At 60.1% G+C, this 57,671-nt stretch carries 48 protein-coding genes (2 of these 48 cut by a window edge); 13 read left to right on the forward strand and 35 right to left on the reverse strand.

All coding sequences use genetic code 11. From position 1 onward, the window contains the following. From QZ377_RS00415 to QZ377_RS00480, 14 genes are all read right to left on the reverse strand, one after another. A protein-coding gene (locus QZ377_RS00415; protein WP_291438531.1) for a precorrin-8X methylmutase crosses the window boundary here: on the reverse strand, positions 1-335 show its 5' portion. Its footprint begins 358 nt before the window's first position; only the first 335 of its 693 coding nucleotides appear in the window; the start codon lies at positions 333-335; the stop codon falls past the left edge of the window. A 187-nt stretch (positions 336-522) separates the two neighbouring features. Beyond that, a complete protein-coding gene (locus QZ377_RS00420) occupies positions 523-2,334 on the reverse strand; it encodes a cobyrinate a,c-diamide synthase (RefSeq protein ID WP_291438532.1) in 1,812 nt (603 codons plus the stop codon). Positions 2,335-2,648: 314 nt separating this feature from the next. Continuing rightward, the gene (locus QZ377_RS00425) at positions 2,649-2,885 is read right to left on the reverse strand and encodes a hypothetical protein (protein ID WP_291438533.1); all 237 of its coding nucleotides are present in this window, start codon (positions 2,883-2,885) and stop codon (positions 2,649-2,651) included. 9 nt (positions 2,886-2,894) lie between these two features. Further along, a complete protein-coding gene (mltG, locus tag QZ377_RS00430) occupies positions 2,895-3,944 on the reverse strand; it encodes an endolytic transglycosylase MltG (protein ID WP_291438534.1) in 1,050 nt (349 codons plus the stop codon). Beyond that, positions 3,941-4,378, reverse strand: coding sequence for a Holliday junction resolvase RuvX (gene ruvX, locus QZ377_RS00435; RefSeq protein ID WP_291438536.1), 438 nt, complete (start codon positions 4,376-4,378; stop codon positions 3,941-3,943). The genes mltG and ruvX overlap by 4 nt, the downstream gene beginning before the upstream one ends. Next, positions 4,379-5,368 (reverse strand): tryptophan--tRNA ligase, encoded by a 990-nt coding sequence (gene trpS / locus QZ377_RS00440; RefSeq protein WP_291438538.1) that lies wholly within the window; start codon positions 5,366-5,368, stop codon positions 4,379-4,381. It abuts the gene before it with no gap. A gap of 19 nt (positions 5,369-5,387) precedes the next feature. Further along, complete coding sequence (locus QZ377_RS00445; RefSeq protein ID WP_291438540.1) at positions 5,388-6,062, reverse strand: site-2 protease family protein; 675 nt, start codon at positions 6,060-6,062, stop codon at positions 5,388-5,390. A gap of 65 nt (positions 6,063-6,127) precedes the next feature. Beyond that, positions 6,128-6,433: a hypothetical protein gene (locus QZ377_RS00450; protein ID WP_012623686.1), complete on the reverse strand. Its 306-nt coding sequence runs from the start codon at positions 6,431-6,433 to the stop codon at positions 6,128-6,130. A 23-nt stretch (positions 6,434-6,456) separates the two neighbouring features. Next, entirely contained in the window at positions 6,457-6,909 is a 453-nt protein-coding gene (locus QZ377_RS00455; protein WP_291438544.1) for a C-GCAxxG-C-C family protein, read from the reverse strand. Positions 6,910-6,947: 38 nt separating this feature from the next. Beyond that, positions 6,948-7,937: a hypothetical protein gene (locus QZ377_RS00460; protein ID WP_291438546.1), complete on the reverse strand. Its 990-nt coding sequence runs from the start codon at positions 7,935-7,937 to the stop codon at positions 6,948-6,950. Positions 7,938-8,007: 70 nt separating this feature from the next. Further along, complete coding sequence (gene rnhA, locus QZ377_RS00465; protein ID WP_291438548.1) at positions 8,008-8,478, reverse strand: ribonuclease HI; 471 nt, start codon at positions 8,476-8,478, stop codon at positions 8,008-8,010. A gap of 246 nt (positions 8,479-8,724) precedes the next feature. Then, positions 8,725-10,470, reverse strand: a complete 1,746-nt coding sequence (locus QZ377_RS00470) for a methyl-accepting chemotaxis protein (protein WP_291438550.1) — start codon at positions 10,468-10,470, stop codon at positions 8,725-8,727. 826 nt (positions 10,471-11,296) lie between these two features. Further along, positions 11,297-12,718, reverse strand: coding sequence for an adenosylhomocysteinase (gene ahcY, locus QZ377_RS00475; protein ID WP_291438552.1), 1,422 nt, complete (start codon positions 12,716-12,718; stop codon positions 11,297-11,299). A gap of 101 nt (positions 12,719-12,819) precedes the next feature. After that, the gene (locus QZ377_RS00480) at positions 12,820-13,743 is read right to left on the reverse strand and encodes a metalloregulator ArsR/SmtB family transcription factor (RefSeq protein WP_291438554.1); all 924 of its coding nucleotides are present in this window, start codon (positions 13,741-13,743) and stop codon (positions 12,820-12,822) included. Between the two features lie 143 nt (positions 13,744-13,886). On the opposite strand from QZ377_RS00480, the gene QZ377_RS00485 reads away from it, so the two are divergent. Further along, positions 13,887-14,417: a DUF721 domain-containing protein gene (locus tag QZ377_RS00485; RefSeq protein ID WP_291438556.1), complete on the forward strand. Its 531-nt coding sequence runs from the start codon at positions 13,887-13,889 to the stop codon at positions 14,415-14,417. Positions 14,418-14,935: 518 nt separating this feature from the next. Next, on the forward strand, positions 14,936-15,307 hold the full coding sequence (locus QZ377_RS00490; RefSeq protein WP_081428310.1) for a hypothetical protein: 372 nt from the start codon (positions 14,936-14,938) through the stop codon (positions 15,305-15,307). A 247-nt stretch (positions 15,308-15,554) separates the two neighbouring features. Here the strand turns inward: QZ377_RS00490 and QZ377_RS00495 are convergent, their stop codons facing one another. Further along, positions 15,555-16,460 (reverse strand): hypothetical protein, encoded by a 906-nt coding sequence (locus QZ377_RS00495; RefSeq protein WP_291438558.1) that lies wholly within the window; start codon positions 16,458-16,460, stop codon positions 15,555-15,557. A 539-nt stretch (positions 16,461-16,999) separates the two neighbouring features. On the opposite strand from QZ377_RS00495, the gene QZ377_RS00500 reads away from it, so the two are divergent. Further along, entirely contained in the window at positions 17,000-20,551 is a 3,552-nt protein-coding gene (locus QZ377_RS00500; RefSeq protein WP_291438559.1) for an FAD-binding and (Fe-S)-binding domain-containing protein, read from the forward strand. An 88-nt stretch (positions 20,552-20,639) separates the two neighbouring features. On the opposite strand, the gene QZ377_RS00505 is transcribed toward QZ377_RS00500, so the two are convergent. Together QZ377_RS00505 and QZ377_RS00510 are read right to left on the reverse strand one after the other, a co-directional pair. Further along, positions 20,640-22,046 (reverse strand): glutamate decarboxylase, encoded by a 1,407-nt coding sequence (locus tag QZ377_RS00505; RefSeq protein ID WP_291438560.1) that lies wholly within the window; start codon positions 22,044-22,046, stop codon positions 20,640-20,642. A 3-nt stretch (positions 22,047-22,049) separates the two neighbouring features. Beyond that, the gene (locus QZ377_RS00510; protein WP_291438562.1) at positions 22,050-23,537 is read right to left on the reverse strand and encodes an amino acid permease; all 1,488 of its coding nucleotides are present in this window, start codon (positions 23,535-23,537) and stop codon (positions 22,050-22,052) included. Positions 23,538-23,946: 409 nt separating this feature from the next. Here QZ377_RS00510 and gadC point away from each other — a divergent pair, with 409 nt between their 5' ends. Beyond that, positions 23,947-25,446, forward strand: a complete 1,500-nt coding sequence (gene gadC / locus QZ377_RS00515) for a putative glutamine/gamma-aminobutyrate antiporter GadC (RefSeq protein WP_291438564.1) — start codon at positions 23,947-23,949, stop codon at positions 25,444-25,446. 85 nt (positions 25,447-25,531) lie between these two features. Further along, positions 25,532-26,464: a glutaminase A gene (gene glsA, locus QZ377_RS00520; protein WP_291438566.1), complete on the forward strand. Its 933-nt coding sequence runs from the start codon at positions 25,532-25,534 to the stop codon at positions 26,462-26,464. Positions 26,465-26,651: 187 nt separating this feature from the next. Here the strand turns inward: glsA and QZ377_RS00525 are convergent, their stop codons facing one another. Further along, on the reverse strand, positions 26,652-27,620 hold the full coding sequence (locus QZ377_RS00525) for a helix-turn-helix domain-containing protein (RefSeq protein ID WP_291438568.1): 969 nt from the start codon (positions 27,618-27,620) through the stop codon (positions 26,652-26,654). A gap of 179 nt (positions 27,621-27,799) precedes the next feature. Between QZ377_RS00525 and QZ377_RS00530 the strand changes: the two genes are divergently transcribed. After that, complete coding sequence (locus tag QZ377_RS00530) at positions 27,800-28,639, forward strand: DJ-1/PfpI family protein (protein ID WP_291438570.1); 840 nt, start codon at positions 27,800-27,802, stop codon at positions 28,637-28,639. A 115-nt stretch (positions 28,640-28,754) separates the two neighbouring features. Here the strand turns inward: QZ377_RS00530 and QZ377_RS00535 are convergent, their stop codons facing one another. The 12 genes from QZ377_RS00535 to QZ377_RS00590 form a co-directional block, all read right to left on the reverse strand. Next, entirely contained in the window at positions 28,755-29,708 is a 954-nt protein-coding gene (locus QZ377_RS00535) for a stomatin-like protein (protein ID WP_291438572.1), read from the reverse strand. 196 nt (positions 29,709-29,904) lie between these two features. Continuing rightward, the gene (locus QZ377_RS00540; protein WP_291438574.1) at positions 29,905-30,381 is read right to left on the reverse strand and encodes an NfeD family protein; all 477 of its coding nucleotides are present in this window, start codon (positions 30,379-30,381) and stop codon (positions 29,905-29,907) included. Positions 30,382-30,505: 124 nt separating this feature from the next. Continuing rightward, a complete protein-coding gene (locus tag QZ377_RS00545) occupies positions 30,506-31,459 on the reverse strand; it encodes a hypothetical protein (protein ID WP_291438575.1) in 954 nt (317 codons plus the stop codon). Positions 31,460-31,565: 106 nt separating this feature from the next. Then, positions 31,566-33,803 carry a polyribonucleotide nucleotidyltransferase gene (pnp, locus tag QZ377_RS00550; protein WP_291438576.1) on the reverse strand — a complete coding sequence of 746 codons (2,238 nt, stop codon included), beginning with the start codon at positions 33,801-33,803 and terminating at the stop codon, positions 31,566-31,568. A 168-nt stretch (positions 33,804-33,971) separates the two neighbouring features. Next, on the reverse strand, positions 33,972-34,241 hold the full coding sequence (gene rpsO, locus QZ377_RS00555; protein WP_291438578.1) for a 30S ribosomal protein S15: 270 nt from the start codon (positions 34,239-34,241) through the stop codon (positions 33,972-33,974). A 44-nt stretch (positions 34,242-34,285) separates the two neighbouring features. Beyond that, complete coding sequence (gene truB, locus QZ377_RS00560; RefSeq protein WP_291438579.1) at positions 34,286-35,353, reverse strand: tRNA pseudouridine(55) synthase TruB; 1,068 nt, start codon at positions 35,351-35,353, stop codon at positions 34,286-34,288. A 491-nt stretch (positions 35,354-35,844) separates the two neighbouring features. After that, positions 35,845-36,966: a DHH family phosphoesterase gene (locus QZ377_RS00565; protein WP_291438581.1), complete on the reverse strand. Its 1,122-nt coding sequence runs from the start codon at positions 36,964-36,966 to the stop codon at positions 35,845-35,847. Further along, entirely contained in the window at positions 36,953-37,243 is a 291-nt protein-coding gene (locus tag QZ377_RS00570) for a DUF503 domain-containing protein (RefSeq protein WP_041724521.1), read from the reverse strand. Before QZ377_RS00570 ends, QZ377_RS00565 begins: the two co-directional genes overlap by 14 nt. Before the next feature lie 418 nt (positions 37,244-37,661). After that, positions 37,662-40,676: a translation initiation factor IF-2 gene (gene infB / locus QZ377_RS00575; protein ID WP_291438582.1), complete on the reverse strand. Its 3,015-nt coding sequence runs from the start codon at positions 40,674-40,676 to the stop codon at positions 37,662-37,664. Then, on the reverse strand, positions 40,669-40,914 hold the full coding sequence (locus tag QZ377_RS00580) for a YlxR family protein (protein WP_291438585.1): 246 nt from the start codon (positions 40,912-40,914) through the stop codon (positions 40,669-40,671). The genes infB and QZ377_RS00580 overlap by 8 nt, the downstream gene beginning before the upstream one ends. 10 nt (positions 40,915-40,924) lie before the next feature. Then, complete coding sequence (gene nusA / locus QZ377_RS00585; RefSeq protein WP_291438587.1) at positions 40,925-42,274, reverse strand: transcription termination factor NusA; 1,350 nt, start codon at positions 42,272-42,274, stop codon at positions 40,925-40,927. 107 nt (positions 42,275-42,381) lie between these two features. Next, the gene (locus QZ377_RS00590; RefSeq protein WP_291438588.1) at positions 42,382-43,158 is read right to left on the reverse strand and encodes a ribosome maturation factor RimP; all 777 of its coding nucleotides are present in this window, start codon (positions 43,156-43,158) and stop codon (positions 42,382-42,384) included. Positions 43,159-43,662: 504 nt separating this feature from the next. Here QZ377_RS00590 and QZ377_RS00595 point away from each other — a divergent pair. Further along, on the forward strand, positions 43,663-45,231 hold the full coding sequence (locus QZ377_RS00595; RefSeq protein WP_291438590.1) for a methyl-accepting chemotaxis protein: 1,569 nt from the start codon (positions 43,663-43,665) through the stop codon (positions 45,229-45,231). Positions 45,232-45,269: 38 nt separating this feature from the next. Here the strand turns inward: QZ377_RS00595 and mutY are convergent, their stop codons facing one another. Beyond that, entirely contained in the window at positions 45,270-46,415 is a 1,146-nt protein-coding gene (gene mutY / locus QZ377_RS00600) for an A/G-specific adenine glycosylase (RefSeq protein WP_291438591.1), read from the reverse strand. A gap of 271 nt (positions 46,416-46,686) precedes the next feature. Between mutY and QZ377_RS00605 the strand changes: the two genes are divergently transcribed. From QZ377_RS00605 to QZ377_RS00615, 3 genes are all read left to right on the forward strand, one after another. Further along, positions 46,687-47,196 carry a peptidylprolyl isomerase gene (locus QZ377_RS00605; RefSeq protein WP_291438592.1) on the forward strand — a complete coding sequence of 170 codons (510 nt, stop codon included), beginning with the start codon at positions 46,687-46,689 and terminating at the stop codon, positions 47,194-47,196. A 341-nt stretch (positions 47,197-47,537) separates the two neighbouring features. Continuing rightward, entirely contained in the window at positions 47,538-48,017 is a 480-nt protein-coding gene (locus QZ377_RS00610; protein WP_291438593.1) for a DinB family protein, read from the forward strand. Positions 48,018-48,525: 508 nt separating this feature from the next. Further along, positions 48,526-49,041, forward strand: coding sequence for a YceI family protein (locus QZ377_RS00615; protein WP_291438595.1), 516 nt, complete (start codon positions 48,526-48,528; stop codon positions 49,039-49,041). Between the two features lie 994 nt (positions 49,042-50,035). On the opposite strand, the gene QZ377_RS00620 is transcribed toward QZ377_RS00615, so the two are convergent. Genes QZ377_RS00620 through QZ377_RS00635 form a run of 4 tightly spaced genes read right to left on the reverse strand, consistent with a single transcriptional unit; the run spans position 50,036 to position 54,941 of the window. After that, a complete protein-coding gene (locus tag QZ377_RS00620; protein ID WP_291438596.1) occupies positions 50,036-50,677 on the reverse strand; it encodes a class II aldolase/adducin family protein in 642 nt (213 codons plus the stop codon). Further along, positions 50,674-51,582 (reverse strand): glycosyltransferase family 2 protein, encoded by a 909-nt coding sequence (locus tag QZ377_RS00625; RefSeq protein WP_291438598.1) that lies wholly within the window; start codon positions 51,580-51,582, stop codon positions 50,674-50,676. The genes QZ377_RS00620 and QZ377_RS00625 overlap by 4 nt, the downstream gene beginning before the upstream one ends. A 1-nt stretch (position 51,583) precedes the next feature. Then, positions 51,584-52,654: a thiamine-phosphate kinase gene (thiL, locus tag QZ377_RS00630; RefSeq protein ID WP_291438599.1), complete on the reverse strand. Its 1,071-nt coding sequence runs from the start codon at positions 52,652-52,654 to the stop codon at positions 51,584-51,586. A 1-nt stretch (position 52,655) separates the two neighbouring features. Beyond that, complete coding sequence (locus tag QZ377_RS00635) at positions 52,656-54,941, reverse strand: ATP-dependent helicase (protein ID WP_291438600.1); 2,286 nt, start codon at positions 54,939-54,941, stop codon at positions 52,656-52,658. A 645-nt stretch (positions 54,942-55,586) separates the two neighbouring features. On the opposite strand from QZ377_RS00635, the gene QZ377_RS00640 reads away from it, so the two are divergent. The 3 genes from QZ377_RS00640 to speB all read left to right on the forward strand — a co-directional run. Then, positions 55,587-56,120 carry a hypothetical protein gene (locus tag QZ377_RS00640; RefSeq protein ID WP_291438602.1) on the forward strand — a complete coding sequence of 178 codons (534 nt, stop codon included), beginning with the start codon at positions 55,587-55,589 and terminating at the stop codon, positions 56,118-56,120. 46 nt (positions 56,121-56,166) lie between these two features. Continuing rightward, the gene (locus QZ377_RS00645) at positions 56,167-56,931 is read left to right on the forward strand and encodes a class I SAM-dependent methyltransferase (RefSeq protein ID WP_291438604.1); all 765 of its coding nucleotides are present in this window, start codon (positions 56,167-56,169) and stop codon (positions 56,929-56,931) included. A gap of 301 nt (positions 56,932-57,232) precedes the next feature. Beyond that, a protein-coding gene (gene speB / locus QZ377_RS00650; RefSeq protein ID WP_291438606.1) for an agmatinase crosses the window boundary here: on the forward strand, positions 57,233-57,671 show its start. Its footprint extends 446 nt past the window's final position; only the first 439 of its 885 coding nucleotides appear in the window; the start codon lies at positions 57,233-57,235; its stop codon lies beyond the right edge, outside the window.

Genomic DNA, 57,671 nt, shown 5'->3' on the forward strand with positions numbered 1-57,671 from the left:
GCCATGATGGGCGTAACGGTAACGCCAAGGGGCGTCAGCCGCCGCATGGGCAGCCCTGCGGCCGCCATGCGCGTGTCGGTGTAGACCGTGCAGCCCGCCAGCAGGGCGTTGACGCCCGCCTCAAGAGCGGTATGGCTCAGGCGCAGGTCATGCACGATTTCCGTATCCCCCAGGGTATGCACGCAACGGCGTGCCACCTGCCACAAAAGCCCTTCAAAGGGGCGTGGGGGCGGCATTTCTTCATCAATAATGGCAAAAGAGCGTTCTTCAATGGTCTGGGGGGTGCAGGCCGGATCCAGTTCTACGGGATGTTCCGGTGCAGGAATATGCGTCATGTGCAGGCCTCGATTTGCCGGGAGTATGCGCTCGCGGCGTCAGGTTTACGTCGTTGCTCGCTGCTTTTTGCCGCTGCCCGTCTTGTGGCGGCAGCGCGGCAGGGTGTATTCATCTCCATTGCCGGATATGGCAGCAATGTTTTTCTGATCTTCAAAACGTTCGTACTCCGGCGAAAGGCACTCCCCCTCATGACGTGAGCATGTCCCGGGGCGTCAGCGCCGCTGCCTTGAGCCATGCCCGCCAGAAACGACGGGATCCTTCAGGATAGCAGTGCAGCCACGTTCCGGCCACGGAGCCGTGGCGGCAGCCCTCCTGCCGTAAAAAAACTCCCTTGCTGTCATACAGGCTCCACAATGGCGCGCAGTGCGCGGGCAAAGGGGAATCGTCTTCACGGGCATAGTGAAATTCGTGTCCCCGCACCCAAATGGGTGCAGGCTGGCTGTACGTTGCGTCTGCCCCGGTTGGGGCGCAGTTTTGCGGTCTGTCTTGCGGCCAGCCCGGCAGGGCCTGAGCGGCCCGGTAGCCCAGGGCGGCACGTTCCTGCCCCAGGGTGCAGCGTATGGGCAAAAGCCCGGCCATGGGGTGTTCCGCTTTCCCGTCCATCTCATCATGCGTCGTCAGCCGCAGGGAGCGCATCAGGTAGATGTAGCCCCCGCATTCACCGTATATGGGAAGGCCGTTTCGGGCCAGCGCGCGCAGGGCGTCAAGCATGCGGGTATTGGCTGCCAGTTGCGGGGCGTGCAGTTCCGGGTAACCGCCGGGAAAATACAGGGCGGAACAGCCGGGGGGCGGCGCGGCATCGCGCAACGGTGAAAAAGCAGCAAGCTCCGCGCCCATCTCTGTGAGCAGGGGCGGCAGGTCGGCATAGCAGAAGCTGAAGGCCGCATCCCAGGCCATACCCACACGAAGGGGGCGACGCCCGCTTTTTTGTGCGGGTTTGTCCTTGGCGGCTGCGGGCGTGGCATACTGCACAGCGTTGGCCGCCCCTTGCACGGATTTCTGGGAGGCATGGCGTGCGGCGTGCTGGCATGCCGGCGAGTTGACGGGGGGCTGGGCGGAAAATCTGGCTGGCGGGCGCGGCATAAAAAAGCGTGCGCCCCAGATTTGTTCGTGGGTGGCAGGGCCGTCTTGTATGGCTTCTGCCATGCCGGAAGGCTTCGCAGCCGTGTTTTGCAGGCGCTTTGGCACTCCCGCCATGCGCAGCAGGGCATCAAGGCGGCAATTTTCTTCAAACCAGCGGGCCAGCGCGGGGCGATCCAGAGCGGACAGCGCCTCCCGGGCTTCCACAAGGCCGAGGTGGCGGGACTTGAGGGTGGGCGCTCCTGCGCGGGGCAAGAGGCCCAGCAGGGGGAGGGCGTCAGTTTTTTGCAGCGGCTTCAGGGCGTCTTCAATAATTTCCGCATGGCGCGGGCTGCCCACATGCGTGCAGATAACGCCCAGAAAGCGCGGGCCTGTGTCTGCCGGGGACAGCCATTGCGGTTTGTGGCGGATGTATCCTTCCACCAGCGGGGCCACGGACTGCCCAAGCCCTGCCGCGCTGCATATGAGCAGAATGGGCAGGTCCAGCAGGGCCGCCAGTTGGGCCGTGCTGCCCGCGCCGCCATGCCCGCCGTCGTACAGGCCCATGGCCCCTTCGATCACAAGAAGGGCTGGGGCGGGCGTGCCGGGGGCATGGGTTTTGGGTTTTTCGTGTCCGGCCATGCGCGCAAAGATGCTGCGCAGGCCCTTGGGCAGGCGTTTTTTGGAGGTCAGCGGGCTTTCCCCGGCTTTGGGCGGAGTTTCGCGGCACATCCATGTGTCCAGATTGGCGGCGGGCAGGCCTGTGATGGCGGCGTGAAACGCGGCGTCTATATAGTCGGGACCGGTCTTGGCGGCGCACACGGGAATGTCTCGTGCTGCCAGGGCGCAGAGCAGGGCCAGGGTGGCCGTGGTCTTGCCCGTATTGCTGCCTGTACCGGCTACGATGATGCCGGGAATGCGCGGCTCTTTGGTGTGCATGACGTCTCCGGCGGATCAGGGTGTTCCAGACGGAAGCAGCTTCTGCATCCAGGGGTTCATTTTTACGAACGGTTTTTTACAGTCTCTTACTGTTGCGCATACATATTTTTAACGCGCACCCGGCGCTCGTTGCGATTTTTGCCCAACCAGGGAGTCGCCGCGCTTTGCTGTGTTCAACGTTTGCCCCATAAACACCAGAAAAGCGTAAGAATAAAAGTTTTTGAGGGGCTGGGGGCAGGGGAACTGTTTTCAAACAGTTCCCCTGCCCCCATAAGTGCCTTTCTCTTCCTTCCCTTCTTCCCCACACTCATGCCTTAGCGTTGGCGCAGGGCCTCGGCGAGGATGGCCGCGTCTTCCTGTGGCCGGGCCTTGAGGCCCAGTTCGGCGTGACCGCCGGAGCAGATAAAGCCCTGGGGGCCAAGCTCCAGAAAACCGGCGGAAAGCACCTGGCCGTAGGGTAGCTGCTCGCGCATGTCGCTGTGGTCAACACGCCGGGGAAAGACAAAGGGAACGGGCTGGCCGGAAAAATCTTCAACTATGAGGTATTTCACGGGGCCTCCTTAGCGGTTCTGCTGGGCCTTGCGCCGGTTTTGCAGGTACTGGCGCACGGCTTTGTTGTGATCCGCAAGATTGGTGGAAAACGCATGCTCACCGCCGTCAGTGACGGCCACAAAATAGAGAAAATCGTGTTTTTCAGGGTTGATGGCCGCCTTGAGGGCCGCCATGCCGAACGAGCATATGGGACCGGGCGGCAGCCCCGGCCGCTGGTAGGTATTGTACAGATTGCCGGGATCATCCAGGTGGCTGCGGCGCAGGTTGCCGTCAAAGCCGGGGCCAAGACCGTAAATGACGGTTGGGTCGGCCTGAAGGATCATGTTGCGGGCCAGACGGTTCTGATACACTCCGGCCACGCGCGGGCGCTCGGCGTCAATGCCTGTTTCTTTTTCCACCACCGAGGCCAGGATCATCCAGGTTTTCAACTGATCCACGGCGGGCTTTCTGCCATCGGGCCACACGGGGGCGGCCTTGCGCCAGAAGGTGTCCACCATGCGTCCGGCCACGCTGCGGGCCTGGGCCAAATCCGGCTCGTCAGCTTTTTTCAGCAAATAGGTATCCGGCATGAGAAAACCCTCGGCCGTGGCAAAGGGGATGCCGTAGTGACGCAAAAATGCCGGGTCCGTGACGATCTGGCGAAAATCGTCAAAGCGCACAAGCCCGGCTTCTTCCAGCAGTTTGCCGGTCTGCCACCAGGTGAGCCCTTCGGGAACAGTAATGCGGAAAAGCACAGGCTGGCCGTTGACCAGCGTGTCCAGCACCTTTTCGGGCAGCCAGCCGGAATTGAGGGCAAAGCGCCCGGCTTGAAGGCGGCTGTCCCATTCCTTATAGCGGGCGAGCAGGGCGAACCTGCGGGCGTCGGTAATGATGCCTTTCTGCTCAAGCCCCGTTGCCACCTGGGCAAAGCGCGCGCCGGGCGGCACGTCAAAAAAGACTTCCTGCCCCTCGCTTTGCGCCGGGGTATTCAGGAAGGTATGAGCCTCGTAAGCCAGCCAGCCGCCACCGGCAAGGGCAAGCAGCAACAGCAGTCCGAGCAGGCGCAGCAGTGTTTTCATGCGGGACTCCGCTTTTGCGGGGCAAGGGATAGAAAGGACGACAGGATGCGTACGGCAGCCTGCTGGTCAAGTACGGCTTTGCGTTTGCGCATTTTAAGCCCGGCTTCGCGCAGGTCGGCCCAGGCTTCTTCAGAACTAAGTTCTTCGATCATGTAGTAAAAAGGCAGGGGAACGCGGCGCTTGAGGCGCTGGGTAACATTGCGCACCTGCCTTGTGGTCAGGCTTTCTTCCCCGTCCTGCGTGAGGGGCAGACCCACCACAACCGCTTCCGCCCCGGCTTCGATGATTTTTTCCGCCAGGGCGGCGAGAAAGAGCTTGCGGTCAGTGTAGTCCTGCAGGCGCACGGTCGCCAAGGGGAAAGCCATGCGCCCGTCAGGGTCTGACACGGCCAGGCCCGTGCGGGCCAGGCCGTAATCCACACTTACAAATTTCAACTACACCCCCATTTTTTCGCGTACCAGGCTCATGGTCCGGCAGGCAAAGGCGCGGGCGCGCTCATTGCCGTGGGCAAGAATTTCATCCACCCGGGCGGGGTTGGCATCAAGTACGGCGCGGCGTTCCTGAAGGGGCGTCAGGAATGTTTCAAGATTTTTGAGGAATATTTTTTTGCAGTCCACACAGCCCAGGGTCGCGCCGGTGCAGCCCTGGCGGATATCTGCCTGTTCTTCGGCGCTGCTCAAAAGCACATGGTAGGGAAAGAGGTTACAGACATCAGGATTGCCGGGGTCAGACTTGCGCAGACGGGCCTTGTCTGTAAACATTCCACGCACTTTTTCCTGAATATCCGTCATATTGTCGGAAAGGAAAATACCGTTGTTGTAGCTTTTTGACATCTTGCGCCCGTCAAGGCCGGGGCATTTGGCTGCCGGGGTGAGCATGGCCTTGGGCTCGGGCAGCAGGTCGCCACCGTAAAGATAGTTAAAGCGCCGGGCTATCTCGCGGGTCAGCTCCATATGGGGCAACTGGTCTTCGCCCACAGGCACGCCGTGGGGGCGGTACATGAGAATATCCGCCGCCATAAGCACAGGGTAGCACAAAAAGCCCGCGTTGCCGAGATCCTTGTTGCTGATCTGTTGCTGCTGTTCCTTGTAAGTGGGGTTGCGCTCAAGCCAGGACACGGGCGTGATCATAGAGAGCAACAGCGAAAGTTCGGCATGTTCCTTTACCGCAGACTGGCGGAAGATCACGCAGTCTTCGGGGTTGAGGCCCGCACCCACCCAATCCTTGACCATTTCGCGGATATTCTGGCCGACCTTGGACGGGTCGGCATAGTCGCTGGTGAGGGCATGCCAGTCTGCCACAAAAAAGTAGGCTTCTTCTGTGTGTTGCAGTTCAACCCAGTTTTTCAGCACGCCGAAGTAGTGGCCGAGGTGCAGGGGGCCGGTGGGCCGCATGCCGGAAACAGTGCGCAGTTCTTTGCTCATGAAAAACAGTCCTTTGAAATTATAAAATGCCCAGCAGAGACAGCAGGCCACGGGCGCTGCCGCTCACCAGCGGACCCAGCACCATGCCCAGCAGGCCGGTAAACAGCAGGCCCAGCAGGATGATAAAGCCGAAGCGTTCGACGCTCAGGTAGCGCAAGGCCGCATTGAATGGCAGAAAATAGGCCACAACCTTGCTTCCGTCCAGCGGCGGGATGGGCAGCAGGTTAAGCCAGCCCAGGCCGAAATTGATGATGACCCCCGCCTGCATGGACTTGAGGGCAAAGATGTAGAAATTGCTGTACTGCCACTCAATGGGCGGAAAAAAGTTCAGCGTAAGCCGCAGCAGCACACCGAAAATCCCCGCCAGAATAAAGTTGGTCAGCGGTCCCGCCAGGGCCACCAGCATCATGCCCTTGGCCGGGTCACGAAAGTAGCGCGGATTGACGGGTACGGGCTTGGCCCAGCCGAAAACAAAGGAGCCGCTGAGGCTTGTAAGCCCGAAGACCATAAGCCCCATAGGGTCGATGTGCGGCAGCGGGTTGAGGGTCAGCCGCCCCATCATGCGGGCCGTGGGGTCGCCACAGCGGGCGGCGACCCATCCGTGGGCCACTTCGTGCAGAATGATGCCCAGCAGGGCGGGAACCGCCGCGATGGACAGGGTGTTCAGGGCCTGGGCTATATCTATATTAAACATGGTTGGCGGGTACCATTTTCCCTGCGGCGCAGCAAGCGCGGCCACGCCGATGAAGGTTGGGCGGGTTAGCCGGAAGAAGCCACCTTGCGCACCAGCACCTGGTCGCCGGGCCATATGCGCCTGTCAGGGGTGAGCAACTGGCCGTCACGAGCCACAAGGGCGGTTTCTTCCGCAAGGCCCAGGGCTGCGAGCAACTGGCGCGAAGTTTTGGGCCTGGGCAGGGAGAGGTGTTTTTCTTCAGGCTGTAAAAGCACAACGATGCGCGCGCCCGTGTGCTCGGGCTTGACTACCTGGCAATGGGCGGGAATTTCCACCGGGGCGCGTTCGTAGCGGCGGCCTTCATCTTGCGGTTTTGCGGATGCTTCTGTCATGGGAACTCCTTGTACCCGTAGTCTTAAAGATATTCTTCCAGCAGGCCGCAGGTGGCGCAGACCAGCGGGGCGCATACTGTCGTAAAAAGGCTTTTTTCCACAATAAGGGCGCGTTCTTCGGGGACGGTAAGGTCATGCCCCAGTATCTCCCGGCAAAGAAGGCCGCCGTGGGAACGGGCAAAGGCCGTCATAAAGGCGTCGCGGCGGGAATAAAGGTTCCGTTTGCGCTCGCGGGAGCAGGGACCGCCGCAGCCGTGCGCCAGGCCAAGAACCATGAGCGCTCCGGTAACGCAGCCGCAGGTGGCGGCCTGCCCCATGCCCGAGCCGAAGCAGGACGCAGCGCGCATGGCCTCGTTCGTTTGCAGGCCAAACCGTTCGGAAAAATGGGCAAAAACCTGCTGGGCGCAGATAATGCCCATGCCGAAGTTTTCCTGTGCCTCGGCAAGCTCCATGCCCTCATGTGTGCGCTGTTCCATCAATATACCTGCATGCGGTGCTGCCGCACAGTCCGGGGTCAGGCCCCGGCATAGTAGTAGAGAGCGGTCACAACCGTCATGCTGGCTGCCCGCAGGCCCTGGTTGGCCAGAATAAGCCGCAGTGCCAGTGCGGGACGGAAAAAGCCGGAATAGGACGGCAGTTGATGGCGTATGGCGCGCATGGGCGTGGACAGGATATTGCCCACCATAAGGGCCAGCACTACGTCGCGGGCGGAAAGGCCGCCTGTTTGCAGTACGCTGCCTGCCGCGCCCAGCGCCGCACCCAGTTCCGCCGCCAGATGCAGTACGATAATGCCCATAGCCTGCGGCTTCAAGAAGGAAAGCCAGGCCATATGCTGCGAAAGCCACTGCTCTGCCAGGGCGAAGTAGCCGAACTGCTGCAGCAGATACATAAGCACGTAGATGGGCGCGGTAAAGTAGACCAGCTTGGGCAGGCGGCGGGTAAACCGCTTCCATGCCTTGCGCAGGGCTGCGGGCCAGTCGGTTTTTTCGTTGCTGTCGGCCTTGCAGGCCGCACAGCCCGGCGGCGGGGGCGGTAGCAGATGCCGGGCCAGCACCACGGTAAAGGCCGTGCGCCCCACGGCGGCCAGCAGGGTAAGCCCCACATAGATGATGGCGGGTGTACCCAGTACAGGCCATGTGAGCAGGAATATGGTGGGGGTATGCACCATATAGGCGGGCAGGCTGTTGAAAAGATTCGCCAGCATAAGTTCCCTGTCCGACAGTTCGCCCATGTTATGGCTGTCGGACAAAAGGCCGTTGGCTGCCGCTGGAGAAACAAAGGCCAGGGAAAATCCGGCCCCGGCCACTTCGCGCAGGTGGGCCAGCCGTGCCAGGGGGGCTGCCAGCCGTGCCAGATGGCGCGTCCAGCGCAGGGCCTCCAGCACATTGGCAATGAGCAGTCCGGCGGCCATACCCATAAGCAGGCGTAAAAGCGGCCAGCCCAGGGCATGCCAGAGAGCTGCCAGGGAAAAGGCGTTTTCTGCGGTGGAAGGACTTATGGGCATGGTATTGCGGTGTTGCGGCTTATGCCCGGAGCGCGGCGACAGGCCAGCGCCCGGACACGGTGGTTATCTGTCAGGGTTTATAGCCTGTATCCGGCGGCAGGTCACGGCGGCTTGCCTGGGCGCGGGCCAAAACGTCGCAACGTTCATTTTCAGGATGCCCGGCGTGTCCTTTGAGCCAGTGAAAGCTTACCTTGTGCTGGCGCAGCAGGGGCAGCATGCGCTGCCACAGGTCTACATTGAGCACAGGTTTTTTATCGGACTTGACCCAGTTTTTTTTCACCCATCCCCACAGCCAGCCCTTGCTCACACTGTCGCACACATAGCGGGAGTCTGTGTACAGGTCCACGGTGCAGGGGTTTTTGAGCAGGGCCAGGGCCTCAATGACGGCCAGCATTTCCATGCGGTTATTGGTGGTCAGGGCGTACCCGCCGGAGAATTCCTTGCGGTGGTCGCCCTCGTCCAGCCTGAGGATGGCGGCCCAGCCGCCGGGGCCGGGATTGCCGAGACAGGAGCCGTCAGTGTGAATGGTCACGTTTTGCATTGTATTCCTTGAAAATCATGAATTGGCACGCGCCGTTCCGCCCCTGGCGAGAGTGCGGCACGGTGTGACGCGGATGGCGCGGGGCAGGAGGTGTCAGCTTTATGGCGCGGGCACGGCACGGCGCAGCATACACGGCATGGGGGCGGGGGGCAATGCGCCTTCGCGGCATCCATAGCACGAAAAACCGGCCTTTTCCTTTTGAGGAAAGGGCCGGGCGGTGTTTGACAGGTTGGGCCGCGGGGCGGATCAGGCCCGCTTGAGGGAGTCGATTATCCGGGCCAGTTCCTGGGCCTGGGCAGCCAGGTCGGAAACGGCCTTGCTGGCCTCACCCATGGCCTGGGCGGTTTCACCGGCAATGGTGTTGACGTGCTCCACAGAGCGGGCGATTTCTTCAGATGAGGCTGACTGCTGCTCGCTGGCCGTGGCGATGCTGCGTACCTGATCGGCCGTCTGTTCGGCCAGGCCGAGGATTTCTTTCAGCGCGTCGCCGCTGCGCAAGGAGAATTCTGTAGCCAGGTTTACCTTGTCCACCGCGGCATCCATGCGGCGCACACCATCATGGGAGCTTTCCTGAATGGCGCGGATGGCCCTGCCCACATCCAGAGTGGAGGCCATGGTTTTTTCTGCCAGTTTACGCACTTCATCGGCCACCACGGCAAAGCCGCGCCCGGCATCTCCTGCCCTGGCCGCTTCAATGGCCGCATTGAGGGCCAGCAGGTTTGTCTGGTCCGCGATGTCGGAAATGACAGTCATGATTTCGTTGATGGCCTGCGCATGCGCGGAAAGTTCATCCATACTGGTTTTAAGGGCCATAGTGTCGCTTTGCACATCGCTGATGGCTGTCTGGCACTGTGAGGTTATCTGTTCGCCTTCGCGGGCTTTCTGTTGCGTAGCGCCCGAAAGATCTGCTCCGGACGAGGCGTTTCTGGCGACCTCAAGCACGGTGACATTCATTTCTTCCACAGCGGTGGCCGTGTCTGCAATGCGGCCTGCCTGCTGTGCCGCGCCATGAGAAGACTGCTCGATCTGGGCTGAAAGTTCTTCAGAAGCGGAGGCAATGATATTGACCACGCCTTCAAGCTGGGCGGCGGCGTCAAGCAGGCCTTCGCGGCGGGCGTTTTCCGCCCTGGCCTGGGCTTCTTCAGCGGCATGCTGCGCTCCTGCGGCCTTTTCAGCGGCTTCCTGCGCCCGGCGCGATTCTTCCTGCGCACGCTCGATGTTTGCCTTCAGGGCGCTGACCATGGCTACAATGGCCTTGTACACGCCTTCTTTGGCGTTGCCGTCGTCCACATTGTAGTCACCCTGCACAACGCGGCCGGCAATGCTGTTGAGCTCGCCGGGGTCCTTGCCCAGCTGCTTGTGCGTGCTCCGTATGATGAGCACCACGGTAAGCGTGCCGGCGATAAGCCCGGCCGCAAGCAGAATGATGATCAGATTTTTCGATGTGGCGTACAGGTCATCGCATTCCTTGCTGGCCGCGTTGCTGCCCTCGGTGTTGATGCGTACCAGTGTTGCAAGGGATTCACGTCCCTGTTCATAAATCCCGCGGGACTGCACACGGAAAAGCTGCAGGGCCTGATCCAGACTGTTGCTGTCAGCCATTTGTGTAATGCGGGAGCTGAGATCTGAATATTCCTTCCACTGCCGCGAAAAGGTTTCATACGCCTGGCGTTCCTGCGCAGAGCCGATAAGGGGTATGTACCGTGCGGCAATGGCAGAAAGGCTTTTTTGCGAGCTTTCCATGCGGGTTTTATATACCTGCCGGTACTCATCCGTTGGGGGTGTTGTGATGAACAGGGCTTCGGCCAGCCGGTAATCAGAGGCGATGATGTTAAGTTCCATGGCGCAACGTGTAGACGGTAGCCATTCGTAACTCAGCTCTGTTGAACCGCCATTGATTTTTGCCATTTGCACGAGACTGAATGTACCGAGAATGGCAATGAGCAGTAACAGGAATGCCGACATGAGTGAAAGCTTTACTCCAAGCTTCATTTGTTCCCCCGAATAGTGTGATAATAGCCTGTTTTTTTCTTATATCTGGCATAAAAATGAATGGTGCAGTTTTGTTTTTTCATGCAGTATTCTTTTTTATAAGCCGATATTTTATTGTGTATATAATTTTGGGGCAGATTTTTTGTGATGTTTATTATTGTTGTAGTCTATTATCGGAATAATTACTTCTAACTTATGGTTTGCATCAATATAAAAAATTGTGTTCAAAAAAATGTTTCAGTTGAGTGAAATAAAATAACTATATACATACAGTATTATTAAAAATATAAACTTTATATTTATATATATTTTATCATTATAAAATATATAGTATGTTTTTTGTAGCAAAGTTTTTTTATGCCAATGTATATTTTGTGCTATGTGTATGATGATATATTGGAAAGACCATGCTTTGTATTATAATGAGTGCGTGTTGGCCCGGTACGGGGCAGCACGGCATATGCCCTGCGTTCTCGGGAACTGTCCGGGCGTGGCAAGTGCAGCGTGTTGATAACGGGGCAGGAACGAAGAGAGGCGGGCGGAAAATAAAAAATGGCCGGAGGCATACTCCGGCCATTACGTGCAGGGGCGCGGCGGGCGGGCCGCCCCGTGCGTTCGCCATGAGGAAGGTGTGCTTCCCGCTACGGCGATTTTTTCAGGCACTCCGGCTTGCGAACATTTTTCTGGTCGCAGGGCGACCTGAAAAACGGGCAGCAGCGCCATGCCTGCAAGACGAACCTGGCACAGCCGGTACGGCGAGGCAGGCTACGAACGAAAACAGCAGAGGTGTTTCGCCGTCAGGCAGTCATGTCAGAGTGAACATGCTCTAATAGCGATAGTGGTCCGACTTGTAGGGGCCGTCCACGCTAACGCCGATATAGTCGGCCTGTTCCTTGGAAAGTTTGGTCAGCTTGGCGCCGAGGCGGCCAAGGTGCAGGCGGGCCACTTCTTCATCCAGTTCCTTGGGCAGGGTGTAGACCTTGTTTTCCAGCTTTTCAGTGGCCAGTTTGATCTGGGCCAGGGTCTGGTTGGTAAAGCTGTTGGACATGACAAAGCTGGCGTGGCCTGTGGCGCAGCCAAGGTTTACCAGGCGGCCTTCGGCCAGCACGATGATGCTGCGGCCGGATTTGAGAGTCCACTTGTCTACCTGCGGCTTGATGTTCAGGCAGGTGATGCCGGGCGTGTTTTCCAGATAGGTCATTTCGATTTCGTTATCGAAATGGCCGATATTGCACACAATGGCTTCGTCCTTCATGCCTTCCATATGCTTGCCGCTGATGACGTGATAGTTGCCCGTGCAGGTCACATAGATATCGCCGTAGGGCAGGGCGTCTTCAACCGTGGTGACTTCATAGCCTTCCATGGCGGCCTGAAGCGCGCAGATGGGGTCGATTTCGGTCACAAGAACACGTGCGCCGAGGCCGCGCATGGACTGGGCGCAGCCCTTGCCCACGTCGCCGTAGCCGACAACCACAACCACCTTGCCGGCGATCATGACGTCAGTGGCGCGCTTGATGCCGTCGGCCAGCGATTCGCGGCAGCCGTACAGGTTGTCGAACTTGGACTTGGTCACCGCATCGTTGACGTTGATGGCCGGGAAGAGCAGTTTGCCCGCGGCTTCAAGCTGATAGAGGCGGTGCACACCGGTGGTGGTTTCTTCCGACACGCCCTTCATGCCGGCGGCAACCTTGTGCCAGTGCTGCGGGTCTTCCTTGAGGCGCAGCTTGAGGCGGTCAAGGATGCACTGCAATTCCTTGTTGTCGGTCTTTTCGTCAAGGATGGCGGGGTTGTCTTCAGCTTCCACGCCCTTGTGAATGAGCAGGGTGGCATCGCCGCCGTCGTCCACGATAAGGTCGGGACCGGAGCCGTCAGGCCAGGTAAGGGCCATTTCAGTGCACCACCAGTAGTCTTCAAGGGTTTCGCCCTTCCAGGCAAAAACCTTTGCCATGCCCAGGTCGGCAATGGCGGCGGCGGCGTGGTCCTGCGTGGAAAAAATATTGCATGAAGCCCAGCGCAGGTCCGCGCCAAGGGCGTGCAGGGTCTGAATGAGCATGGCCGTCTGGATGGTCATGTGCAGCGAGCCGGTGATCTTGAGGCCCTTGAGGGGCTGGCTGGCCCCGTATTTTTTGATGCATTCCATAAGGCCGGGAACTTCCCGCTCGGAAAGCTGCATTTCTTTTTTGCCGAAGTCGGCCAGGGCCATATCCGCAACTTTGTGCGCCAGGCTCAGATCAAGAGCTTTGGTCATGTGTTTCTCCTATCCTTTGACATAGTATGTTTGTTTGCATTGTGTCCGGATGCGCACCGTGGCGCCCCTGCTGCCCGGAAAACCCTGCGGCCTTGCGGCGTTCAGCGGGCCTCGGCAGTAAGCAGGAACAGCGTCAGCCCACGGTCCACCGGCTGCTTTGTACAGGAAACCGTGCGAAAGCCCACGGCATCAAGGTCTGTGGCCAGCCCGCTTTCTTCAAAGCCGAGCCAGCGGTCGCCATAGCGGTTGCGCATGGTTTCATCTGTATGGCGCAGAAAGTCCGCCACAAAAAGGCGGCCGCCCGGAGCCATGATGCGGTGTATTTCGCGCAGGCCCTCAATGGGTTCTGAAAGATGGTGCAACACAAGGTTGATGCAGGCAAAGTTCGCTTCGTGGTCGCGCAGGGGCAAATGGCTCAACTCGCCGATTCGCAGGGAAACCCTGTCTGCCGAGAGGTCTTCGGGCGTAAAGCGGCGACGGCAGATTTCGAGCATGCGGGCCGAGCCGTCCACACCGATGACGCCCCGCGCCAGCGGCAGCATGCGGGCCAGCACCGCGCCCGTGCCGCATCCAAGATCCACGGCCATGCCGCAGTTTGCAGGGATGGCCGCGCACACGGCGTCAGGCAGGTCAAAAGAGCCCAGAACCTCACGGTTCAGTTCGTCCCAGTCTTCAGCAATGGCATTGAAAAACTGCCGGGTTTTCAGCGCGCGCTCTTCCAGCATCTGGGCGGCCATGTTCAGGTCTGCCCGCATGGCTGCATCGGCCTGCACAAAAGGCATGGCAGCGCGCAGGAACTCCCGTTCTTCGCCCGAGCGGGGAACCGCATAAAAAACCCAGAGGCCATCGCGCCGCGAGGTGAGCAGCCCGGCCTCGGTGAGAATTTTCAGGTGGCGGGATACACGCGACTGCCCCATATCAAGGATGCGCACCAGTTCGTTGACCGACAGCTCGTAATGCAGCAAGATGTGCACAAGGCGAAGCCGTGTTTCGTCAGAAAGTGCTTTGAAGTAAAGAAGTGCCATATGTTTTTCCGTAGTAAATCAATTTATGCTGATGCAAGTATCAAGTTATCCGCATATGGTCAACAAGGCCGTGGGGCCTGCCCCGATGTTGCGGAACACGACTTCCATCAATAATCCAGATATGTTACAGTGGTATCTTGCCTATGTATCCCAGAGTTTTTCGTAAAAAAGACAAAAATGCCGAGCCTGTAGCCGCAGGTACGGTGCTTGCGTCGGTGCTGGCCGGCCTTGGCGTGGAGCCGGGGCAGGCGCAAGCCCGCCATCGTCTTGCCCACCTATGGGAAAACTGGAGTATGGTGATGGGGCCGGATCTCGGCATGCTGGCGCGCCCCCTGGGTCATCACAGGGATTTGCTGCTCATCGGGGCGGAGGATGCCATGCTGGCCCAGGAACTGCATCTCATGAGCGGCGAACTGCTGGAGCGGGCCAATGCTTTTATGGAAGAGCCTTTTTTCGGCGGCATAAAAGTTTCTTTGCTTATGGGCAAACCCGGTCTGGATGTGACGGCCTGTAAACCCCTGCCCGAAGAGGAGCAGGGCTGGCGTGCGCCCCGCCGGCGCATGCCTGAACCTGTGCATGCCAACGGCGCTTTTCTCGGGCGTATGGACCCGTCCTCTCCGGTGGCCCGGGCCTACGCGCGCTTTGCGGAAAAAGCAGGGCGTGGCGGAGTTTGATTCTTATGATGTCCTGTAAAAACAGATAAGTACGGATATGACCGCAATGCGGCACAGCAGGGGATTGCGCCGTTGACGCCGCGCCGCACTGTACGCCAGCGATATCCATGCCATGTGTTTTCCTGCTTTCCGCAGTCTTTGGGCTGCGGTCTTTTTTTTGTACTCCCCTTGCAGCAAGCTGTATTTCTCGTGTGTCGGGCATGTCGTGGCAAAAATGCCGGTTTGCCCTTTGCAGCGGTCTCGGCCGTTCCGTTTTTTGCTGCACCCGGCTTGTACTGTCCAGACAAGGCGTTACGCGAAACTGTGTGGCGAACCGCAAGGCTGTTCCACGAATATATGTTATATGTTTTTCTTATATATCAACATGATATGGTAATATAGGTTTTTTTGTTCATGCGATTTTGTTGTTTACTTGCTGCTGTTATTGACAAGCATTTGTGTGCAATGCTAGCTTCCATAAAGCGCAGCCCTCTGGCGCGCATAGTAGCGGGCAAGAGCACGCGGAGGATGGAATGAACGTGCAGAAATCTATGGAAGACATTTGTCTGAAGCACGACAACGGCGGCGATTTCAGCTTTCGTGGTCGGCTTTTTTCTGAGTGCTCGTGGTATGACGAGGCTCTTGGCATGCTCACCCGTCAAAAGCTTTATGTGACCGACACCAACGACCAGGTGTATTATATCGTGCGTTCCTCCGGTCAGGAGCGCAGCCGCCATGCGTACCGCCTTGCCGTGCGCGGCGACAATTGCATCATTCATAACGGCATGGCCGAAATGTCCCTGCAGTTCGATATGCTTATGTTGGCCGTACGGGGTCTTTGCGGGCTTGAGGCGGGCGCAACGCCCACGCTCTCAATGGTGGAAGAAATGCTCAAGGCTGCCAATGCCTGAGCAGGTAAATTCCCGATAAAATAAAGGGCGGTCTTGTCAGGCCGCCCTTTTGCGTTCTTGTTGTCTGCTCTGCTGTTGATGTGTTTTTTCAGGCGGGGCGGGCTGTCGGGCGTATTGCCGTTCTGTGGAAAGCCCTGCGCGCAATGGCGGCCTTGCGCCTTGCCATCTTCGTAATAAAAACCCTGCCGGCGCGCTGTGTTGCAAGGTTTACAGGTATGAACCAGGGGCTGCTGCAAGCGCCAGATGCCTAGTCTGTGGTTTCTGGCAGGGCAGGCTGGTTTTGTTCCTGTGCGGAGTCCGACGGGGGCGGGGGCGTAAAGTAGTTGGTCACCCAGGTAAGGGCCAGAACAAATACCGCGGCAAAAAGACCGATGACCGGGCTCCACAGCGGGGCAGCGGAGAGGGCCAGCCGCATGAGCAGAGTGCCGATAACAAAGCCCGAGTTGCGAAACACCGCATGAAAGGCGGGCATGTAGCGCTGGGCAATAAGCACCATGGTGATGTCTGAAAAGATCAGGATGGTATACAGGGTTTCAAAAAAGTTCTGATCGCCGCCCGTGGTGACAAAAAGGGCGAGATCGCGCAGTGCCGTACCCACAAAGATGATAAAAAGCGCCAGCGCCAGCAGTTTTTTGCTCATGACATAGCGCATGCGCATATCCGGTGACTGGATGAAATGCATATGGCGACGCGCAATGCGTTTGTACAGTCCAAGGCAAAGATAGACCAGCAGAGCGCCTGTGCCGGATATGGCGATGTAGAGCACAGGCGTCATGTCACCCGCAACGCTGACCGGTTCCGGCAGGTGGGCCAGCTCCTTGAAGGCGTTTCGCAGCAGAATGAGGGTGAGAATCTCAAACTGCTTGCCCATGGACTGGGACAGGGAACTGGGGATGATGAAAACAAGGCTCATGACCTCCAGTACCAGTATGAGTGTGAAGGCCAGATGTATGGCGTAAAAATGGCTGACGGGCGTTACCACGGCCAGCCAGGGCGGCAGCATTGCCTGGCGGTTCAGCTCCACCCCCAGCAAGGCCAGCAGGTAGACCCAGAGAATGAGAAGCGCTACGCGCCGTTGGGTGGCGGCACGTTCCCAGCTATGGTGCAGCCAGTCAAATACGTCTGTCAGCGGTTGTAGTTTCTCAATAAACATGCGTGCAGCACTCCGTCGTGTAGCTGGGGGCAACTGCGCGCCCCGGCCGGAAAAGCATATCCACACATGGCCAAATGTCAAAGACGGTCTTATGTCATATGGGTGACCGCAGCATGGCATGACGGAGCAATTGCACATGCCTGGCGCAACCCGGCGGGATGGGCCGCTGTTATGCATCCTGCTGTTGCGGGCGAGAAACCTCAAGGCCTAGGGCATGCCCGCCCCGGCGTTGGGCAGCGCAGATGAAAAGCAGGTCCGTCTTCATCCGCCAGCTTCACCCGCCATGCGTTACTCCAGCGGCTGACGCTGCTCCGTGGCCTTGGGCGCACGGTTTGCCCCGGGGCAGGATTTATGGGCGGCAGTCCTGGTGTTTTTATGCGGCTGTGCAGGGTCGGACCATTCCGCTGACACTGTGAAAGAACGGCATTTTTTGTACCCCTTGCCTTCCGGGCATATTGAACGTAGAAAAAGGGCTTCCCATATAACCCGCTGTCTGTCATTGTTATAGATTACATCAGCGCTCATGAGGTTAGAACGCCATGCCCCATAAGGGTCCGCATATCTCCATTTCTCCTGATTATGTGGTGAATCGTATTCTGCGCATCAATATTGACGACTTTGCCGAATGGCCCGAGTCTGTGCGCAACCTTGCCATTGCCATCGCAGAAGAACTTTTTCTGGTGGCCTACAACCCCTTTATCGATGCGGATACCGTGCGCAGCAGTGTGCGCGGCAGCTTCGAAAAGGAATCTGTCTCTCTGGCACATTATTATGCCACGGCCATAGGTGAAGGCATTACCATGTTCTGGTCGGCCCATGAGGCCGAAATGGAGTTCAGGGAAAAGCTCATCAACGCCCTGGGCGACGTCCTGCCTGCGGAGTGCATCCTGACCAATCCGGGCGCGTTGGTGGAGTCCGCCACAGACGCCACGGACCTGCGCATGGAGCTGCCCCTTCTGGTGGTGGAGCCTGATACCACAGAGCAGGTGGCCGAGCTTGTCAGGCTTGCCAATGACATGAAATTCGCCCTTATCCCGCGAGGCGGGGGATCGGGCATGACGGGCGGGGCCGTACCCGCGCGCAAGCGTACCCTTATCGTGAGCCTCACACGCCTTACCCGCGTGGACCCCATTGATATGGAAAACATGTCGGTCACCTGTGAGGCCGGAGCCATCACCCAGACCGTCATCAGTGCCGTGGACGCCGCAGGCGCGCTTTTTTCCGTAGACCCGGCCTCCAAGCAGGCCTCGTCCATCGGCGGCAATATTTCTGAAAATGCGGGCGGGCCAATGGCCTTTGAATACGGCACCACGCTGGACAACCTGCTGTGGTGGCGCATGGTGACCCCTACGGGTGAGATCATCACCGTAGAGCGTGAAAATCACCCCCGCCACAAGATACTGCCTCATGAAACCGCTGTTTTTGTGATCAAGGACGTCAGCGGCGGTGTGCGCAATGTGGTGCATCTGCGCGGCGACGAAATCCGGCTGCCGGGCCTTGGCAAAGACGTGACCAACAAGGCCCTGGGCGGTCTGCCCGGCATGCAGAAAGAAGGGGTGGACGGCATTATCACCGAAGCCTCTTTTATTGTGCATCCCAAGCCCCGGCACAGCCGGGTGATGGTGCTGGAATTTTTCGGCCGTTCAATGCATCCGGCCGCCGTGGTGGTGCGCGAGCTGGTGGCCCTGCGCAACCGTATCCGCGAAGAGGGCGATTACGCGCATCTTTCGGCTATGGAAGAGTTTAACGCCAAGTACGTGCAGGCCATCGAATACAAGCGCAAGTCCGAAAAATACGACGGCGCGCCCATTTCCGTCATCATCCTTCAGGTGGACGGCGATGACCCCTATCTGCTGGATACCTGTGTGGGCGACATTGTAAGCGTGGTCGAACAGCAGGAAAACGTGGATATCATCGTGGCCGCCGATGACAAGGAAGGCGAGCGCTTCTGGGAAGACCGCCACAAGCTTTCGGCCATCGCCAAGCGCACCTCCGGCTTCAAGCTCAATGAAGACGTGGTTATTCCTATGGAGCGCATACCCGATTTCGCGCTCTTTCTTGAGCAGATAAATCTGGAATGCACGGCCGCATCTTACCGCCATGCCCTGCAGGAAGTGGGGCGCCTGCCCGGCTTTCCTATGGAAGACAAGGACTTCAACCGGGAATTTTCGCAGGCATCCAAGGCCGCTTCGGGCGATGTTGCCGCCGCGGATGTCTCGGATATGGAAATGGCCGAGCGGGCCGAGGTCTTTCTTGAAAGCCTGAAAGAAAAATATCCGCACCTTGCCAAAAAAATCAGCAAGATACGCGATTATATGGAAGCCAGCCGCATTGTGGTCGCCAGCCACATGCACGCCGGCGACGGCAACTGCCATGTGAATATTCCTGTGAACTCCAACGATGCCCACATGCTGGAAGAAGCCGAAGAAGTCGCGGCCCGCGTCATGGCTGAATGCCAGGAAATGGGCGGCGAGGTTTCGGGCGAGCACGGCATCGGCATTACCAAGATAGCCTTTTTCAGCAAGGAAAAAATGGACGCCCTGCGCGCGTTCAAGGAACGTGTGGACCCGCGCGACGTCATGAACCCGGCCAAGCTCGTCTATCGTGACCTGCCCGTGCGGCCCTTCACGTTTTCATTCAACCGCCTTATCCGCGACATCCGCGAGAGCGGCCTGCCGGACAAGGACAAGCTCATCCACCTGCTCACCTCCATTCAGGTGTGCACGCGCTGCGGCAAGTGCAAGCAGGTATGCTCCATGTGCTATCCCGAGCGCTCCATGCAGTATCACCCGCGCAACAAGAATATGGTGATGGGCATGCTGCTTGAGGCCGTTTATTACAGCCAGGTCAACAAGGGCCGCATAGACGACCGCCTGCTCAAGTGGATGCGCGACCTTGTGGAGCACTGCACGGCCTGTGGCCGCTGCATGGCCAACTGCCCGGTGAAGATTCCCTCCGGCGAGGTGGCCCTTACCCTGCGCGCCCTGCTGGAGCACGAAGGCGCCAGCGGGCATCCCATCAAGGGCCGCGCCCTGGAATGGCTTGTGCGCGATATCGCCCACCGCGCGCCCAAGGCGGCCAAGGTGGCCTCGCTGGGCCAGAAGATGCAGAACAAGTTTCTTGGCTTTATCCCCGCTGTGTGGAAGCGCCGCATGCAAAGCCCGCTTTTTTCCGGGCGGGGGCCAAAGATGGGCTATACCAACCTGTACGAATCGCTCAAGCTGCACAGGGGGGCGGTGTTTACCCCGGCAGAGCCTGCGCCGGGTATGCCGCTTGCCCTGTATTTTCCGGGCTGTGGCGGCGCGCTCTTTTATGACCGCATCGGCACTTCTTCCATCATGCTGCTGCTCAAAGCGGGTTTTGCCGTGGCTGTGCCGCCCAGGCACATGTGCTGCGGGTTTCCGTTGCTTGCTGCCGGTATGGATACGGCCTTTGAAGACAATATGGCCCAGAACAGGCAATACCTTGCCTCCATGCTGCGCAGCCTGGCCAAACAGGGTTTTGACTGCAAATATCTGGTTACGGCCTGCGGCTCCTGCCGCGACGGGCTGGAACGACTGAACATACAGGCGCAGTTTCCTGATCTTGTCATGCGCGATGTGGCTCAGCTCACCATGCCCCTGCTGTCCCGCGATGATCTGCGCGCTCCTGTGGCCGAAGGCTCAAGGCTGGTGTACCACGGGGCCTGCCACTGCGAGTGGGCTGATGTGCACAAGGTCAAGGGGCAACGGCAGGTTGTACGCGCCCTTGGTGAATTCAGCGGGGCGGATGTGGTTCTCAGCCCCGGCTGCTGCGGTGAATCCGGCATGGGGGCCATGACCTCGCCCCAGATATATAATCTTTTGCGAATACGGAAACAGCAGCGGCTTGAGGATGCCATGGGCGAGAAATATGACGGTCCCGTGGTGGTGGGCTGCCCGTCCTGCAAGATTGGCATCGCGCGCTGCCTTATCAATATGCACGACAAACATTCCGTTCTGCATGTGGCCGAATGGCTGGCAGGACAGGTTGACGGTGAAGACCGTCGCCAGAGCTTCCGCAAAAAAGTTAATGAAACTCGCGGTGATGTGCGCGTAATTGATCTGAAGTAGACGTTGCGCAAGGCGCATTGCGGTTTTGCCAATAGTAAAGGGCCGCCCCGTAAGCACGGGGGCGGCCCTTTAATATTGGCGCAGGAAGTTATTTTTGGGCGGGGCGGCCGGCGTGGCTGTTGCTGCCGGCTTCGGTTTCGTTCAGCGGTTTGCTGACGGGGTGTGCGTCAAAGTGGGCCATGGCCCGTTTGAGGTCGTCGACAAGCAGGGAGCCGAGGTCACGGCTGAAGCCGTGGCGCACCAGCACGCGCATGACCACGAGGTCTTCGCGGTGCGCGGGCATGGAGTAGGCGGGGACCTGCCAGCCACGTGAGCGCAGGCGGTCCGAGAGATCGTAGAGGCTGTAGCTGGTTTTGGCATTGGCCTTAAAGGTCCAGCACAGGGCCGGGATGCCGCCACGCCCGTTATACAGCACTTCAAAGGGACCGAGCTTGGCGATTTCGTCGCCCAGGAAGCGGGCCGTATCGTAGCAGTTCTGGTGAATGCGGCGGTAGCCTTCGCGGCCCAGGCGCAGGAAGTTGTAGTACTGGGCGATGATCTGGCCGCCGGGGCGGGAGAAGTTGAGCGCAAAGGTGGGCATGTTGCCGCCCAGGTAGTTCACATTGAAAATCAGGTCTTCGGGCAGGTCGCTTTTTTCGCGCCAGACTACCCAGCCCACACCAAGCGGGGCAAGGCCGAATTTGTGGCCGGAAGAGTTGATGGACTTGACGCGGGGCAGGCGGAAGTCCCAGAGCAGGTCCGGCTCGATAAACGGGGCAAGAAAGCCGCCGCTGGCGCCGTCCACATGAATGGGAATGTCCCAGCCCTTGTCTTTCTGCAGCTTGTCGAGGGCCTTGCTGACTTCTTCCACCGGCTCGTACTGGCCGGTAAAGGTCACGCCAAGGGTAGGCACAACGCCGATGGTATTTTCATCGCAGCGTTTGATGACTTCTTCGGCGGTCATGATCAGGCGGTCTTTTTCCATCGGGATTTCGCGTAGTTCCACATCCCAGTAGCGGGCGAACTTTTCCCAGCAGACCTGCACGGGGCCGCACACCATATTGGGTTTGTCATAGGGCTTTCCGGCGGCCTTGCGCATGTTGACCCAGCGGCGCTTCATGGCAAGCCCCCCAAGCATGGCGGCTTCGCTGGAGCCGGTGGTGGAGCAGCCCAGGGTTCCCCTGGGGTCCGGCGAATGCCACAGGTCGGCCAGCATGTGCACGCAGCGCGTTTCTGTTTCGGCTGTCTGCGGGTATTCGTCCTTGTCGATCATGTTCTTGTCAACGCATTCGGCCATGATCTGGTTGATTTCGGGGTCTACCCAGGTCTGGCAGAAGGTAGCCAGGTTCTGGCGCGAATTGCCGTCCAGCATAAGTTCATCATGAATGGCCTGGTATACGTCGCGGGGGCGGTTTTCCTGCAGGGGCATCTGATAGCGCGGCATGGCATTTGCCATGTCCGACGCGGCATAGGTGTCATCAAGCACGGTGTTACGCAAGGTGTTTTTCGCAGTCATGCTTTAATCTCCATTGTTGCCGTTAATTGAAAAATTGCTTTCCGCACCCGTTGTGCGCTTCCATTGAGGCTTTTTGAAGGCCTGAATGATGAGCGGAATAGCGATAAAGACCGACAGACCGCCCGCCACAAGGGCCACGTACAGGGCAGGATTACCCACAGGCAGGTTGTGCGGCGGAAAAAATCCCGCCGTAAAGGCAAAAGCCACGCCTAAAAGGCCCGTACCGCCGATCAGAAACATGCCCACAATGCCTCCGGGCACGCTGTATGTTCGCGGCAGATCGGGCCGGGTGATGCGCAGGCGTATGGCTGCGGCGAACATGAGCAGATACATGGCCAGATAGATGCTGGCCGTAAGCGTGGTCAGAATAAAAAAGGCAATACTGACGTTTTTTACCAGAAAATAGATGGAGCTCAGTGCAAGAACGATAACACCCTGTATGGCAAGCAGGGCCACTGGTGCGCCAGCCTTGTTCACTTTGCCGAAAAACGGCGGCGCTTCGCCGTCACGGGCAGTTTGCAGCATGCCTTTGCTTGGGCCGGATACCCAGGCCATCACGTTGCCCACACCGCCGAAGGTGATAAGCAGGGCAACCAGCGGCACAAGAAAATCCAGATCAAACTTTTTCAGCATAAGAGAAAAAGCTTCCATCAGCCCGGCTGTGAGGCTTATTTCTTTGGGCGTAAGCACCGTTGCCACGGCAAGCGAACCCATAAGATAAACAAGAAAGGCAATGGCCGAGGCCAGCAGCATGGCAATGGGAAAATCCCGGCGTGGATTTTTCATGCTTGCGGCCTGTACACCCTGCACCTCAATACCCGAGAACATAAGCAGAATGCCCGCAAGAAAGGTCACACTGCCAAGGCCCGTGAAATGCGGAAAAAAGCGCGGATGCACATGTTCGCGTACCATATGCCCGTCTACCGGCGTGCTTTGCGTCAGAAAGGCCACGGCATTGCCCTGGTCAACCCAGAACAGGCCAAGAATGATGATGAACAGGCTTGGCACAAGCGTTCCCATAAAAACGCTGTACTTGGTCAGTGTGTTGACCGCGCCGGTTCCGCTCAGCGCCACGCCGGTGGCGCAGGCATAAATGCCTATGCTGACAAGGCCCGTGTACACGCCGCTTTGCGACAGGTGGGGGTCGCCCAGGCAATAGGCCAGAGAGGCCGCGGAAAAGCCGAGAATGGTGGGGTACCAGGCCAGGGTCTGCACCCATTGCAGCCATATGGCCACAAAGCCCCAGCGCGGGCCGAAAGCCTCTTTTACCCATATGTAGACGCCGCCCTTGCGTTCGGCAAAGGCGCTGCCCAGTTCAGCAGAAACCATGCCCGCGGGCAAAAGAAAAACAACAGTGGCAAAAAGAATGTAAAAAACCAGTGAAAGCCCCTCAAGGGCCATCATGGGCAGTGCGTTCAGACTTACAACTGTGCCCAGCGCCATCAGGGCAAGAGTTGAAATGGCGACATTTTTGGGGGGCTGTTCGGACATCCGTACTCCTCGGAAAGCTCTTGTAAATCAAGGAAGAGATGGCTGGGCGGCGCAGATGTTGCCCTGACCACAGATGAGGAATCGTTTTAATTAGTAAAAAGCTAAACATGTTTTTCTTTTTTTTACAACTTGTTTGTTGATAGCGTGCGGTGAAGACAATCTTTTACGCCCGCCTTTTTGTAGGAAAGTGAAGGGGGACTGGCCTGTATTGTGTGCTGTATCATGCTGATATAAAAATAATTTTCTATAAAGATGTGTAAACAATGACCAAGTGTGTTGACGCAATGCATAATTTTTACTAGTTTTAGTTTAATTGAAAACAATTATTCATATTGACTGTTTTTTGCCGAACGTGGGACGTTGTTGATGAAACGCCGCAAACATATCTTGGCAACATAGGAGCGTCATTATGGGAGCAGTGAAAGAACAGACTTCCGGTTCAAAAATGACTATTACGACCATAGTGATTATGAATATCACTGCGGTCGTCAGCCTGCGTTTTCTTCCTTCAGAGGCGGAATACGGCTTGGGCGCCATTTTTTATTATGCCTTTGCAGCCCTGGTCTTTCTGGTTCCCATGGCGCTGGTAGCGGCGGAACTGGCTACCACCTATCCTGAAAAAGGCGGTGTTTTCCGCTGGGTCAGCGAGGCGTTTGGTCCGCGCTGGGGCTTTTTGGCCATGGCCATGCTGTGGATTGAGGTCATTCCCTACTTTCCCACTGTGCTCACCTTCGGGGCCGTATCCATCGCCTTTATGGACCCGAACGTAAGCATGGCAGAAACTATGGCAGCCAATAAATGGTACATTACGGGCTTTGTGCTGCTAGTGTACTGGATATCGGTGTTCATTGCCCTGCGCGGCGTCGGCATATTTGCGCGGGTGTCAAAATGGTGCGGTATTGTGGGTACGATCATCCCCGCCGCCGTGGTGGTGGTGCTGGGCTTCGCCTATCTGTTCTGCAGCGGCAAGCCGCCCTTGATCGAGCTGAGTTGGGGGGCGCTGATTCCCGACTTTACCAACTTCAGCAACGTGGTTCTTGCCGCCAGTATATTCCTGGCTTACGCGGGTATGGAAATGAACGCCGTGCACGTCAAGGATATGGATAACCCCACGAAAAAGTATCCCATCGCCATTACCATCGCCTCGGTGGGTACGGTAGCCATCTTCCTGCTGAGCACTCTTGGCATCGCCTTTGTTGTACCCAAGCAGGATATCAATCTTACCCAGAGCCTGCTGCTGGCCTATGACCTGCTGTTCAAGTGGATCAATGCCGAGTGGCTGGGCTCCGTGCTGGCCGTCATGCTGGCTTTTGGCGTACTGGGCGGCGTGGTCACCTGGATTGCCGGTCCCAATACCGGTGTGCTCGCCGTGGCCAAGGCCGGGTATCTGCCCCGCTGGTTCCAGAAGACCAACCGTTTCGGCATGGGCAGCCATCTCATGATCGTGCAGGCTGTGGTTGTTACCATCCTGTCCATCACATTTGTGGTCATGCCTTCGGTGCAGGCGGCCTTTCAGATCCTGTCGCAGCTTACGGTTATCCTGTACCTGGTCATGTACATGCTCATGTTCGCCAGCGGCATCCGCCTGCGGCTGAGCCAGCCCAACCGGACGCGGCCTTACCGGGTTCCCGGTATGTACCTGTGGGCTACGCTGGGTTTTGTCGGCTCGCTGCTGGCCTTTGCGCTCAGCTTTGTGCCTCCGAGCCAGATTTCCATCGGCAGCCCTGAAACCTATATGATGTACCTGATCGTGCTGGTGGTGATCTTTGTGACTATTCCGCTGACGATCTTCGCCCTGCGCAAGCCTGAATGGCGCGACCCCAATTCAGACTTTGAGCCGTTCACCTGGGAAAAGGAAAAGACCCAGGCCGCTGCGCAACCGCAGGCCGGAACGCAGACCGGAAGCTAGCGCCCGACGTTTCATGACAACATAACAGTTTGTAATAAAGCCGTAATAGCTTTGCTATTGCGGCTTTATTTAAAAGGAAAACACCATGCCTGATATTGAAAAAATCCAGTCTGTGGTGAACAGCGCGCACGCGCAATTCAGCAAGGCCCCCGGCGGGGCCAATGCCGACTACATACCTTTTCTGGCAAATATACCGAGCGACCTTGCGGCCGTGGCTGTGGTGACGGCCCAGGGGCAGGTGGCGGCGGCCGGCGATGCGCAATACCGCTTTGCCATCGAATCCATTTCCAAGGTCTGCACGCTGGCGCTGGCGCTGGAAGATTTCGGCCCGCAGGCCGTGCAGGAAAAAATCGGCACCAGCCCCACGGGTTTGCCCTTTAACTCGGTTATGGCGCTGGAACTGCACGGCGAAAAACCTCTTTCGCCGCTGGTGAACGCCGGGGCCATGGCCTCGGCCAGTCTTGTGAAGGCAGGTTCTGCAGAAGAGCGCTGGCAGCGCATACTGAACATGCAGCGCAGGCTGGGCTCAAAGGAAATAGCCATTTCTGACGAACTGAACCAGTCGGAGCAGACCACAAACTTCCACAACCGGGGCATTGCCTGGTTGCTGTATTCCGCAGGTTTCATGTACTGCGACCCCATGGAAGCCTGCGATGTATACACACGCCAGTGCTCGACCCTGCTCAGTACCGTGGAGCTTGCCACTGTCGGCGCTACCATTGCCGCGCGGGGGCGCAATCCCGTTACCGGCGAGCAGGTACTCAAGCCCGAGCACTGCCCCTGCATCATGGCTGAAATGACCATGGAAGGCATGTACGACAGTTCTGGCGACTGGGCGTACAAGGTGGGTCTGCCGGGCAAGAGCGGCGTTGGGGGCGGCATATTGACGATTGTGCCGGGCATTATGGCCATTGCGGCCTTTTCGCCGCCGCTGGACAGCGTGGGCAACAGCGTGCGCGGGCAGAAGATGGCGGCCTTTGTGGCCAATGAACTGGGATACAATCTGTATAAAGCCTGATAGGCAAGCGTACCGCGTGCCGGACACAGCGTGTGTTCCCGGTGCGGGGTGTCTGACCTTTTCGGCCCTTCCGGCAGACATGCAGGAGGGGCCGTTTTTTTTGCATGCTGGTTCCGGGGGGCGCTACACGCTGCGCCCGTGACAGACAGCGTGCTGCTCCCGGCATGGCTGCTCCGGCTGCGGCGGGTTATTCCCTCATGGTCTCACCGGCATAATAGCGCTTGAATGTTTTGCGCCAGGCAGTGGGGCTTGTACCCACCATGCGCCGGAAGTGCTCCCTGAGCGAGGCTGCCGAGCCAAAGCCGGTGCTGGTGGCTATTTCTTCCACCGACATGGTGCTTGCTTCCAGCAGGGCCTGAGAGCGGCGTACGCGCGCCCTGGTCAGCCACAGCATGGGCGGAACGCCTACCTGCTCAAGAAATCTTCTGTTCAGCGTGCGGGAACTCATGTGGGCCTGCCTGCATATGCTGCCCAGGGTGAGGTTTTTGTGCATGTTCTCCTGTAGCCATAGCAGCAGGGACGCGAGGTTGCCGCCGGATTCCGGCCCGGTGCGGCGTATGAACTGCCTCTGGCCGCCGTCGCGTTCCATAGGAACCACAAAAAAGGCGGCAAGCTCTTCGGCGGCGGCAGCCCCCAGGTCCTGCCGGATCATGTGCAGGCAAAGGTCAATGCCCGAGGCAAGACCAGCGGAGGTGAGCACCTGGCCGTTATCCACAAACAGGATGTCGGCCTCCACATCTATCCGCGGATACCTTGCGGCCAGTTCTTCAGCAACAGACCAGTGCGTGGTGGCCTGCATGCCGTCCAGCAGGCCTGCGGCAGCCAGTATGCAGGCTCCGGTACATATGGAGGCTATGCGGATTCCGGCATCCCTGGCCTGGCGCAAAGCGTCTAGAACACCCTGGGAGCACACATCGAAGGACGGCGTGACGCCGGGTACAATAATCGTGTTCATCTTCAGCATGGCGGTCAGGGGTAATGCGCCGTCAATGCTGAACTGCCCGGATGGAACATGCCCGGTGTCGCCAATGAAACTCAGGTGGTAGGCATGTTCGCCGTTTTTTCCACAAGCCACGGAAAAGAGCTGAAAGGGGATCGAGCAGTCAAAAGGCACAAAGCCGGGCAATGCCAGAATACCGATGTTATGCATGTTCATTTTGATTCACCGGGCGGAAAAAGGTTGCGGTAGGTTTTCATTACCCTTAATGGGCCTCCGCGCCAATACGGCGGCCCCTGTATGGCAGAATCCCGCCGCTGTTTGGCAAGGCCGGGGCTTTTGCGGCGCACCGGCCGTGGTAGTCTGGGCAATCATAACCACTTACAGAGGATGCGCCCATGACAAGACGAGATTTTACCGTGTCCGCACTGTCCGCCGCTGCGGGCATGGCCCTGGCCGGCAGTGCCTCCGGTGCGCGTGCCGCCGGTACAGCCGGGGGAGACAGAAAATCGCGGCAGGATGCGGACATAAAGCCGCATATCGCCTTTGTGCTTTATGAGGGAATGACTGTGCTGGATTTGATCGGCCCGGCGGAGGTTCTGGCCGGGCCGCAGTTCCGGGTGGACTACGTGGCACGGAGCATGGCGCCGGTATATGCGGAAAGCCGGGCCGACAAGAGGCTCGGATTTATGCCCACCGCCACATTTGCTGATATCGCTTCGGCCGACATCGTGTGTGTGCCCGGCACGAGCGATCCGTACAGGCAGATTCAGCAGGAAGATATGGTGGCGTGGCTGGCAGCGGTGGGGCAGAAGGCGCAATGGATTACCAGTGTCTGCACCGGGTCATTTCTACTTGGAGCGGCCGGTCTGCTGCAAGGGTACAGGGCCACCTCGCACTGGACACTGGTGGACGAGCTTGCATGGTTCGGGGCGCTTCCTGTGCATGAACGTGTGGTGCGCGACCGCAACCGCGTTACCGGCGCGGGAGTCACGTCCGGTATTGATTTCGGGCTGGTTTTGCTCGCGCTTCTGGCCGGTGAGGAAACGGCCAGTACCAAGCAGCTTCTTCTGGAGTATGACCCGGCTCCGCCATTCAGCAGCGGTTCGCCCAGGTCCGCATCACCTGATCTGGTTGAAACCGTCAGAAAACAGTACCAGACCCATATCAGGGAAAATATGCCCTATGCCCGCAGCAGCCTTGAGGCTGCTGCCCAGCGGCTTGGCGTCCGGCGCTGACGCCGGAAACAGAAGCGGCCCTTCTGCCCGCGCTAGCGGGCAGAAGGGCCGTCGGCAGTATTTTTATGTTTTTCCGCCGGGCGGCAGCCGCCGTGCCGCCGGAAAAACAGGGGGATTAGCCCTGGGGGCGGCTGATATTTTTGTTCAGCCCTTCGCCGGGTTTGATAATCTTGCTCACAGCGGCCACCATGCCCGCGGTATCGGCAATGTCAGCCGGAATTATCAGGCTGTTGCCCTGTTTGGCGATATGGCCGAACTGGGTAATGTAGGCTTCCGCCAGGCGAAGCTGGGCGGCGGCCACGCTGTCGTTGCCCAGCGGCTCACCCACAATGCGCAGCCCTTCGGCTGTGGCCTGGGCCACCGTGCGGATTTGCGCGGCTTCACCTTCGGCCTGGTTGATAATGGCCTGTTTTTCGCCTTCAGACTGGGCAATGGCCGCGGCCTTGGCGCCTTCGGCCAGGTTGATGCGCGACTGCATCTCGCCTTCGGACTGGGCGATGGCGGCGCGCTTTTCACGTTCCGCGCGCATCTGTTTTTCCATGGCTTCCATAACAGTGATGGGCGGCGTGATGTCGCGGATTTCATAGCGCAGCACCTTGACGCCCCAGGGAGAAGTAGCGGCGTCGAGGGCTTCCACCACGTCCTGGTTGATGCGCGTGCGTTCTTCAAAGGTACGGTCAAGCTCCAGTGTGCCTATGACCGAACGCAGCGAAGTCTGCGCAAGCTGGATGGCCCCCCATTCGTAATCCGAAATGCCATAGGCGGATTTTTCGGGCGTGATGATCTGGAGATAGAGCACACCGTCAATATCCACACTCACGTTGTCGCGGGTGATGCAGGTCTGCTTGGGAACGTCCAGCACCTGTTCCTTGAGGCTGCGCCTGTAGGCGATAACATCCACAAACGGCACAAGAATATGAAAGCCCGCGTACAGGACCTTGCTGAACTTGCCGAGCCGTTCAACAATGAAAGCCGACTGGTTGGGAACAACCACGGCGGTTTTGACGAGGATGATGATAACCAATACGGCCAGCAGAAAAAGCCATCCGAAACTGTTTACGATTTCCATATATACCTCTGTATACGTATATGCGCTGCGGTTTGCGCGCGAAAATTGCAGGTACGGCGGCCCGGCTGAAAAGCGGAATATGCGTATGTCGGACCGTAATCCGGGTCCCTGCGGGCCACGGCATTTGCCCTGGGGCTTGCCTGTTGCGGGCGGGGGCCTACAGGCGCGTGTGCGCCTGCTGTTGCGGGTTTGCGGTTCAGGATTTTGTTACCGGGCTTACGTGCAGAACCAGCGCGTCGCCGGGGTCTGCCCCCTGCACGCGCACCGGGCTGCCTTCCGCCAGTTTTTCATGGGCTGTGGCCCGCCAGAAGCTGCCGTCAATGCTTACTTCTCCGACCTTGCCGGGGTGAACGACCTTGCTGATGACACCCTGCCTGCCCGTAAGGGGATGCGGGGTGCAGGATTCTTCGCCGTGGCCGTTGCAGTTTCCGGCAGGTACGCGGTGGGCGCGCCCGCCGAAGACCGCTCGCAGGCGGCGGCGCAAAACGAGCAGGGTAAGCAGGGAAAGGCAGATGAAGGTGATGAGCTGCCAGGCAAGGCCCAGGCCCATAAGGGCTGCCAGGGCCGCGGCCCATGCGCCCACGCCGAAAAAGAGCAGGACCATGGCCGGGGTCATGAGTTCGGCCACAAAAAAGGCCGCTCCCAGAATAAACCAGAGTAAAGGCGCGTTCATAGTATGTTCCGTGCGGCCAGCCGTGTGCGCCGGGGCGGTGTGCCGCTGTTTTTCTTGTCTTGCACGGCGGGGGCGTTAGCCGCGGGGCAGGCCCCCGCCGTGCAGTGTGAAAATACCGGAGCCGCTATTGCTGCGGACCCTGATCAATGTCGATAACGCGACCCTGAAGCCAGATGTAGGCATCAATGGCCTGCCCCGCCTCAGGTTCAAAGTCGCCCAGAATCATCTTTGACGCATAGATGACAAGGCGCATGGACGGACGGTTCTCAAAGGGAAAGGTCACGTACAGGGCTTTGACGGGCATTTTTTCCAGTTGGTAGTCCTGTACTTCTTCGATCACGGCGCGCATCTGGTATTCGCAAAAATTGCGGCCGGGCATGATCATGGGGCGGTCGCTCACATCCACCTGAAGGGGCGGCACGTCCAGACGGCCCTTGCCGGGATTGGCTTCAAGCCAGGCTTCGGCGTGGGCTTCGTACTGCGGCCCCTGGGTGATGGTCATGTGGTCCAGCAGGGCCTTGCGCACGGCAAAGGCCAGGCCTGCCAGCAAAAAGGTGTGCGTGATCTCCGGGGTGAGATCGTTCTTGTCGCGGCCATAAAGGGGGTCGAAAAACCACATGGGGTTCTTGCCCTCGATCATGCTTACCGCCACGTTGGCCCCAAGGCCGTTCTGCCAGGGAAAAACGCCTTCGACCGTAAGGTCGTTGGGCAGGCCATCCAGCAGGGGAACGGCAGAAACCGGATCCAGCTTTTCGCCTTCCTCTCCTGCCACAAGCACAGAGGCGCGCACGGGCTGATCCTGCGGCCAGGCCATCATTATATGGTCTTTGCCGCCGTGCTTCCATTGCCACGAGGGGCGTGTACCACCTTCATGCAGGACAGTACCTACAATCTGCCCCATAATTTCCGCCGGGTTGCGGCCCGTCAGCACGGCCCAGGCATCGCCCAGGCCCTCATGATGCACGCGGGCATTCTCTTCGGCGTGGGCTTGCGCTTCTGCCCCGTCAGCGGGCTGCTGCTTCACGGAATTTTCCTTGTCAGTGGCTTCAGGCGCGCCACTTTTGCTCTTTTTGGACATGGGAATTTCCTTTATCACTCTTTCAGCGGCCGGCCGGGCGTATGGCACGCCCGGCCGGGCCGTTTCAATTCAGGCTTCAATGAGCGGCGTTAAAGCCGTCCGGCGTCTAGCGCCTGCCGCCACGGTCGCCACGATCACGGCGGTCACGTCCGCCGCGGTCGCCGCGGTCGCCACGGTCACCCCTGTCGGAACGCGGCGGGCGGGCGGTGTCTTCAGGATTCCAGGGATGGCCCTGTTCTTCCAGCAGTACCGCCTTGCGGCTGGCGCGGATGCGGTCGCCGTTGATTTCGATGACCTTGACCAGCATGTCTTCGCCCAGGCGCGCCACGTCGCCGGGCTGTTCCACGCGGTTCACGTCAAGCTGTGACACGTGCACAAGGGCTTCCACGTTGGGCAGCACTTCGACAATGGCGCCGATTTCCATAATCTTGCGCACTTTGGCGTTGTAGTTCTTGCCAAGGTCGGGGCGCTGATCGTAGTAGGAAACCATTTCGCGGGCTTTTTCCAGAGCTTCGGCCGTGGGGGCGAAGATGGACACGCGGCCCGAGTCTTCAATGTCCACAGAAGCGCCGGTGGCCGCGGTGATGGCCTTGATGTTCTTGCCGCCGGGGCCGATGATCAGGCGGATGATATCAGGATTGACGAACACTTCGGCATGCTGCGGGGCGTAGCGCGAAAGCTCCTTGCGGGGCGAGGCGATGGCCTTGGCCATTTCTTCAAGGATATGCAGGCGGCCTTCACGGGCCTGCTGCATGGCGGTACGCATGATCTCGGTGGTGAGGCCCGTGATCTTGATGTCCATCTGCACGCCGGTGACGCCTTCGGCAGTACCGGCAATCTTGAAGTCCATATCGCCCAGGGCGTCTTCGTCACCCAGGATGTCGGTAAGAACGATGAACTTTTCGCCTTCTTTGATGAGGCCCATGGCCACACCGGCTACCGGGGCGCTCACAGGCACGCCGGCGTCCATAAGGGAAAGCGAGCCGCCGCACACGGCAGCCATGGACGAGGAACCGTTGGATTCCATCGTTTCGGCCACTACGCGCAGGGTAAAGGGAAAGTCAACGTCAGCGGGCAGCACGGGGCGCAGGGATTTTTCCGCCAGGGCGCCGTGGCCGATTTCGCGGCGGGACACGCGCACGGGCTTCACTTCGCCCACAGAGAAGGGCGGGAAGTTGTAGTGCAGCATAAAGCGCTTGGTGACATCGCCGGTGAGGGAGTCCATGCGCTGCTCGTCTGTGGAGGAGCCAAGGGTGGCGACCACAAGAGACTTGGTTTCGCCGCGGCGGAACAGGGCAGAGCCGTGGGCGCGGGGCAGCAGGCCGGTCTGGATCTGGATGGGCCGCACGGTGGTGGTGTCGCGGCCGTCAATGCGCGTGCCTTCGTTGACGATGCGGGCGCGCACGAGCTTCTTTTCAAGCCCGCCCAGAATGTCGGAGACAGCCTTGAGGGCGGTTTCGTTTTCAGCCCAGGCCAGGTCGGCCTTGAGGGCTTCCATGACCTTTTCTTTCACGGCCTTGCGGGCGTCTTTGCGGGCCATTTTTTCGGGCACGCGCAGGGCTTCTTCCATGCCGTTGGCAAGGGCCAGCTCGTGCACGCGGGCCACAAGGGCTTCATCGTCCTGATGGGGCGTGAAGTTCATCTTGGGCTTGCCGCAAAGCTCGCGCAGTTTGTGCTGGATTTCCACCAGGGGCAGAATCTGCTGGCGGCCCCATTCAAGGGCTTCGATGATGACGTCTTCGGAAATAAAGCGGGCATCGCCTTCCACCATGGTGAGGGCGTCGCCGGAGGCGGCAAAGACGATATTGAGATCGCTCTGGGCCTGCTGCTCAAAGGTCGGGTTGAGCACAAACTGGCCGCCCACGCGGGCGATGCGGCCACCGGCCACCGGGCCTTCAAAGGGCAGGGGCGAAAGCATGATGGCTGCCGAAGCGCCGGTGAGAGCCAGCACGTCGGATTCGTTTTCCTGGTCGGCGGAAATGACGCTGGCCAGCACCTGCACGTCTTCGTTCAGCCCCTTGGGAAAGAGCGGGCGGATGGGGCGGTCGATAAGGCGCGCAACCAGGGTTTCGCGCTCGGACGGGCGGCCGATTTCGCGGCGGAAGAAGCTGCCGGGGATGCGTCCGGCGGCGTACATTTTTTCAGAATATTCAACGGTAAGGGGAAAGAAGCCCTTGTCGAATTCAAGCGGCTGGGAGCAGACGGTAACAAGCACCACGGTGCCGCCGCACTGAACCCATACTTCGCCGTGGGCCTGGTTGGCCATGCGGCCACTTTCGATGATGATTTCCTTGCCGCCCACCTGGCAGGTGACGCGAGTGGGGGTGAAGATATCTTGTGACATGTGATTTCCTTTGCACAGGCGAAGGGGATTCCGGCAAAAGCGGGCAGAGCCGCACGTCCCTGCCTGATTTTCCCGGACCCCCCTTCTGGCGTTGCGCCCTCCAGGGGGCAGTTTGCATGTATATGTGGCAAGGGGGAGCCTCAGGCTCCCCCCTTGCAGCCAAAAGCCTTACTTGCGCAGGCCAAGTCTTTCGATCAGGGCACGGTAGCGCTGAACGTCTGTTTTCTTCAGATAGTTAAGGATGTTGCGACGACGGCCAACGAGTTTCAGCAGGCCGGTGCGGGAGTGAAAGTCCTTCTTGTGCTCTTTGAAGTGACCGGTAAGGTCTTCAATACGGGCGGTAAGAAGGGCCACCTGCACCTCGGGGGAGCCGGTGTCGCCCTCGTGCTTGGCGTGGGCATCAATAACGGACTTTTTCTGAGTAGGATCCAATACCACAGCAGTTCTCCTTGGGTAAGGCAATGTTACGGGCCGTGATGGCCCTAGTTCCAAAGTCCCCGCATTACGGCCCAGCACGGCCCGACGGGCGTGATCTCGCGTTTTGCCAGAGCCAGGGCTTGTCCCTGATCCATCAGAAACGCGAGTTCGTCGCCGGGGGCGGCGTCAGCCTGTGGCGCACGACAAGGCACAGCCATGCCGTTACGTACGCGGGCGGCTTCTTCCGGCGTGAGGTCCTCCCTGGGCCAGTGAGGCAGCGCATCCGCAACGGGGATAACGCAGCCGGGCAACAGGGCGGGGTCAGCCGTGAAGTCCGCGGGATCGCGGGCCACATCAAGGCCGAAGGGGTGACTATACTCCCGGGTCAGTTCCGTGAGCACGGCTCCGCATCCAAGTCGCGTCCCCAAGCTGTGGGCCAGGGAGCGTATATAGGTGCCGGAACTGCATGCGACCCGAAAGCGCACAAGCGGCAGGCTTACTTCAAGCACGTCCGCCTGTGAGATTTCCATAAATTTTATTTTTTTCGGGGCATCAAGCCCCTTGCGGGCCAGCTTGTACAGGGGCTGCCCTTCGTGTTTTGCGGCGGAATAGGACGGAACAGGCTGTTCGGTCAGTTGCAGCCAGGCCGCAACCTCTCGCCGCACATCGTCTTCGCTGATGTGCTGCCAGGGGGCTTCGGCCGTAACCTGGCCTTCAATGTCCCAGGTGTCGGTGGTTTGCCCGAGGCGCAGCACGCCGTTATAAACCTTGCCGCCCCCGCTCATGAGATGGCCGGAAAGCTTGGTGGCCTGCCCGAGCAGTACCAGCAGCACGCCGGAAGCCAGAGGGTCCAGCGTGCCGGCGTGGCCGATCTTTTTTTGCCCCAGCCGTTTTATGGCAGTGAGGCAACGGGCCGAGGTGGGGCCGGAAGGCTTGTTGAGCACAAGTACGCCATGCTGTTGCGGCAGGGGGGGCGCGCACCGGGTTTGCCCGTGCGTCGCCGTGCCGTCGGCGCCTTGTTCATGCCGCCCGTGAGCGCTCAGCCCCGAACTGTTCGCAGGGGAACTGTCCGGCGCCGGGCTTTCCGGGCATTGAAGAGGGCGGGCTTGTGCCACGTTATCTTTTTTAACCATACGCAAGAGCGTTACATACCCTTTGCCGGGCTATAAGTCAAAAGATATACCTTCCATAAAGCCCGGTTTGCCCTGCTGAGCCGCAGATTTTCTGCCCAAGGGCGCAGCGTTGCGGCGTCCGCCCGGCAGGGCGGCCTTGCGCCTGGAGCCTGGGGCATTTGAAATGTTCGCATTGATCTCGTCTGGGGCGCCTGCGTGGTGGACGACAGCGGTATCCCGTCAGGGATTGTGCTCCGCCGAGGCCTTTTCTGCATTGCTTCCGGAGTACAGCCGGGGGCTTCAATTACCATGCAGTCGCGGGGGCTGCGCGGATTCTGTTGCGGGAATTTCCACGCACCGTCTGGTGGCCGCCCTGCGCGCTGAGCAATGGCATCAGCAATACAGCGGCATATGGACAGGACTCTGGATAACGGACAGCAGAATGCGGTGTCGGCACGTGGTGGTACAACCGCAGGGGCATACGTCAGAGCCGGTTTCAAGAGCTGGCTGTCCTAGCCCTGAGCGCTGTTTTCGGCAACGTCTTCATGATCCGGAGCATGCTGTTTTTCCCGCGCTTCCGGTTTTTTCGGCGCTTCTGATGAACTCGGCGTTTCCGGGAGTTCCGGTGCCCATCCGTCCAGACGGAGGGCGATATGCCGCAGGAGTTCCTCACCGGCTTTTTTCAGTGGCAGGCGCAGGGTTCCCCCGGCGGCGTTAAAGTGGCCGCCGCCGCCCATATCGGCCGCCATAGCGCGCACGTCGATGGAGCCGTAAGACCGCAGGCTGAACTTGCAGAGCTTGGGGGCCTCTTCGCGCAGCAGGGCTGCCACCTTGACGCCGCGCAGCCGCCTGAGCTGCTCTACAAAGCCCTCCAGATCTTCCTTGAGGGCCTGACAGCGGCCAAGGTCTTTCAGACTTACAGGGCAAAAGCCGATCTGCCCGTGGTGCTCCACAGCCGCGCGCTCCATGAGCAGGCCCCAGAGCCGCCAGCGGCCCAGGCTCCAGTCGTTATCCATTTTTTCCCGCAGCCAGTGCAGTTGGCAGCCGTTGGCAACCAGGTGCGAGGCCATGGCCAGCACATCGGCGCTGGTGTTGCCGTGGCAGAAGCCACCGGTATCCGTCAGCAGCCCAAGGGCAACGGAAAGCCCCAGGTCGCCCGTAAGGGGCAGGTCTGCGGCCATGGCCACATAGGCCATGAGCTGGGCTGTGGCCGCCGCTTCGGTGACCACCCAGTTGCCCCGGCTGCCCATGCCGTTGCCGCCGAGGTGGTGATCAATATTTACGGTATCCAGTTGTGGCAGCAGGGCCGCCAGTTCCGAACCCAGGCGTTCAGGTTCGCCGCAGTCCAGCAAAAGCGCGCACTGGGGCGTGAAAGGGGGGTGAGCGAGGCTTGTGTGCACCACTGCGGGCATGGGAAAAAATCCCAGGTAGCGGGGCATGCCGGGGGCGGCGTAAAGCATGAATTCCTTGCCCATGGCCCGCAGGATATGCCCGGCGGCAGCCACGGACCCGGCGGCGTCGCCATCGGGATTGACATGACCTGCCACCACAATGCGGTCCATGCCCTTCAGGGCTTCCACCATACGAAGGGCGTCCTGCGCGTAGCGGGCGGGAATAAAATCAGTCGGCTGCATATATTTCCACCTGACTGTCCACCATTTCTTCCGGGCAAACGGCTTCCATCATGAGCGCGCATTTGTCCATGCGGCTACGCAGGTGTCCTTCGCTGTTGGAAATGGAGACAACGGCCAGCCGCAGACGGCTGAGACTGTTCTCAGTGCCTGCCTCGGCTATGGCCACGTTGAATTTGTTTCGGGTTTTCTGCTTCAGGCTGTTGGCAACGCGGCGTTTTGCCTTGAGATTGTCGTTGCCGTGCAGACTGAATTCCACGGTAAGAACAGCCATGAACATGGTCATACGTATGTGTTTGCGCTTGCTGCGGCGGCAGGCGCGCTTGCTGCCTGATGCGGCGGCCACTTTTTCTGCCCGGCAAGAGGTATGCCGGGCGCGTCAGCGTGCCATGCCGGTCATAAAAGCCGTTTTTATGTTTTTGTATAATGGACGCTTAATAGGTTCCGGAACTAATACTATCTGTGCCGGTCACATAAAGCCAGTTTTTTATTACCCCATCCGGAATGCTTTGAACAGCGGTTACCGGTTTTTGCCCGGACAGCGCACGTGCCTGCCGTACCGGGTTCGAGGCGGGCGGACTTGCGGTACTTTAGCGGGCGGCATGCCGAAAGCTTGCCAAGCGTCAACGGGGGAGGCTTCTCTAAAGAAACCTCCCCCGAAAACCAGCGATGATCAGCCGTGCGGCCAGCGCACGTACTTACAGTGTAGCTGCTTCTTCAACTGTCTCAAAGGCTTCAATGATATCGCCAATCTTGACGTCATTGAAGTTTTCCAGGCCTACGCCGCATTCGTTGCCCTTGACCACTTCTCTGGCGTCATCCTTGAAGCGCTTGAGAGAAGAGATCTTGCCTGTGTAAACCACCACGCCGTCGCGCAGCAGGCGCACACCGGCATTACGGGCGATTTTGCCGTCGGCCACATAGGAGCCGGCGATAAGGCCGATCTTGGGTACGCTGAAGGTGTCGCGCACTTCGGCCTGGCCGAGGTAGACCTCACGCTGCACGGGGGCCAGCAGGCCCGCCATGGCGCTCTTGATGTCGTCCACCAGCTTGTAGATGATCTCGTAGAAGCGGATATCCACATTTTCGTGCTCGGCCACATCCTTGATCTTGGCTGTGGGACGCACGTTAAAGCCGATGATGATGGCCTGCGAGGCGGAAGCCAGCAGAATGTCCGATTCGGTAATGGCGCCGGTGCCGCCATGCACCACGTTGATGCGCACCTTGTCGGTGCTCTGTTTGAGCAGCGCTTCGGTGATGGCTTCAAGGCTGCCCTGCACGTCGGACTTGAGCACAAGGTTGAGCGTAAGGGTTTCCTGATCGGACTTGCGCTGCGACAGGAAGGTTTCGAGCGTCACGCGCGATTCGGAAGCCAGTTCGCGTTCGCGCTGTTTGATGGCGCGGGAGTCGGCGATGCGGCGGGCCAGCTTTTCGTCGCTGACCACAAAGAACTCTTCACCGGCTTCAGGAACGCCCTCAAAGCCCTGTACTTCAACAGGCAGGGACGGCCCGGCTTCCTTGACCTTTTTGCCCTGGTCGCTCATGAGCGCGCGCACACGGCCAGAGAAGGGACCGCACACAAAACTGTCGCCCTGGCGCAGGGTTCCTTCCTGGATAAGCACGGTGGCCACGGGGCCGCGGCCCTTGTCCAGTTTGGCTTCCACGATGTGGCCTTTGGCGGCCTTATCGGGATTGGCCTTGAGCTCCATAATTTCAGACTGCAGGGCCACCATTTCAAGCAGGTCGTCAAGGCCCATGCGGGTCTTGGCGGCCACCTTGGCAACAATGGTGTCGCCGCCCCACTCTTCGGCCTGCAGGCCCAGTTCGGCCAGTTCACGCAGCACGCGGTCAGGGTCGGCGCTGGGCTTGTCCATCTTGTTGACGGCAACCATGATAGGCACGCCAGCGGCGCGGGCATGGTTGATGGCTTCGCGGGTCTGCTCCATCACGCCGTCGTCGGCAGCCACCACAAGGATGACAAGGTCAGTCACCTGAGCGCCGCGAGCACGCATGGCCGTAAAGGCTTCGTGGCCGGGCGTGTCAAGAAAGACAATCTCGCCGCGCTTGGTCTTTACGTGATAGGCGCCGATATGCTGGGTAATGCCCCCGGCTTCACCGCCGGTAACGTTGGACTTGCGTATGGCGTCAAGCAGCGAGGTTTTGCCGTGGTCAACGTGGCCCATAATGGTCACAACAGGCGGGCGCGGCTTGAGGGTCTCGGGCGCGTCCACTTCCTTGGGGGTCAGGTAATCGTCTTCGGAGAAGCCGGCCTTTTCCACTTCGTAACCGAATTCGGCAGCCACCAGGGTGGCCGTGTCGAAGTCCAGGGCCTGGTTGATGGTAGCCATAACGCCCAGCCCAAAGAGAATCTTGATGATCTCGTTGGCCTTGAGGCCCATCTGGTGAGCCATGTCGGCCACGCGGATCGCCTCGGTAACACGGATCTTGCGTTTTGCGGCCTTGAGCGGCTGGGTGGCCTGCGAGGAAACGGGCTTGCCGCCCTTGCGACGGCCCTTGCCCCGGTTCAGGCGCTGGCTGTCGTCATCATCACGGCGTCCGCCGAAATCTCCCTGCTGGAAATCCACGGTGCGGCGCCCCTTGAGGCGCTTTTTCTTGCTCTGGCCGTCGCGGGTGTCAGAGGGCGACGCGGGCGCGGCAGGCTGCTGCCCGAACCCGCCGGGGCGGGGACCGCCTGCGGGTCTGGGACCGCCGGGGCCGCCGGGACCACTGGGACGTGGCCCACCGGGACGCGGGGGCCTGCCGGCGTTGTCGCCGCGAGGACCGCCCGGAGCGCCGGGGCGTCCGCCAGCGGGCCGCGTGCTGCGGTCGGGCTGGCTGCCGGGCGCAGGCCGGGAAATAATGCGCACCTGGGGCGCGGCAGAAGGCGCCTGACCGCCATCCGCCCGGGGGGCGCGGCGAGGAGCGGCATCGGCCGCAGCGGAAGCGTCGGCGTCTTTCCAGGCTTCTGTACGGGCTTCGGGCGCGCGCTGGGGCAGGGTGGGCGCCGATGAACCTTCGGGCACGGCTGAAGCGTCGGGACGGGCCAGGCGGGCAGCCTTGGCGCCCTTTTCCTCGCCTTTTTCGGAACCTTTTTCTTCGGCCCTGGCTGCGGCTTCACGGGCGGCAAGAGCTGCGGCCACGGGCGAAATTTCGGCCACAGGCTCAGGCTTGCTTTCCACCACGGGTTCGGGCTTTTTTTCTTCTTCTTCGCCGGGGCGGCTGATAACGCGAGCCGCGGACACAACCCTGGCCTTGGAGCTTTTTGCTTTTTCGGCGGGTTCGGCCTTTGCGGCTTCAGGCTCGGCCTTTTCTTCGGCCTTGTGCGGGCTTGCCGCAGGAGCCTCGGCCACCTTTTCGGCCGCAGGCTCGGCCTTGGCGGGGGCTTCAGCCACCGCGGGCTTTTCCTCGGCCGGGGGAGCGACTTCTTCCCTGGCGGCGGGGGCCGCTTCTGTCACTTCGGGGGCGTCGGCCTTATCGGCATCCTTACGGCGACGGCGCACGATGACATTGGGGTGTGAGCCGGAACGCTCGGCATCCGCCTGTTTTTGTTCGGCAAAATGTTCGCGCACGCGTGCCGCCTCCTCAGTGGTCAGGGAACCGGCCATAGATTTTGCCGACGCGCCCAGCTCGCGCAATGCGCGCAGCATATCCTTGTTGGGCACTGCCGGAAATTCCTTGGCGAGTTCCGATACTTTAATTTTTTCTTCAGACATGTTTACCCCCCTTGCGCCGTGCCCCGGGCCTGAACCTGGCGAATTTCGCCATGCATGCGGCATCGGAACAGAGATACCAGCCCCTGCCAGGTCTGGTTTTTTCAGCGTCAATAGTCAAAATTCCCTGGGGCGTCAGCACATGGCGGGTAAGCTGGGCCTTGGCGAAGCGGCGGCGGCACATAACACACATGCGCACCGGCCCTTCAACGGCCACGGCAGTTTCTTGCCTTTCCCCCATGCGGCTGCCCCTACTCTTGCGCATCCTCGCGGGGACTGTCGCCGGTCTGGTCCTGACCGGAGTCTTCCTCGTCGGCATGCGTCCGGCCCAGTTCCACAGCGGAGGATTCGGGCGTTTCTTCTACCACGGGAGCCAGGAAGTTGATGGCCGAACGAAGGTCGGCAATGCGCGATGCGCTGATGGTCAGCGCGTCGGACAGTTCCTGGTCTGTGGCATGGCGCAGCTTGTCAAGCGAGCTGTAGCCCGCGCCAAGCAGAGCCTCAATGGACACTTCGGCCACACTGGCCACCTGCTCGAGACCGTGGCCGATGGCATTGGCCTCGTTGTAGCGGGTCTCGGTGAATATATCGACTTTCCAGCCCAGAAGGCGAGCGGCCAGCTTGACGTTTTGCCCCTTGCGCCCGATGGCGTTGGTGAGCTGGTCGTCCGGCACGATGACTTCGAGCAGATTTTCTTCTTCATCCACCACAATGCGCGACACCAGGGCCGGGGCCAGGGCGTTGCGGGCGTAGGTGGCAATATCGGCGCTCCACACAACAATGTCGATGCGCTCACCGTGCAGCTCCTGCACGATATTCTGGATGCGCGAGCCGCGCACGCCAACGCAGGCGCCCACGGGATCCACATCGCGCTCACGGGAGAGCACGGCCACCTTGGCACGGGAGCCGGGATCGCGGGCAACACCCATAATCTGCACCACGCCGTCGTCCACTTCCGGCACTTCGCGGCGGAAGAGGGCGGCCATGTAGTCGCGGTGCGCGCGGGATATGACCACCTGCGGACCGCGCCCTTCCTGGCGCACTTCGATAATGAGGGCCTGCACGCGGTCACCGCGCTTGTAGTGCTCACGCGGGATCTGTTCTTCGCGGGGCAGGATGGCTTCGGTGCGTCCCAGGTTAACCACCCAGCCGCCCTTGTCGCGGCGCTGCACGATGCCCGAAACGATTTCACCCACACGGTCTTTGTATTCCCCGTAGATGATTTCCTGTTCGGCGTCGCGCATGCGCTGAATGATAACCTGCTTGGCGGACTGGGCGGCGATGCGGCCAAGGTCTTCAACCTTGACGCGGAAACCCATTTCGTCGTCCACCTGGACGGAAGGATCGTGCTCGCGGGCTTCGGCAAGTTCTATCTGCGTATCGGGGTTGGCCACATCACCGTCGGCCATCACGATTTTGAACTGGTAGACCTCAATATCGCCCGTTTCATCGTTATAAGATACTTCCACATCCATATCTTCACTGAAGCGGCGCAGCACGGAGGTACGCACCGCGTCTTCAAGCGTGTCGATGAGCATGTTGCGGTCAAGGCCCTTGTCTTTGCTGATCTGGTCAATGGCCTTTTTAAGTTCAAGATTCATGGATCCCTCCGGCTGCCGCACAGGGCGGCGTAAAATCGCTTTTTCCGGCTGCGGCTCGCAGACGGCCCGCCCGCCAAAGTGGGGCGCGGCCTGCCCATGCGGGCCGTTTAGTCGTTTTCGGCAGCGGTTCTGCCAGCTTTCTTTTTGGCTGCGGCCTTTTTGGGGGCCGTACTGCCGCTGCCGCCCTTGGGGGCGTCTTTGCCCTGGGGCTTGCCGGGTTTTTTGCCCGGCTTCTGCGGCTTTTTGAAAATATACATACGGGTAGCCCTGCGCACCGCCTCCCAGGGCAGGCGCACGGCCGGGTAGTTCTCGTCTTCCACCTCGCCTTCAGGGCTGACGGTCACGGGCGCGAGCACAAAGGCATCGTCTTCTACCGTAACGAGCGTACCGCGCCACACGCGGCGCGGGCCGCCGTGGGCTGCGGGATCAGTGGAGGCGACAGGCGTGTGCAGCCGCGCTTCCACCACATCGCCCACATAGGGAATCATCTGCTCGAGGCTGAAAAACAGGCGGCTCAGGCCGGGGGTCGAAACCTCCAGCACGTAGGCGTCCGCGATGCTGTCCTCCACTTCAAGAGCAAGGGCCAGATGGCGGGAAATCTCTTCGCACTGTTCAATAGAAGCTGATGTGGGGGCTGCCGGAACTTCAGCGCCGGAAGATTCTTGCAGGTCATGAACCGGAGCGGGCGCGGTGGTGGCGGGTGACGGCTCTTCAGACCCTTCGGGCATGCCGGGCAGTTGCGGTATGGTCGGCACGTCTACAAAGAGCCGCACGATGGTGCGCCCGGCGCGGGCTGTTTCCACCCCCCAGATGATAAGTCCGAGGGCGTGCACCACGGGTTGGGCCAGGCGTATGATGGTTTCTCTCAGGGCGTTATCAGTCATTCTTTCCTTTGTGCGGGCAAGCGCCGGCGCAGGGACAAAAAAAAGGGGGCCTATTCAGGCCACCCCGCTGGAACTGCGTTCCGCATCAGGATGTAGTGGCGACAGGGTATGTCATCCACATTGAATGCACCCAATTAGCTCACCATATAGTGCTTGTCAAGTGATTTGTCCGAAAAAGAAAAGCTTGTTTTTTGTACTGAAATAAAGAAAATTGGAAAACTGCCGTAACAACAGGAAGATAGGAAGTCTTCGCAAAAGCATGGGCGTAAAAACGCTGCTGTGTGCCGTGTCGCGTATGCGAAGCCGCGCATGTTGTATGCCCCGTGCGGAGATCAGGGCAATTTCATCTTGAAGCTGTTCTGGCGGCTGTGCGGGCATCTGCCCGCCACAAAGGTGTAAGCACTGTTTATTCGTGTTGTTAAGCGCCGTAGCAAGCGCCGGAAAACTTTGAGTACATACTATGATTCTCAAAGTTAAAATGCTCTGTAGTTTTAAGGAGGAGCCATGTCGCTGCAAAGAAAAATCTGGGTTCTGGGCTGTATTGCTCTGGCCGTGGCAACAGGCCTTGCCTGGGCTGCGGTGCTGTTGGGGGGCATGCCGGCGGGCGCGGGATGGGGCGCGGCAGCCGGGGGGCTGGTGGTTCTGCTTGTTCTGGGCCTTGGGGTGGGGCAGGCCTACGGCAGGGCCATTCCGGCGCTGGCTCAATGTCTGCGCGGCGGCGCAGAGGGCAAGGGCCATATGGCCGCATGCTGTTCACCGCAGGCGGTCCCCGGCGACCTGCAGGAAATTTATGCGGCGGCACACGATATTGCGGCCAGCCTGCGGCATACGGACGGTGTGCTGCACGGGATTCTCACGGGCATGCCTTTGCCCTATCTGCTGGTGGACGAAAACGAGCGTGCCACCAGTACCAATCAGGCCTGTCTGGACATGCTTGAAATCGACGGACCGGTAAAAGACTGTCTGGGCAAAACCCTGGCCGATCTTTTTTATAATGACGCCAGCCGTGATACGGCAGTGGGCAAAAGCATACGCACGGGCCAGTATTTCCATAACCTGTCGGTAACCATCGCAGGCCACAAGGGCAGACGCATAGATGTGCTGGCTAACGTTTTTCCCGTATATGACAAGCAGAAAAACTGCCTTGGCGGCCTGTGTCTTTATGTGGACATGACTGCCCTCAAGGAAGCCGAGCAGATGATCAAGGACAAGAACGAGCACATGCGCGCTGCGGCGCAGGAGCTTGACGGTGCAGTGCAGGAGCTTGCCGCCATTTCCGAAGGGCTTGTGGCGGGCATAGGCCGTTCCGACAAAGATGCCGCCCGCGCGGCGCGGCTGCTGACCGAAGCCGCCACGGCCATGAACCAGATGACCGCTACCGTGCGCGAGGTGGCCCATAATGCGGCCGACGCCTCCGCCGCCTCTGCCCAGACCCGCGACAAGGCTCATGAAGGCGCGCAGGTAGTGAGCAACGTGACGCAGAGCATCGACGAGGTTCATGAAGTTTCTATGGCGCTCAAGAGCGACATGGCCCTTCTGGATCGTCATGCCAGAGACATCACCGAGATCATGAACGTCATTTCCGACATAGCTGACCAGACCAACCTGCTGGCCCTTAATGCCGCCATTGAGGCTGCCCGCGCCGGTGACGCCGGACGCGGCTTTGCCGTGGTGGCCGACGAGGTGCGCAAGCTGGCCGAAAAAACCATGACGTCCACCAGCGATGTGGGCAGCGCCATCGGGTCCATCCAGCAGAGCACCGCCAAGAGCATGACCTCAATGGACAATGCGGTGGCCCAGGTGGAACAGGCCACGGCCTATGCCGGTAAGTCAGGCCAGGCGCTCAACGCCATTGTAGGCACGGTGGAAGATACCGTGGGCCAGATCAGCGCCATTGCGGCAGCCAGCGAGCAGCAGTCCGTGGCCAGTGAGCAGATCAACCGTTCCATTGATGAGGTCAACAACGTCATGGCAGGCACTACCCGGTCAATGGCCGAGGCCCGTCAGGAAACGGACAGGCTTGTGGCCCTTATTGAGCGGCTGGCCGACCTGACGGCGCGTTTGCAGGAATGATCTGAATTTTTATCGCCAGTCTCTTGCGGGCGGTCCGGTCAGTCTGTGTCCGGCCCGTCCGTGAGGCGGCCCTGGCGCGGGGGCATGGCTGCGCCCTCCGTTTGCCGGGGCTGGCTGAAAAGGCTGTCCGCCAGTTTGCGGTGGGCTGCGGGCATCGCCAGCTCTTCCAGCTCCTGCGGGCTTGCCCAGCGGTATTGCGTGGCGGCGGTGAGCACTGGCGGGGCCGGCGTGCAGTCTTTACCGTGCGCGGCCAGATCAAGGCCGAAGCAGTGCAGGGTGAGCCGGTAGGTGGTGTAGCCGTGGCGGATGATGCCGTGCCGGGCGGCCACGCTTACGGTAAAGCCAGTTTCTTCCATAAACTCACGCACAACGGCCTGTTCCGGGCTTTCGCCCTCTTCCACACGGCCGCCGGGAAATTCCCACAAATTGCCCCACACGCCCGAAGTCGGGCGCTTTTGCACAAAAACCTTTTTCCCCCGCCGCAGCACGCCGGTGACGGCGTTGACAGGAATAACCGTGGCCCGCTTGCCCGGAACCGGCCGCTGGTCTTCAATGCCCAGGTGGCGGCTTATGCAGAATGCCTCCAGCGGACAGGACGCGCAGCGCGGTTTTTTACGGCATACAAGCGCCCCAAGCTCCATCATGGCCTGATTGTGGGCGCGGGCCTTGCCTTCGGGAACAAGCCTGAGCGCCCACTGGTGGATGACGCTCGCGGCAGGCTCCTGCTTGACCGGGCTGTCCACATCAAAAATGCGTGAAACAACACGCTCCACATTGGCATCAACGCAGGGCAGCTTTTCTTCAAAAGCAATGCTGGCAATGGCCCCGGCCGTATAGGGGCCGACGCCGGGCAGGGTGCGGATGGCCGCAGGATCGCGGGGGAATGCCCCGTTGTGCTCAGCCATGATTTTGCGGGCTGCCGCAAGGATGTGCCGCGCGCGCGAGTAGTAGCCGAGCCCTTCCCACATGCGCAACACGTCTTCCTCATGGGCGGCCGCCAGCGCTGCAATGTCGGGGAAGCGCTCCATCCAGCGTATAAAATAGCTTACCCCGCGCTCCATCTGTGTCTGTTGCAGCATGACCTCTGAAATCCAGACTTCATACGGCGTATAGCTGTTCCGCCAGGGCAGGGCGCGCTGGTGCACGGCAAACCAGTCCAGCAGGGCATTTTGCAGGGCGGGCATATGATTTTCCGGTGGAAGATGCCGCGGCGGGCGGGGCGCACCGTCCTGCGCCACGGCGGCCGCCTCCAGGCCGGGCAGCGGGTTGGGAACGGTGCGGGATTTTTTGCCTGTTTTTGGTTCCGCGAGGGATTTTATGGCTTTTTTGGGCATGCGGGCAGTCTATACCCGGCGGTGGGCATTGTCATCTGCCGGGGCATGGCCTATATTCCGGGTCGGGCGCATTTTGGCCTTTGCCGGAGCGCGCCGCCACCACAAGTAGCAAGGAGCTGTCATGGCTGATAATCCCATGGTTTTGCTGGAAACCACATCCGGCGACATTTTGCTGGAACTTTTCCCCGACAAGGCCCCGAAAACCGTTGCCAACTTTCTGCAGTATGTGGATGATGGTTTTTACAACAATACCATTTTCCACCGCGTTATCCCCGGCTTCATGATCCAGGGCGGCGGCCTCGGCGCGCGCATGGATGAAAAGGCCACCCGTGAGCCTGTTGCCAACGAGGCCGATAACGGCGTGAAAAACGAGCGCGGCACCATCGCCATGGCCCGCACGCGCGACCCGCACAGCGCCACCGCCCAGTTCTTTATCAACCTGGTGGACAATGATTTTCTCAACCACAGCGCGCCCACCCTTGACGGTTGGGGCTACTGCGCTTTCGGCCGCGTGACCGAAGGCATGGAAGTGGTTGAAAAAATTGCCAAGGTCAAAACCAAGAGCATGGGCATGCATGAAAACGTGCCTGTGGATATGGTGCTCATTACCGGGGCCAGCCGCTTCGAGTAATATTTTGCCGCCGCAAGGCGCGCAGCCTGTCCTCAAGAGACGCGCCCCGGCCTTGTCGGCCGAGGGCGCGTCTCGTTTTTTTGCGTGTATCCGCCGGGCGAAAAAGTATGCTGTTGGTGGCCGCATTTTTTGCACAGCCTGAAGCAATGCACGAAATGCCCTGCAATATCAGGCTAAAATTGAGCGGGCCGGATCAACTTGGCCGCCGGGCTTCTGCTGCGCGCCCTTTGCACAAGACAGGGGCTTTGCTATACTGGCGCTGACCGGAGCGCCCGGCGGCCATGCCGTCGTATCGGACCGGCGCGCCGGGGCATCTCCACCGCAAACGTAAGGAGACTCTCATGTCCCGTGATATCATCAATGCCGTTCAGGCCCCTTATCGCCACTCCTGGAGCCTGCTCACCCAGTTTATGGATGTCTGCCCCGAAAATATCTGGAATGAAACACGCGGCGGCTGGCCTGTGTGGCAGCAGGTGGCCCACACCATTGCCGTGCTGAATTTTTTTACGCTGGGCGAAAAGGAAGCCCCCCTGCCCGCGCCCTGCGACCAGGCCACGCTTATGCTCAAAATGCAGGGAGCCTGCGCTGTCGGCAAGGATGCCATGCGTGATTACGCAGAGGCTGTGCGGATATGTGTGGATGCCTGGCTGGACGGGCTTTCGGATGACGATCTCGTCCGGGTGCATGTGGTGCTGAGCCAGGCAATCGGGAGAGACGTCACCTACGGGGCGGCCGTGGCCATGCTTGCCAGCCATACCTGCTACCATATCGGCTCCTGTGACGCCGCCCTGCGCGATAACGGTCTGCCCGGGGTCTTTTAGGCGCGGCTTTTAGAGTATCTGCACTTTGAGAATGCTCTGGCGGTTGCGCGAGCAGACGCCCGCCGTGGAGGCGCAAGCGCAATATATTTGTGCTGTCGAGCGCCGAAGCGGGCGTGTTTTATCTTTGAAAATATATATTATCAAAGGTAAAACATCATACATAAAGGGTGGTTGGACCGTCAGCCGTATTGCAATGAACTTGCCTCCGGTCTGGCAACAACAGGTCGGTGGCCGCCGGTTCAGGTCTGTCGGGCCGGTACTGCCGGCTGCCGAAGGCAGGTATCCGCCCGTCTATTGGCTGTGTCCTTGCTGCGGCTCCGCAGTGGTTCCAGATTACGTGTTTTCCCGCCGTCACTACGGCGCGGCCTGTGGTTCTGCCCCCATGCCTGCCGCAATACTTTTCAATGCCGCTCCAAAACGGAGCTGCAACAATGCCCGGTCTGCCCCGCATGCATGGGCGCAGCGGCATTCTGCCGGATGCCGGGCCACATAAAACAAGGAGAAAACCATGACCACATGGAAGAGTGATCCCGACCATTCCCGCCTTGGTTTTGTTGTCAGACATATTACGATTACCGATGTCGCCGGCAAATTTGCTGAATTTACGGCTTCGGCCCAGATAGGCAAGGACGATCTGTCCGATGCAACGTTCAACATGGCCGCCCGTGTAGCCAGCATTGATACGGACGTACCCGCGCGGGACGAACACCTGCGTAGTGCTGATTTTTTTGAATACGAAACATATCCCGAAATCACCTTTGCCAGCAGCCATGTGCACATGGAGAGCAAGGGCGAAGGCAAAATCCGCGGCGCGCTAACCATCCACGGCGTTACAAAAGAGGTGACGTTCAGCATCCAGGCCAGCGAAGTGGTGACCAACCCGATGAATAATGTGCCCACCCGTGCCTTCAAGGTGTGGGGCAGCATAAAGCGGGGCGACTTTAACCTTGGCTCCAGCATTCCTGCCCTTATTGTGGGCGAGGATGTGTATGTGATGGCTGATGTGGAGTGCTCACCTGCCTAGAGCAGGACAACTTTGAGATGCCGCGCATTTCAAGGTTGTCATTCTGCCCGAAATGCAATTTTTGGCAGAATGCACGCCGTGCTACGGCGTGCTTCACGAAAGAGCAGCACTACCGCATATAAGCTTTTTCAAAGGTAAAATGCGTTAAGCCCGTGGCTGTTTAAAGTGCTCCCTTTGGCTTTATACATTCCCGGCGGCTGAAAAAGACACACTCCGGCGGTAATGGGCATAGCCAACGCATGGTACGTTACCCCCGCAAGCTCTTTACAGCGTCGCAACGTCAAATGCCCGCTCCGGTCGCCGGGGCGGGCATTTTTTACAGGCGGATAGAAGCCGGGGGCAACGTCGGGGCGACTTGAATGCGATAATGCCCGCGGGAAAACCAAGACCCGCCCTTGCGGGCGGGTCTCCGGCCGTGCTGCCAACCTTGGGCGCATGGTGCGCTCCACAGCATGACCGTATTTTATGGCGCGTTGATAGCGCATGCTTCTACAGATATTCGGGCGGCGGCGTCTGCCGTGGGTGAAAGACGCCGCCACCTGTAGACTCCGGCGGTTTCGTGCCTTCCGGAGTTTACGGCCATGCCGCCTGCACAGGTCTGGGGCAATAGGCCTGTGAGGAACGGTTGGGGCATGTATGGCCGTTCGGGAATCTCTATGTGACCGTGCTGAAATTACTGGGACAGCACGATGTTTTATTGTGTTACGAACTTGAAAAAGATGCTACACACGGAGGGTGGCTTTGGCAAGCGAAAAAACACGTTTTTTAAAAACGTGCTACGAAGTGTGAGGCGTTATTTTATATCAGCGATGATTTTAACTATACTGGCAGTTATTTAACCATATTGCGCGACATGCAATGACGGCATTGCATAATGCGGGGCGGGGCAAGCCGCGTGTTGCGGCTGTGGCGCAGGCATTTGCGTGCCTTGAGTGAGGCCCAGGCCCGCGCCGCGGTGTTCTGCCGGTCAGGCTGACCCGGCGGCATGCCGTTTTTACGGCATGCTCAAAAGCTGTATGGCGGCAAGATGCTCCAGCTCTTCGGTCAGGCACAGGGCTTCGGCCAGGTTTGCCCCTGTGCTGCACAGGCCATGCCCTGCCATCCATACGGCGGGGCTGGTGCGGGCGGCGTCGGCCACGGCCTGGGCCAGTTCTGGCGTGCCGGGGGGCAGGGCCGGAGCAAAACCCAGGCGGGCGCGCCATACCCCGGCTTCAAAAAGGGGCAGGTTCAAAAAATCTTCCATAGTGCCGCCAAGGCGCAGGCTCAGGGCCAGCAGGCGGCGAGGGTGTGTGTGCAGTATGGCGGCGCAGTCCGGCAGGGCGCGGTAAACGGCCAGATGCATGCCCGATTCGGTGGAAGCCGGGCCGCCGTGCAGGGTTGCGCCGTCGGCAAGGCTGACAAGACAGCAGTCCTCTGCCGTAAGCCGTCCCTTGGCCGCGCCGGACCGCGTGAGGCACACCGTGCCGCCGTGGGGCGCGGGCAGGCGCAGGCTGGCGTTGCCGTTGCAGCCGGAAAGCAGCCCCTGTCGCCATGCGTCGCGACAGACGGAGCGCAGGTTTTCTACCATATACGGCGTCAGCTCCCCGGCTGAAGCAGAAAGAGCGGCCTTGTCCGGGCAGTGCCTGGATGCGGTCATGACAATCTTCCTTTTTTCTGCCACGCGCTCAGGTCCAGGCAGGAGATATCGCCGGTCTGGCTGGTTTCGACAGTCTGTACCAGGCGGGTAAGCAGGCGCTGCAGGGCTTTGTGCTCCGGATTGAGGCTGAAGGCCGTTCCGTCCGGTCCTTCCACAGGCAGATATTTGCGGCCGACTTTGAGCGGAATGATGCCCTTTTCAAACAGCAGCAGGTACATGAGGTATGCCTTGGTTCCCGAAAGGGCGGCCGTGCGGCTGGAAAGCTTGCCGTTTTCCATGTGGGGGTCGCGCTGCTCCGGTTCCGCGCCAAGGTGACGCACTGCGTCTTCCTGAAGGGCGTAGGCCAGCAGGAACCCTGCCTGCCGCGCGCGCCAACTGTATTCCAGGTCTTCGTAGCCGTAGCGGCCGTAGCCCTCGTTCCAGAAACCCAGTTTTTCATGCACGGCGCGGGAAATGCAGGCGCAGGCCCCGTTGCAGCACGCTACGCTGAGGGCGGGCGTGCTGTCAGCCAGCCGCAGGGGCGTGCCTTCATGCCACGGACAAAGGCGGTAGCCCGCCATGCCCACGCGGCTGTCGGCGGCCAGCATGCCCGTAAGGCGCTCAAGCCAGTGCGGGTCAAGAATTTCCACGTCATTATCCAGCTTGACAAAACAGTCCGCCGCGCCCGCATCGTCCCATGCCAGATTGGAGGCCACGGCCACGCCCATATTGCGTTTGAGCAGGCGCAGGCGCACGTGCGGATGCGCTTCGGCCAGCTCTTTCAGATACTGGGGCGTGCCGTCTGTGCTGCCGTTGTCTACCACGGTAAGGCTGTAGCCGGGCGGCGTCTGCGCGAGCAGGCTTGTGAGGCACCGGCGGGTAAGATCCAGCCGGTTCCAGGTAACAACGCCGATATGGGCGCGCATGTCAGGCGTCCTGTCCGGCATCAAAATGGTCAAAGCCGCCGCCGAGTTTTTCCAGCGGCTCGTTATTGCACACAATGCCGCCGCCGGAAGTGACAACGCCGATACTGAACAATCCCGGTATGGCCGCATGCAGGGACGGCAGCATGTCGGGCGCGCATGAGCCGAGCAGGGCGTAATCCTCGCCGCCGAGCAGAGCTTCGTAAACAGGATTTTTACCCGCAGCCGCCGCGTAGCGCAGTACTTCAGGGTGCAGGCGGCCTTGCGGCAGGACGATCTCGGCTCCAAGGCCCGTGCATTTTTCCGGGCAGGTGGTGCTCAGTTCGCCGCTGAGGCCCAGCAGGCGGGGCAGGTCGCGCAATATTCCGTCCGAAAGGTCCATAAGGGCCGGGGGGCGGGCATTGTACCCGGCTCGGGACAGCATGAGCCCGGCATCCACCTGGGGAACAGGGCGCAGGTGCGCGGCGCAGGCGGCGGGCCAGTGGTGCAGGGCTTCGCGCCCCTGTTCCTCAAGCTGGGCAAGCCCTACGCGGGCCAGGCCCAACGGGCCGACAAGAAAAAGAATGTCGCCCGGCATGCTGCCCCCGCGCGCCAGGAAACTGCCGGGTTCCGCCGCTTCGCCCCAGACAGTGATGGAAATATGCAGGCTTGTGCTGCGAGACAGGTCGCCTCCGGCCAGGGCAATGCGGTGCTTGCCCGCCAGTTCGGCCATGCCGCTGAAAAACCTGTTAAGCCAGTCCATATCCACCCATGCGGGCAGCCCCAGGCAGAGGGTAAAGGCCAGGGGGCGGGCGCCGCAGCCCGCAAGGTCGCTCACGTTGACGGCCAGCGCCTTGTAGCCCGTGTCTTCGGGGGTGAAGTAGCTCCGCCTGAAGTGGATGTCTTCCAGAAAAAGGTCGCTGCTCACGCAAAGGGGCTTTTCCGCCTTGAGCACAGCGCAGTCATCCCCACGGCCCAGTAGCAGGGACGGGTGCGTCTGCGGAAAATATCCCGCCAGGCAGGCCAGGATGCGGTCTTCAGAAAGTGGGGCCGCACTGGTGGCGGCAGAGCCGCCCGGAACAGGGGACGGGACCATATCAGCTCTCCATGAGCAGGTATTCGCTCAGAATGATCTTGAGTCCAAAACCGGGAAAGTTCACCTGCACCTTTTCGGGCGAGATGTGCCTGATGATTTTGCCCCGGCCAAAAATGCGGTGCTGGCAGTAGCATAGCTGCCCCTGGGCGGGAGCGTCGCCGCCCTGTACGGGCGTTGCGGCAGGGGGCGGCGTTGCGGGCCTGGCATATCCGCCATACGAGGCAGGCCCGGCAGGGGCGCTTGCAGTATGTTCCGGTGGCAACTGGCAGTCGTCATAGGCGGCATGTTCCTGCGGGGCCTGCATGCCATGAGGCCGCACGGCGGGCCGGGGCTGGAACGCGCCCGGCGAGGCGAATCCTCCGGCAGCGCGGCGTGAGATGCCACCGCCGAAGCCCTCCACCCATTCTTCCACCAGGCCCGGGGCCAGTTCGCGCACAAAGGGGCTCTGGTTCACATGCTGGCTGCCGCGCTCGGCCCTGTTGTACAGCGAGGCCGGTGCATAGAGGTCAAGGCACTGGCGGGCGCGGGTGCAGGCCACGTACATGAGGCGGCGTTCTTCTTCAAAGTCTTCGGGCCGGGCAATGGCATGGCGCGAGGGAAAGCGGTCTTCCACAAGGTCAATGATGCACACCGCGTTCCACTCAAGCCCCTTGGCCGAATGCACGGTGGAAAGGGTGATCTTGCCTTCGGCGTCGTTTTCATCCTCTTCGGGCGACTCCAGCGCCAGGTCGGCCAGAAAAAGGTCCAGGTGAACGTAACCCGAAGCCATCTGGATGATCTCTTCAAGCCCCTGCTGGCGACGCGGCCAGTCTTCGGGGTACAGGCTTTCCAGGCGCGGGCGGTAGTGCTCCAGTACGGCGGCCAGGGTGGAAGACGGCGCCATGGGCCGCGTGCGCAGGTCATTGATGAAGCGCACGTCTTCCAGAAAGCCCGTGTGGCGAGCCAGGGCCTTTTCAGTGGCGGCAGCGTCGCCGCTGCGGATGGCGTTGTACAGTTTTTCTACCGTCTTTGGGCCAATGCCGCTGTGCTGGGCGGCCACGCGGGCAAAAGCGGGCAGGTCCAGCGGGTTGAGCAGCAGCCGGGCGTAGGCCATGACGTCCTTGACGTGGGCCGCTTCGGTATAACGCAGGCCGCCGTATTTGCGAAAACCTATACCAGCCTGGTTGAGCGCCATTTCAAGGTTGTACGAATGAAAACCCGCGCGAAAAAGCACCGCAATTTCGTGAGGCATGTGGTCGCGCAGCAGCTCTTCAATGCGGCGCACCACAAGGCGCGCCTGGCTGGCATCGCTCAGGGGGGTTACCAGCCGGACCGGCTCGCCCCCTTCCTTGCGGGTGAACAGTGTTTTGCGGAATGATTCCGCCGCGTGGGCCAGCAGGCTGTTGGCGACCTCAAGCACGGGCTTGGTGGAGCGGTAGTTCTCCTCCAGGCGGATGACGCGCGCACCGGGAAAAAGCTTGGGAAAATCCAGAATATTTCGCACGTTGGCCCCGCGAAAGGCGTAGATGGACTGCGCCTCGTCGCCCACGGCCATCACATTGCCGGGGGGGCCGTCTTCCGGGCCGGCCAGCAGCCGCACAATACGGGCCTGCACCAGGTTTGTGTCCTGGTATTCGTCCACAAGGATATGGCTGAAGCGCTGCCGCAGGCTGGCGGCCGCAGCTTCGTTCTGGCGCAGCAGGGCCTCAAGCTCAAAGAGCAGGTCGTCATAGTCCATGAGGCCTTTTTCGCGCCGGTAGGTATTGTAGGCCTCGCCCAGCCTGCCCAGGCTTTCGGCGTGGGGCAGCAGATGAAAGGCGTCGCGCCGGAGCACCTCGTCCAGCGGCAGTTCCTTGTTGCGGGCCTTGCTGAGCAGCCCCACCACAGTCTGTGTTTTGGGAAAGGACTTGTCGCCCTTGCCGAGCTTCAGGTCGTCCCGGCAGTGCTTTACGGCTGAAGTAATGTCTGCCGCATCCATGACCGTAAAGGGGCGATCGGCCAGCCACGCGGGTTTCCAGCGGCGCAGCACGCTGAAGGCAAAGGCGTGAAAAGTTCCCCCCTGCACGCCGGAAAGGCCGTGGTCGAGCAGCAGGCCCGCACGGTGCAGCATTTCCTGCGCGGCCTTGCGGGTAAAGGTAAGCAGCAGCATGGATTCGGGCGAAACGCCGTTTTCCGCCAGCCAGGCCAGGCGGTAAACAATGGTGCGGGTTTTGCCGCTGCCTGCCCCGGCTACCACCAGCACGGGGCCGTCGCCGCTGGTGGCGGCTTCGTATTGGGCTTTGTTAAGCGCTTGAGCGTAGTCAATCATGGTACAACCTTGAAGTAAGTCGGCAGCCGGACCGGAGTGTGCCGGACGCGCAGCCAGGCGCGGCTGAAGCAGCACTGCATGGGGGCGCAAACGCCCGTGGGTGCGGATGCCTGGGCAAGTCTAGCATAAGGGCCGCCGGGCCGCCAGAGCGCTCGGGGCAAAAGCCGCGCCTGGCTTGCGTGTTGGCCGTGATTTTTTCAGGCCGCATGTCCTGCCGGATGCCCTGCCGGACGTCTTGCCGGATGCCCAGCCGGACGTCAGGCGGGTATCCAGCCGCATATGGGGAAGTCGCCGCCGGGTTTGCAGGGCGCATGCTCCCGTTGTGCCGCGCACCCTTTGTGTTGTACGGGCAGGCACGCGCTTTTTCGTCCGCCGCGTCCTGCGTTGATGGCTGCCCGCAAAGCGATATTCTGCGCGGCTTCACAGCGTTTCACATTGACGCGGCGACCCCCTGGGAGTACATATAAACACTCTTGCGACATTTTTCGCATGGCTGCGGGACGGCACGTCCACTATGCGCCGGCATGAGCACGGCACGTTCGCAGCCACTCACGGCATCCTGTCCGCACGGGCGGCGGAGCGGCAATTTCCACGGCGGCAGACCGGCCCTTAGCCGGTCGTGCCGGAAAACATGAAGGAGTTTTCATGCCTGAAGAACAAAGCCAATTTCAAAGCGCCGTCGCCAGCGTGCTTGAAGCGGTCATGTTTGAGAACTGGTTGCGCTTTTACTTCATCAGCGAAAAGCCCGAATCCGCTTCGGACGAAGGCGAAACGCCGTTGTTCATGGCCGTGCCTGTCAAGGGAATGGAGCGTATCGCCGAGCTGTACCCGCACCTTCTGCCGCTGGCCGACGAGATGAACGGCAAGGAAGTGACCTTTGAAATGTCGCAGCGCGCCATCTGCAATTACATCGTCGCATATGTGGACGGCAAACTCATCGCCCGCGACAGCGCGGCCATGATTTTTAACAGCTCCACGTTCCAGGTACAGATGCAGCTTTTCAACACCTGGGTGCAGATGCACGAAGACCAGCTTGACCGTGGATTTACGGAGTTCGGCGCGTGGCGCAAGCTGTTTGATGAGTGGCGGCAAAGCCCCGGCGCTCGTGAACTGGCCGAAAAGATGACTTTGAGCCTGCACAGCGCCTCAACCGGAAGCGACAAGGATACGGTGCAGTAGCCGTGTGCGGCGCTTGCCGCAGGGGCTGCCCGGCGGCGCGGCTGGCATGAATACTGTGGGCAAGATGAAAAATGCGCCCGGTGGAAAGCGCCCGGATGCCCTCCATGCCGCATCCGGCACGGCGGCTTCTCCGGTGCGGCGGCTTTCATTGCTTGAGCATCTGGCCCACGCGGCCCTTGAGCGCGCTTTGGCGACCTGCGTTGCCGACGCATCCTTTGTACCGCATGGCGGGCAAGGCGCGCAGGATACCGTGGGCGCGGCGTCCGGCCCCCTGCTGGTGGACGCTACGGCCGGCAATGGACACGACAGCCTGTTTCTGCTTGGCGCAGCGCCCCGCAATGCGCTGCTGCTGGCTATGGATGTACAGGCGCAGGCCGTGGCGGCTACGGGCGATCTGCTCGCGGCTCACGGTTTTGCGCATGCGGCGCGGGTGCTGCACACAGGTCACGAATGCCTGGCAGACGTGCTGGCGGCGCTTGCGCCGGAAGACCGGCAACGGCCGTTGGTGTGCGCTGTTTTCAATCTGGGCTGGCAGCCCGGCGGCAACAAGGGGCTGGTTACCACGCCCGCTACGTCGCTGCCCGCCCTTGAGGCCGCGCTGGATACTCTGGCCCCCGGCGGCTGCATCAGCCTGCACTGCTACACCGGGCATGAAGGCGGAGCCGAAGAAGCGGCCGCTCTTGAAGCGCGGGTACGCGGCCTGCCGCCACGGCGCTGGCGTGTGCTGGCGCTGGCCGACGCCAACAGGGAACGGGCAGCCGAAAGCCTGTTGCTGGTAGAGCGCCTGCCGGTGAGAAAAAACCGTGCGTGAGCTGACCCCGCGTGTGCGGTGGCAATGGCATGAGATAATTTTTTGTACAAATACTGGCGGACAATGTGGGCCGCGGGCGGGGACGGTAAAAGTTTTTAAACTAAACAGGATTTGTTCCTGAAATTAATAGTCTTGAAATACAGCGTGTTGAAAGATATTTGTTTAAAACACTCATTGGCACGGCCATTGCACAAGAGAAAGTACCTTCCTTTCTTTTGCTGACAGCCTCCTCCAAAATAGAACGGCCTGCCTCCCCAAGCGGGCCGTTTTATTTTCACACAGCGCAGACATGAGGACAGTCATGCAGCATTTTCTGGCATCAGAATACAGCCCGGTTCAGCCTGAACAGGCGGGCTTTCATATCATTCCGGTTCCGCTTGAGCAGAGCGTGTCTTACGGTGCGGGTACGGCCAGCGGCCCTGCGGCCCTGCTTGAGGCCTCGCAGCAGCTTGAAGCCTGGGAATGCGGGCATGCCCCGGGCGAGACAGGTTTTTATACCGCGCCGCCTGTGGATTGCGGCGGCCCTGTTGAAACGGTGCTTGACCGCATCGAGGCTGCCACGGCCCGTGCCATTTCGTGCGCGGCCCTGCCCGTGTTGCTTGGCGGCGAGCATACCGTTACCCTTGGTGCGTTGCGCGCTCTGGCAAAGGAGGCGCAACGCAGCGGCGAGCCGTTCGGCATTGTGCAGTTCGACGCTCACGCCGACCTGCGGTCTTCGTATGAGGGCAGCCCCTATTCCC

The organism is Desulfovibrio sp. (assembly GCF_019424165.1).
Classification (GTDB): domain Bacteria; phylum Desulfobacterota; class Desulfovibrionia; order Desulfovibrionales; family Desulfovibrionaceae; genus Desulfovibrio.

Bases quoted from the DNA above. Each gene is read 5' to 3' on its own strand.
- infB (WP_291438582.1), bottom strand. From the start codon at position 40,676: ATGTCTGAAGAAAAAATTAAAGTATCGGAACTCGCCAAGGAATTTCCG.
- QZ377_RS00480 (WP_291438554.1), bottom strand. From the start codon at position 13,743: ATGGCACTTCTTTACTTCAAAGCACTTTCTGACGAAACACGGCTTCGC.
- glsA (WP_291438566.1), top strand. From the start codon at position 25,532: ATGCCTGATATTGAAAAAATCCAGTCTGTGGTGAACAGCGCGCACGCG.
- QZ377_RS00645 (WP_291438604.1), top strand. From the start codon at position 56,167: ATGAATACTGTGGGCAAGATGAAAAATGCGCCCGGTGGAAAGCGCCCG.
- thiL (WP_291438599.1), bottom strand. From the start codon at position 52,654: ATGGTCCCGTCCCCTGTTCCGGGCGGCTCTGCCGCCACCAGTGCGGCC.
- mltG (WP_291438534.1), bottom strand. From the start codon at position 3,944: ATGAAAACACTGCTGCGCCTGCTCGGACTGCTGTTGCTGCTTGCCCTT.
- QZ377_RS00615 (WP_291438595.1), top strand. From the start codon at position 48,526: ATGACCACATGGAAGAGTGATCCCGACCATTCCCGCCTTGGTTTTGTT.
- QZ377_RS00495 (WP_291438558.1), bottom strand. From the start codon at position 16,460: ATGTTTATTGAGAAACTACAACCGCTGACAGACGTATTTGACTGGCTG.
- QZ377_RS00460 (WP_291438546.1), bottom strand. From the start codon at position 7,937: ATGCCCATAAGTCCTTCCACCGCAGAAAACGCCTTTTCCCTGGCAGCT.
- ahcY (WP_291438552.1), bottom strand. From the start codon at position 12,718: ATGACCAAAGCTCTTGATCTGAGCCTGGCGCACAAAGTTGCGGATATG.
- nusA (WP_291438587.1), bottom strand. From the start codon at position 42,274: ATGAATCTTGAACTTAAAAAGGCCATTGACCAGATCAGCAAAGACAAG.
- QZ377_RS00540 (WP_291438574.1), bottom strand. From the start codon at position 30,381: ATGAACGCGCCTTTACTCTGGTTTATTCTGGGAGCGGCCTTTTTTGTG.
- truB (WP_291438579.1), bottom strand. From the start codon at position 35,353: ATGGTTAAAAAAGATAACGTGGCACAAGCCCGCCCTCTTCAATGCCCG.
- QZ377_RS00580 (WP_291438585.1), bottom strand. From the start codon at position 40,914: ATGGGGGAAAGGCAAGAAACTGCCGTGGCCGTTGAAGGGCCGGTGCGC.
- gadC (WP_291438564.1), top strand. From the start codon at position 23,947: ATGGGAGCAGTGAAAGAACAGACTTCCGGTTCAAAAATGACTATTACG.
- QZ377_RS00625 (WP_291438598.1), bottom strand. From the start codon at position 51,582: ATGCGCGCCCATATCGGCGTTGTTACCTGGAACCGGCTGGATCTTACC.
- QZ377_RS00535 (WP_291438572.1), bottom strand. From the start codon at position 29,708: ATGGAAATCGTAAACAGTTTCGGATGGCTTTTTCTGCTGGCCGTATTG.
- QZ377_RS00470 (WP_291438550.1), bottom strand. From the start codon at position 10,470: ATGAAGCTTGGAGTAAAGCTTTCACTCATGTCGGCATTCCTGTTACTG.
- QZ377_RS00595 (WP_291438590.1), top strand. From the start codon at position 43,663: ATGTCGCTGCAAAGAAAAATCTGGGTTCTGGGCTGTATTGCTCTGGCC.
- rnhA (WP_291438548.1), bottom strand. From the start codon at position 8,478: ATGCAAAACGTGACCATTCACACTGACGGCTCCTGTCTCGGCAATCCC.
- QZ377_RS00445 (WP_291438540.1), bottom strand. From the start codon at position 6,062: ATGTTTAATATAGATATAGCCCAGGCCCTGAACACCCTGTCCATCGCG.
- pnp (WP_291438576.1), bottom strand. From the start codon at position 33,803: ATGTCACAAGATATCTTCACCCCCACTCGCGTCACCTGCCAGGTGGGC.
- QZ377_RS00640 (WP_291438602.1), top strand. From the start codon at position 55,587: ATGCCTGAAGAACAAAGCCAATTTCAAAGCGCCGTCGCCAGCGTGCTT.
- QZ377_RS00570 (WP_041724521.1), bottom strand. From the start codon at position 37,243: ATGTTCATGGCTGTTCTTACCGTGGAATTCAGTCTGCACGGCAACGAC.
- QZ377_RS00420 (WP_291438532.1), bottom strand. From the start codon at position 2,334: ATGCACACCAAAGAGCCGCGCATTCCCGGCATCATCGTAGCCGGTACA.
- QZ377_RS00505 (WP_291438560.1), bottom strand. From the start codon at position 22,046: ATGACTGCGAAAAACACCTTGCGTAACACCGTGCTTGATGACACCTAT.
- QZ377_RS00565 (WP_291438581.1), bottom strand. From the start codon at position 36,966: ATGCAGCCGACTGATTTTATTCCCGCCCGCTACGCGCAGGACGCCCTT.
- QZ377_RS00605 (WP_291438592.1), top strand. From the start codon at position 46,687: ATGGCTGATAATCCCATGGTTTTGCTGGAAACCACATCCGGCGACATT.
- trpS (WP_291438538.1), bottom strand. From the start codon at position 5,368: ATGAGCAAAGAACTGCGCACTGTTTCCGGCATGCGGCCCACCGGCCCC.
- QZ377_RS00500 (WP_291438559.1), top strand. From the start codon at position 17,000: ATGCCCCATAAGGGTCCGCATATCTCCATTTCTCCTGATTATGTGGTG.
- QZ377_RS00530 (WP_291438570.1), top strand. From the start codon at position 27,800: ATGACAAGACGAGATTTTACCGTGTCCGCACTGTCCGCCGCTGCGGGC.
- QZ377_RS00450 (WP_012623686.1), bottom strand. From the start codon at position 6,433: ATGACAGAAGCATCCGCAAAACCGCAAGATGAAGGCCGCCGCTACGAA.
- QZ377_RS00620 (WP_291438596.1), bottom strand. From the start codon at position 50,677: ATGACCGCATCCAGGCACTGCCCGGACAAGGCCGCTCTTTCTGCTTCA.
- mutY (WP_291438591.1), bottom strand. From the start codon at position 46,415: ATGCCCGCCCTGCAAAATGCCCTGCTGGACTGGTTTGCCGTGCACCAG.
- QZ377_RS00525 (WP_291438568.1), bottom strand. From the start codon at position 27,620: ATGAACATGCATAACATCGGTATTCTGGCATTGCCCGGCTTTGTGCCT.
- QZ377_RS00590 (WP_291438588.1), bottom strand. From the start codon at position 43,158: ATGACTGATAACGCCCTGAGAGAAACCATCATACGCCTGGCCCAACCC.
- QZ377_RS00610 (WP_291438593.1), top strand. From the start codon at position 47,538: ATGTCCCGTGATATCATCAATGCCGTTCAGGCCCCTTATCGCCACTCC.
- QZ377_RS00635 (WP_291438600.1), bottom strand. From the start codon at position 54,941: ATGATTGACTACGCTCAAGCGCTTAACAAAGCCCAATACGAAGCCGCC.
- QZ377_RS00510 (WP_291438562.1), bottom strand. From the start codon at position 23,537: ATGTCCGAACAGCCCCCCAAAAATGTCGCCATTTCAACTCTTGCCCTG.
- QZ377_RS00545 (WP_291438575.1), bottom strand. From the start codon at position 31,459: ATGTCCAAAAAGAGCAAAAGTGGCGCGCCTGAAGCCACTGACAAGGAA.
- QZ377_RS00455 (WP_291438544.1), bottom strand. From the start codon at position 6,909: ATGGAACAGCGCACACATGAGGGCATGGAGCTTGCCGAGGCACAGGAA.
- QZ377_RS00485 (WP_291438556.1), top strand. From the start codon at position 13,887: ATGTATCCCAGAGTTTTTCGTAAAAAAGACAAAAATGCCGAGCCTGTA.